Here is a 44,047-nt window from a genome sequence, read left to right as displayed (position 1 = left end):
TCTCTCCCTCCCCTCCTCTTCTTCCCTCCCCTCCGTGTTGTTTTTTTCCCCCCCCCCCCCCCCCACTACCGGCCTTTCGACATCGCCTGGAACACGCCGTCGCGGCGCACCCACAGGTGGAACAGCGCGGCCGACAGATGCCCCACCACCGTGGCGAACAACACGTACGCGAGCAGGCTGTGCGCATTGCGCAACGCGGCGTACAGCGCCGGGTCGTGCGGCACGATCGCCGGCAGGTGGACCCCGGACCACATCACGATCGGGTAGCCGCCGGCCGACAGCATGGCCCAGCCGATCAGCGGCATGGCCAGCATCAGTGCGTACAGCACCCAGTGCGAGGCATGGGCGGCGGCCGCCTGCCAGGCCGGCAGGTCTGCCGGCAGCGGTGGTGGACGGTGGCGCAGGCGGTTGACCAGGCGCACCACCGCCAGCAGCAGGATCGCGATGCCGAGCGGGCGGTGCAGATCGATCAGCGCCGGCCGCCATTGCAGCGAGGCCACCATCGTCACCCCGACGAACAGCATGGTCAGGATCATCGCCGCCATCAGCCAGTGCAGGACGCGGGCGGTGAGGTTGAAGTGTCCGTTGACGTGCTTCATTGCCCACGCTCCCTGCCGGTGGCGGCAGCACCCTTGCCGTTGGCGATCTCGCGTTCGCGGCGGTTGAAGGACTGCGAGTACACCGCCGACCGTGCGGCCAGGATCGGGTCGTCCGACCCGGCGATGCCGCTGGGCAGGATCAACGGATCGTAGTTGAGGTCGCGGCACGCGCCCTCGGCCTGCGGCTGCATTGCCACCAGGCTGAGCGTGCCCACCTTGACCTGGCGACGCTGCGCCGGCCACACCTGCGACGGATCATCGATCGGGTCGCCGGCTTCGGCGATCGTCACCCACATGTCCCAGCGTACCGGGCCCTGTGCCAGCCGCTGCCCGAACTCGTCGGCCAGATAGTCCAGGCCGGCCTGCGCGCGCTGTTCGGCGGTCATCTCCACGAACGGGGCCTGCGGGCGCATGCTCCAGCGCACGTAACGGTGGCTGCCGTCGGCGGCGGTGAAGCGGAAGCTGTTGACGCCGTTGTAGTCGGTGTTGGCCCAGCTGTTGGACCACGGGGCGGTCTTGGCCCACTGCTGGAACGCGCGTGCGGACGGGTACTTGTCCAGCACCGCGGCCATCTTTGCCGGGTCCGGTTTGCCGGTGGCCGGATCGGGAATGCCGGCGCGGGTCTGTTCGAGGAAGGCGGCGGCGGTGGGCACGGCGAAGAACGGGAAGCTGTTCATCGCGGTGCGCCATTCCTGGCCATCGTCGCTGACCAGCTGCAACGCCATGCTGCGCACGCGCGCGTTGGCGTCGGCGCCGTGCGGGTCACCGCCCCCGATCGACAGACGGCCCAGTACCGGCACCTGGGATTGGCGGAAGACCCGTGCCGAACTCAGCGCGGCACCGTCCGGCGTGCCCTGGAAACTGCCACTGACGCACACGCCCTTGGTATGCGCACGGCGGAAGCCGGGGTGCGGTGGGCCGGTGGCCTCGATGCTGTCGGTGAAGACCTGCGCGGTGGCGCGGTCGCGCCCGATCCAGCCGGCCAGCCAGGCGAACGCCAGTACCAGCAGGCCGGCGATCAGTGCGATCAGTGCCAGCCACAGCAGCGGCGACGGCGGGCGGGGTGCGCCCGGCTCCTGGCCGGCGCGGGTATAGCCGAATAGCGACATGTCCGGGTTCCTGCCTTCACGATGCGTGTGGGTGGGCGACCCCTGCATGGTGTCAGAACCGCAGCGCGGCCGATATTCACATTTTCGACAAGAATCCGCCGGCATCGCGATGCCCAGCGAAAGGCAGCACCGTAGAGCCGGGTTTTACCCGGCTGCCTTTCGTTGGGAATCGCGGGGGCTGACGTCAGCCGGGTAGAACCCGGCTCTACGGGTTACGCGTAGCGGGCTTTCAGCATGGCCCATGCCGAGCGCAGCGCCAGCGCCTCGCCACCGGCCGGGCGGCCCGGGCGCTCGCCGTCGTTCCAGGCGTACACATCCAGATGCGCCCACTTCTGCCCGTCGGCGATGAACCGCTCCAAGTACAGCGCGGCGGTGACCGAGCCGGCCATGCGCGAGCCGGCGTTGGCCAGGTCGGCGATGTTGCTGTGCAGGTAGCGCAGGTACGGGCGCCACAACGGCATGCGCCAGACCGGGTCGCGGGTGGTTTCACCGGCCTGCAGCCACTGCTGGGCCAGCGTGTCGTCATTGCTGAAGAGCGCCGGCAGGTCCGGGCCCAGCGCGATGCGCGCCGCGCCGGTGAGGGTGGCGAAATCGAGCACGATCTCCGGCTGCTGTTCGCTGGCGTAGGTCAGCGCGTCGGCCAGGATCACCCGGCCCTCGGCGTCGGTGTTGTCGATCTCGATGCTCAGCCCCTTGCGGGTGGCGATCACTTCACCGGGGCGGAACGCGTCCGGGCCGATGGCGTTTTCCACCGCCGGAATCAGCAGGGTCAGCTGCACCGGCAACGCCTGCGCCATGATCAGCCCGGCCAGACCGAGTGCATGCGCGGCGCCGCCCATGTCCTTCTTCATGTTGCGCATGCCGTCGGCCGGCTTGATGTCCAGCCCGCCGGTGTCGAAGCACACGCCCTTGCCGACCAGCGCCACGTGCGGCTGGCCCGCGTTGCCCCAGCGCAGCACGATCAGGCGCGGCGCGCGGTGCGAGGCGCGACCGACCGCATGGATGGACGGGAAGTTCTGCTCCAGCAGCGCATCGCCGGCGATCACCTCGATCTGCGCACCGTGTGCGCTGGCCAGTTCGCGTGCCGCGTCTTCCAGCTGCTGCGGGCCCATGTCTTCGGTGGGGGTGTTGACCCAGTCGCGCACGCGCAGGCTGGCGGCGATCACATCGCGCACCTCGGCCGAGGGCGTGGCTGCCAGCTGCGCCGGTGCGCGGTTGGGCGTGCGGTAGCGCGCGAAGCGGTAGCTGCCCAGACCCCAGCCAAGGTGCAGCAGGGTTTCGATCTCCGCCGGCAGGGCGTCGGCAAGCTGCCACACGCTGCCTTCGGGCAGCGCGAACGGGGCGTGCGCGTAGGCGTAGGCATCGCCCGCGTCGCCGACGCCGATGATCGCACCGGCCAGACCGTGCTCGCCGGGCAGCAGCACCACGCTGCCGCCGCTGCCGTTGAAGTGCTGCGCGTCGATCCAGGCGAGCTGCGCCGGGGACTGCTGCCCGCGCCATGCGGCGAACTGCTCGCGGTTCATCACGTGCAGCGGCAGCGCCTGGGCGGTATCGGGGGTGAAACCGTTGATCGGGGTCATGCGGAAGGGGGCTCCGTTCGCGGCGGGGTCAGGCGTGCTGGACGGATGCGTTGGCATCCAGCCAGTCGGCCAGCCCGGTCAGGGTGTCGAACTGCAGGTCGGGCTGCAGCGAAGGGTGGTTCCAGGTGTGCTCGACGCGGTTGATCCAGCAGCCGCGCAGGCCGGCCTGCATCGCACCCACCACGTCCATGTCCGCGTGGTCGCCCACGTGCAGCACATGCGCCGGCGCCACGCCGAGGCGTTCGCAGGCGGCGTGGAAGATGCTGGCGGCCGGCTTGGCCGCGCCATGTTCGCGCGAACCGAGCTGGAAGCTGAAGTGGTGGGCCAGGCCGATGCGCTGCAGGTCGGCATTGCCGTTGCTGAGCGCGGCCACCGGCACCCTGGCGGCAATCCGGGCCAGCGCGTCCAGCGCATCCGGGTAGAACTCCACCTGGTTGCGGGCGGCGTAGAACGCCTCGTAGGCCGGCTCCAGCAGGGCCAGGTCGGCGCCACTGTTCTCCAGCGCTTCGCGCAGCGTCAACCGGCGCAGTGCGCTCAGGTCGTGGTGCAGCTGGGGGTTGTCATGGAAGGAACGCTCGCGCAGCTCCCGCATGGCCGCCACGGGGTACATCGCGGCGGTGGCGGGGCTGTGTTCACGCATCCAGTCGTACAGGACCTGGTCGATGCGGGCGCCGATCGGGGCGAACGGCCACAGCGTATCGTCGAGGTCGAGGGTGATGGCGAGGACAGGGAATTTCACCCGGCCATTCTACGCCTGCCCGCGCGGGCTTTCATGGCGCGCGCAGGCAGGTGCACGTGAAGGCTCCTCAGCGCAGGTCGTAGGAGCAGGTGATGGCTGTCTGGCCCTCGTCGTGCCGCACGCTCAGGTCATGGCGCCCCACTTCCAGGGTGTAGTCATCGGCGGCGTTGCGCGTGATCTTCGCCAGCGCCGCGATCTGGTCGACAGTGGCGGTGCTGAAGTACGCGGTGTAGCTGTCGATGCCGTCCTCGCCGCTGTCGCCGTCGTACAGGTGCAGGCGGTTCACCGGCTGACCGAGCACGACCAGCGGGGTGGTCAACCCATACTCGCCATCGGACAGTTCGCCGTAGGCCTGCAGCTCGGTCGGCTTGAGCACCTTGGCCAACGCGTCGAACTGCGCCGGCGTCAGGTGGCGCTTGCAGGTAACGGCCTCGACCAGCTGGCGGCTGGCCACCTCGGCGCTGGGCTGGGGGGCGGCCAGTGCGGGGGCGGCAAGGGCGACAAGGCCGGCGAGGGCGAGGCAACGCAGTGTGGGGGAAGACATCAGGGCCGGGATCCATCCGAAAAAGGGCCGGCATTCTGGCACGACACGCTCATTCCAGCAGCCGCGCCCAGCCCTGCATCCCGTCCAGCCGGGCCAGCACCAGCTTGATGCAGACCAGCAGCGGCACCGCCAGCAGCAACCCGACCATGCCCCACAGCCAGCCGAACACCATCAGCGCCAGGATCAGGATCAGCGGCGAGATCGCCATGCGCCGGCCCAGCACGATCGGCGTGACCACCTGGCCCTCGACCGTGTGCAGTGCCAGGTAGCCGGCGGCCGGCAGCAGTGCCTGGAACGGATCGCTGAACTCCACAAAGCCCATCAGCAGCATCAGCGCCACGCCGATCAGCGGGCCCACGTACGGCGCGAAGTTCAGCAGCGCCGCCACCGTGCCCCATAGCAGGGCCTCCTGCAGGCTGATCCCGAGCAGCAGCAGAACACCGGAGAACACCAGGCCGACCAGCGTGTTGATCACGGTGATGGTCAGCACATAGCGCGACACCTCGCGTTCGATCGAGCGCAGGATGTCGGTGGTGAACCGCTGCTGCTGGCGGTTGGGGAACAGCGCGATGGCGTGCTTCTGCAGGCTCTGCCCGTAGATCATGAAGAACAGCGTCAACAGCACCACCGCCAGCACCGACGCGGCCAGGCGCGGCGCACGGGTAAGCACCTTGTAGGGATCGTCCAGCTGGGTACGCACCACCTGCACGCGGCGGTTGCCTTCACCGCCGGCCACGCGCGCGAAGTTCTCGGCGGCCTGGTTGGCCTGCTGCACCGGCTTGGTCAGGTTCTGCACCTGGCGGGCGACCTTGCGCAGCTGCTGCGGGGCTTCCTGCGCCCATTCCATCGCCGGGCCCACCAGCTGCACGCCGAGTGCCGCCGCACCGCTCAGGCCCACGCCCAGCACCAGCACCGCACCCAGGAAGCGCGGGATCCAGATCTTCTGCAGCAGGCGCAGGATCGGGTTGCCGACCAGTGCGAAGAACATCGCCAGCAGCACCGGCAGGATCACCTCCTGCGCTGCCCACAAAGTGAAACCGACCGCCAGGGTGGCCAGCACCACCAGCGACATCGGGGCGCGCGGTCGGGGCGGCGGCGGTGCAACGACCGCATCGGATGAAGAGGGGGCAGGGACGCTCATGCAGGCCGCAGGCAGGGAAGGAGCGTCATTATTGGGCAGGGCGGGTGCGCGCGGCGTGTTGTGCCCGTGCACGGCAGGCGAGGCCCCGCCGCAGGGTGCGGCAGGGCATGCCCAGGCTCAACGTTCGGACAGGTCCGTGGCCGCTTCGGCCGGCTGCGGCTGCTGGAACGACGCGGCCGCAGGACGCGGTTGCGCGGGTGGAGGCGTCGCGGGGCGCGTCGCGGCGGCAGGCGAGGCCATCTCATCGGCGGCGTCATCGACCTTGTCGGCTGCCTGCTCGGCGGTATCGGCCGCTTCGCTGGCCTGCATCGAGGCGAAGGCCGCCTGTGCGCTGGCCATCAGGTTGGACACCGAGCCGATCATCTGCAGCCAGCGGGCGCCGTGGAACTTGGCAGTGCCCGGTTCCAGCTTGCCCGCCAGGAAGCCGCCGGCCAGGCCGACGGTGATGATGCGCAACGGCGTCCACCCGGCGCGCCAGACCTGGCTCAGGGTGAACCAGTTGCACTGGGTCTCATCGACCCGGATCGACACCACCTGTTCGGCGCGCTTGACGCGGCGGCGCAGGGCTTCGAAATTCATGGCGTGCCCTCCGCCCTGCCCACATGGGCATCGGGATCGTCGTCGGTGGGTTCGTCATACAGGCCCAGCCGCGACAACTGGCGGCGGGTGGCATGCATGCCGGTGTGGCGGAAGAAGAACGACACGCGCCAGATCGCATAGCCGGTAACGGCCAGGCTGAGGATCGAGGTGATCAGCAGCGACTGGAACCAGGACAGGCCCCAATGCTGCATCAGCGCGATCAGCGTGCCGGCCAGCAGCAGCCAGGCCGACGCACCGAACACGATTGCCACGCCGCTCCACGCCAACGCCCGCCCGAACGCACTGCGCGCCAGGGCGAAATCGGCCGATGCCAGGCGCCGCAGCGAGCGCAGCGTGTGCTTGGCCGAGTCCACGGTGGCGCGCCCGGCCTGACCTACCTGGCGGATGCTCTCATCCAGCCGGGGCGCGGTATCACCGCCTTCCGGTGGCGGGGAATCCGCACCACCGTTGGCGGTCGTGTGGGCTTGATCGCTCACGCCGACGCTTACTTGTCGCCGCCGCTACGGGCCAGCTTGGCGATGATCCAGCCGGCCGCGAAGGCCACGCCGAAGGACGCCAGCGGACGCTCACGGATCAGTTCGGCGGCGCTGTCGACCAGGTCCTTGCCCTTGTCCATCAGCGCATCGACCTGTTCCTTGGCAGCGGCACCGCCGAACTCGGCAGCGGCCAGGCCCGACAGTGCGGTGTCGGACAGTTCGGCCTTGACGTTGGCCTTGCCGATGCGCAGTTCGTCGGTTGCAGCACCGGTGGCGCCCTTGATCGCGCCGCCTGCGGCGCTGGCCGCCGACTTCAGGTGCGAACCGGCTTCACCCAGGTGTTCCTTCAGGTTCTCGGTATTGGTGGGGCTCATCGTGTATCTCCTGTATGCGATGGGGGATGGTGACCGCGGACGAACCGGACGGCGAGGAACACAAGGTAATAGCACCGCGCGGGTGTAAGGGGCGTTACGGCATCCTGAGCCGTTCAGCGCATCACCAGCTCGCCCCGCACGTTGCCGCGCACGATGCGCAGCACCAGCTGCTGCGGCCGGTTCTGGAAGTTGGCGCGCCAGCTGGCCAGATCGGCGAACTCGCCTACCGTGGCCTCGGTGACCACATCTCCCTGCTGCAGGCCGGAGGCGGCGGCGCGGCTGCCGCGCTTGACCTCGCTGACCAGCACGCCGCTGACGCCGGCCTGGCGCAGCGTTTCGGGCAGGTCGACGAAGGTGGCACCGCCCAGACGCGGGTCCAGGGTGTCGCCCGCGACCGCGCGCGGCTGTTCCTTCAGCGTCACTTTGAGCTGCAGCGGCTTGCCGTCGCGGCGCAGATCCAGAGTAAGGGTGCTGCCCACCGGCTGCAGCCCTTCCACGTTGTGCAGCGCCTGCGCGCTGTCCACGCGCTGGCCGTTGGCGGTTACCACTACGTCGCCCGGCTTGAGGCCGGCGGCAGCCGCACCGGACCCGGCCAGCACGCGGGTCACCAGCGCGCCGCGGACTTCGGTCAGCCCCAGCCCCTGGGCGATCTGCGGGGTCAGGTTCTGCGCCTCGATGCCGAGCGTGCCGCGCACCACTACGCCGTGCTTGACCAGCTGGTCCACCACGTCGCGCGCCAGGTTGGAGGGAATGGCCAGGCCCAGGCCGATGTTGCCGGCCATGCTGCCCTGCGGGTTGAAGCTGGCGGTGTTGATGCCCACCAGCTGGCCCTGCAGGTTGACCAGCGCGCCGCCCGAGTTGCCCGGGTTGATCGAGGCGTCGGTCTGGATGAAGTTCTGGTAGCCCAGCCCGCGGATGCCGCTGCGGCCCACCGCCGAGACGATGCCGGAGGTGACGGTCTGGCTGAAACCGAACGGATTGCCGATGGCCACCACGAAGTCGCCCACGCGCAGCTGGTCGCTGTTGCCCAGCGGCAGCGCGGTGAGCTTGTCGGCCGGAATGCGGATCAGCGCCACGTCGGTGTCGCGGTCCGAACCGATGAACTCGGCCTTGACCGTGCGCCCGTCGGCGAGGGTGACCTGCACGTCGTCGGCGTTGTCGATGACATGGTGGTTGGTCAGCACCAGGCCTTCGGCAGCATCGATGATCACGCCCGAGCCGAGCGATTCGTTGATGCGCTCCTGTGGCACTTCCGGGAACAGGCGGCGGAAGAACGGATCGTTGAAGTACGGGTTGCGCACCCGCACCACCTGCTTGGTGTTGACGCTCACCACCGCCGGCATCGCCCGCTCCAGCATCGGCGCCAGCGAGGGCACCGGCTGCCCGGCCACCGCCGCAGGCAGGGCCGCGGTGGCCGGAATGGCCAGCGATGCGGGCGACGCGGCAGCGCGGTTGTCCAGCTGCGCGGTGATGGCGGTGGCGACGAATCCACCGAATGCGGCGGCGAGGGCAAGGGTCAGCAGGGTCGGGATCGGTCGCATGGTCCGGCGGTTCCGTAACGAGGGAGCAGGGCGGGAAAGCAGCTATACGGTAGTGCAAGCTGAATGAGTGTGTCCGTTCGCGGCTAAACGCGCCATGAAAAAACCCGTCCGCGTCCACCGTTGACAGGCCCTGGTGCAGGGGTAAGCTGCCCTCAACCCAGCCGCGCGCGGGCGCGGCACTGGAAGGCCATGACCCCGACCGTGTCGATCTCGATCCGTTTCGTCGCCGCCCGTCTCCCCCTTCGCGATGCCGCACGCGGACGCCGTGTCGTCGCCGTCGCATCCGCTGCCGGTCGATCACGATCGGCCCGCACCCACCGCACCTGTCCGACGCCTTGCAGCGGGTTGCCGACACGCCGATCGTGGTCGGTCTGGTCTTCGCAATCGGCGCAGTTGTGCAGGCAGAAGGCAACCAACCGATCATGTGCGACGCAGAAATGCACATCGCCTCCACCCCGTTCCACAGACGCAGGGATGACCGCAGCGGCAACGGCCGACACAAGCACGGAAGCTGTTTTCAAGCAGTTTGCTGTACACCGCCTGGTGCACGGCCTGCCGCACCGGCCGTCTGCCAAGCACAGATGCGGCTCACAGGCTGCGACAAGACCGTTCCACGATGGACCGCGCCGGTATAGCATCGCCAGCGATTTAACTGACCAGGCCCCTTAGGAGGCAATCATGAGCAACGGTAATGGTGTGACCGCGACCCTGTCGCAGGGCGTCGAAGAAGTGAAAGAAGTGGCCGGCAAAGTGGGCGAGACCATCGCCACCACCGCTGAAGACGCCGTGGCGTCGGTGAAGAAGACCGTCAAGCGCGCCCGCAAGGCCGCGACCACCCAGGTCGCCAAGGTCAAGAAGGCCGTCAAGAAGGCCGAGAAGACCGTCGCCAAGAAGGCCGACAAGGCAGCCAAGTCGGTCGGCAAGACCCTGGCCTCCGCCAAGAAGAAGCTGGAAACCGCCAAGAGCAACGCCAAGGCCGAGGCCGCCGCGCTGAAGAAGCAGGTCGCCAAGAAGAAGGCCGCCGCTGAAAAGGCCGTGACCAAGACCACCAAGGCTGCCGGCAAGAAGGCCACCACCGCCAAGAAGGCTGTGACCAAGAAGGCCGCCGCTGCCAAGAAGACCGTGACCAAGAAGGTCGCCACCGCCAAGAAGGCTGTCGCCAAGAAGACCGCGACCGCCAAGAAGGTCGCCGGCAAGAAGACCGTCGCCGCCAAGAAGGCCGTGACCAAGAAGGTCGCCACCGCCAAGAAGGCTGTCGCCAAGAAGACCGCGGCCGCCAAGAAGGTTGTCGGCAAGAAGACCGCCGTTGCCAAGAAGGTCGTCGGCAAGAAGACCGCTGCGGCCAAGAAGGTCGTCGGCAAGAAGACTGCCGTTGCCAAGAAGGTCGTCGGCAAGAAGACCGCTGCGGCCAAGAAGGTTGTCGGCAAGAAGACCGCCGTTGCCAAGAAGGTTGTCGGCAAGAAGACCGCCGCCGCCAAGAAGGTTGTCGGCAAGAAGGTCGCCACCGCCAAGAAGGCCGTGACCAAGAAGACCGCTGCCCGCAAGGCTGCGCCGGCCAAGCGTGCCGCCGCTGCCAAGACCGTGGCCCGCAAGGCCCCGGCCAAGCGCGCGCGCAAGTAAGTCTTACGTGCCGTTCCCGCCTGCGGGCGGGAGCGGCATGGCGGCCCGGGGGCCCACCGCCACCGATGCCGTACTCACCTGGCGCCTGCTACGGTGAGACTCCCAAGCGAGGGAGTCTTCATGCGCGGTCTCGACTTCAGTTCCTGGCAGGCCATGCTGTCCACCCTGATCGGGCTGGCGGTCATCACCCTGATTGGCGTGGGTATCCGCCTGCTGGTGATGCAGACCCTGCAACAGCGCCGCGAGCGCGAAAACCGACAGATCAACGAACGCCTGCGCACCCTGATTGCGGCCTACAAGACCCTGGGCGGCTCCTTTACCGGCGCACTGGATGTGGACCCGCGCCATCTGCGCGACCTGCGCCAACCCCCGCATCCCGACGATGCCGCGCTGCGCCTGGCCGACGCGGTGGCCACCGCCGGCAGCGACCGCGCCCGGCGCATCCGCGATGCCGTCGAGGCCGCACTGTCGGACATCATCCTGCTCGGCACCGACGAACAGGTGCGCCTGGCCGCGCACGCGGCCACCGAACTGGCGCAGGGGCGCGCGGTGCCGACAGCGGCACTGGTCGTGTCGCTGCGGGATTTCATCCGTGGCGCGCTCGACCTGGCGCCGATTCCCGCCAGCGTCGCGATCCCGCAGCAGGGGCCGGCGCGTCCGTCGGCCGGTGCCAAAGGCAAGGCCGATGCGGGTGACAAGGGCGGTGCGAAAGGCGGCGGAGGCGGTGGGATGGGGGGCGGCGGCATGGGCGGCATGGGCGGCGGGCAGGCCCTCGACGACGCGCCCGACCCCCCACGCTGATACCGTCGCCCGGCGCGGGTCCGCTTACCCGCCGAGCTCCACCACCGGCACGAAACCGCCGTAGATCATGCGCTTGCCGTCGAACGGCATCGGGTTGTGCGCCGGGTCCATGCGCGGGTCTTCCATCATCTTCTGCATGCCCGCATCGCGGGTGGCCTTGTCCGGCCATTCGATCCACGAGAACAGCACCGTCTCATCGGCCTTGGCCTCCACCGCGCGGTAGAAGTCGGTCTGCTTGCCGTGCGGCACGTCGTCGCCCCAGCACTCCACCACGCGGGTGGCGCCGTGCTCGATGCAGATCGCATCGCCCAGGCGGGCATGGGCCAGGAACGCCTCCTTGTTGGCGGTAGGCACGGCAAGCACGAAACCATCGATGTAAGACATGAAACACCTCCGGAAGGGGCGCACCGGAACGGGCGCCTCGCTGATATGACGAACCACGGCACGGAAAATCGACACGCTGCGCCCATCAGCGCGTGGGGAATGTGATGAAAACCGCATTTTCTTCCACAAAGCTGAAGCGATTTATCGGATGAATTGCATCTTCTCGTCAGAAAGTTGGCACCTGTCATGGCGCGATGGCACAGTCGGGGTCTCGACGATCATGGGACGAAGGAACGCCCGATGCATGCCGAATCACTTGCCCCCCTCCATGCCCTGGCGCGGTTGCAGCAGGACCATCGCCTGATCCGCGTAGACACTGTGCTGGACCCGCAGACGTTCCTGGTCAAACGCTTCCAGGGCACCGAACAGGTCTCCCAGCCCTTCGCCTACCAGGTCGAGCTGCTCTCCACCGAGCCGCGGCTGGAGCTCAAGCAGCTGGTCGGGCAGCCGCTGCGCCTGCAGCTGGGCGACGAATTCGGCGGACAGGGCGTGCACGGCTATGTGCGCGAGTTCGCCAGCGTCGGCCGCGAAGCGCAGTTCACCTGCTACCGCGCCGAGATCGCCCCGTGGTTCGCCTTCCTGGACTACACCAGCAACTGCCGGATATTCCAGGACATGACCGCGCTGCAGATCGTGGAGGCGGTGTTCGCCGACTACCCGGACCTGGCCCGTTTCGACCTGGACCTCGATGCCGGGCGCCTGCCCAGGCTGGCCTACTGCGTGCAGTACAACGAATCCGACTTCGCCTTCGTCTCGCGCCTGCTTGAAGACGCCGGCATCTATTACAGCGTCCGCCACGATGCCGATGGCCACAGCCTGGTGCTCAGCGACGACTCCACCCTGAGCGTGGCGCTGGGCGAACCGGCGCCGGTGTACTTCCGCGCCGACCAGGGCGTGCAGCTGCAGACCGGGCTGCATCGCTGGGGCGCACGCCGCCGCGTGGGGCCGGGGGCGCAGTCGCTGAGCAGTTTTGATTTCAAGCAGCCCAGCACGCCGCTGCGGGTGGTGCGCGGCAACGAAGCACCGCGCGGCGCGCTGCCCGAATTCACCCAGTACCGCTACGACGGTGCCGCGCGCTTTGCCGACAGCCGCATCGGCGAGGCGCTGGCGGCCGTGCGCAACGAAGAGGCCGCCTGGCCGACCAAGCTGTTCGAGTGCGCCGGCAACGTGGCCGGCCTGCAGGCCGGTGGCTGCTTCTCCCTGGAACAGCAGCCGGACTTCATCGGCCGCGGCGCCGAGGATCGCCAGTTCTTCGTGGTGCGCCTGCAGCGCGAGGGGCGCAACAACTTCGCCAGCGATTTCGGCAGCGCCGAAGCACCCAGCCACGCGGTCGAGGCCGAGGTGCTGCGCCGCCGGATTCCCTACCGCCCGCTGCGCCAGACCCCGTGGCCGCGCATGCCCGGCCCGCAGACCGCCACCGTGGTCGGCCCGCCCGGCGAAGAGCTGCATGCCGATGCCTACGGCCGGGTGAAGGTGCAGTTCCACTGGGACCGCAAGGAAGACCGCCGCGACAATGGCGCGGAGAACAGCTCCTGCTGGATCCGCAGCGCCAGCCCCTGGGCCGGTGCCGACATGGGCGGCGTGTCGCCGCCGCGCGTGGGCCAGGAAGTGGTGGTGGACTTTCTCGACGGCGATCCGGACCGGCCGATCATCACCGGCCGCGTCTACAACGAAGAGAACATGCCGCCGTTCGGGCTGGAAGTGAGCGGCCTGAAATCCAAGACGGTCAAGGGTGCCGGCTGGAACGAGATCACCATGCACGACAGCGCCGGTGGCGAGCTGCTGAACATGCGCGCGCAGCGCGACATGGTCACCACCGTGCTCAACGACCAGAACGCCAGCGTCCAGAACAACAAGTCCACGGCCGTGGCGGTCAACCACAGCATGAGCGTGGGTGCCAACCAGGACATCAGCGTCGGCGCCAACCGCGGCATCACCGTGACCGGCACCGACACCCTCGGCGTGACCGGTACACGTACCACCAACGTGACCGGCGCGGTCACCGAGGCCTACCAGGCCGGACAGACCAAGACGATTGCCGCCGCCGGTTACACCGAGACCATCACCGGCGACTTCGGCACCACCCTCACCGGCAACTACACCAGCCAGCGCACCGGCACCTGGAAGGAGACCGTCACCGCCACCTCGCTGCGCCAGGTGCTCGGCAAGGTCACGCAGGAGTACGCGGCCGGGCGCGAGACCACCATCACCGGGCTGGACAAGCGTGGCGTGCAGGGTGCGGTGGAAGACACCAACATCGGCGCACGTACCGTTGGGGTGGACGGACCCTTCGACCATGAAGTCACCGGCACCCACAGCCAGTTGTCCAACGGCGACATGACGCTCGCCTCGGCCAGCAAGCTGACCGCCGCGGTGGGCGGTGCCTTCATCGAGGTCACCGACGGGGAGATCAGGATCTCCGCCGGCGGGTCGGAGGTGGTCATCAACAGCGGCGGCGTGTCGGTCAACGGCAGCGAGATCAAGCTCAACTGCTGACCGGTCCAACGGAGGGACTCCCATGCACGACACCCCCATGCTGCGCGCCATCCAACGCCTGGGCGAGGCCTGGCTCAACGCCAGCGCCGATTCGACCCGGCGCCTGCTGGTGTGGCGCGTGCCGGCCAACGCCAGCCGCCTGCTCGCCGCGTTCTTCGAGACCCAGCGCCACGACGAAGGCCGCGACACGCCGGACTATTTCCTGCGCCTGGATACCGCGTTTGAAACCGGCTTCGCCTACAGCCGCGAGGTGAAGCAGAGCCTGCTCGAGCGCTACCTCGGCAGCCAGGACGAACTGCGCGCGCAGGGTGTCGCGCTGGGCTGGCGCGGCCCGCACGACGCGCACCCGGACAGTGCGCACGGCGTGGTGCAGGTCCTGGACAGCTTCGCCAGCCATCACCAGCGCCATCTGCGCCTGTTGGCCGTGGTGATCGACCCGGAGCGCTGCGTGCCCGGCGACGGTCTGGCGCGCTGGATCGACGCCGCCTTGGCCGCCGCTCCGGGCGAGCGCCTGCGGCTGGTGCTGCTGGACACCGACGAAGACTCGCGCTGGCAGCCCCTGCTGGAACGCCATGCCCACGTTGCAGCGCGCATCGAGGCGCCGGTGGACATGTTCGCCATCGCCCGCGACACGGCGGCGCAGTCCGCCGGCACCGGCCCGGAGGTGCTGCACCGTCAGCTGCTCACCGACCTGATGCTGCTGCTCGAGCGCGGCAGCCCGCAGCAGGTGGCCGCCCGCGCCGAGCGCGCGCTGGGGCTGGCCCACCGCCACGGCTGGCAGGACCAGCAGGCGGTCGTGCAGATGATGGTGGCCGGTGCCTGGCTCAAAGGGGGCGACCACGGCCAGGCGATCAACGCCTACCGCCAGGCGCGCAGCGCGGCCGAAACCGCGCGCAGTCAGGGCCATGCCGCCGCACCGGAGCTGGTGATGCAGAGCTGGTTCGGCGAAGCGGGCTGCTGGCTCACCGCCAACAACCCGGGCCAGGCTACGCAGGGCTACCTGCAGGCGGCCACCTCGGCGGCCAGCATTCCGCACCCCATGTTCCAGCTTGAAGGCCAGCGCATGGCCGGCTACTGCCTGCTCCAGCAGGGCAAGCGCGAGGAGGCCCGCACCCAGCTGCTGGAAGCCATCCGCATCGCCACGCCGCTCGCGCCGCAGGACCGCCACGCCACCACCCTGCCACAGGCGCTGTGGGACCTGCTGCAGCTGCAGGACCCACGCCGCTGCGAGCGGCTGCAGGACACCGCGCGGACCTACCTGGAACAGACCACCGCGCTGCACGGGCAGGCCGACGATGCCGCCGCCCGCCTCGGCACGCACCCGGCGCGGCCGCCGCTGGATGTCATTCAGGACCAGCTGCACAGCGCGCTGGAGCAGACCTTCCACCGCGTGCAGCACGAGCGCGAACGCCTGATCCAGGGCGGTGACGAGTTCTTCCGCCGGATCGTCGCAGTTGGCCGCGACTTCCTCGACCCGGGCTGGAACGGCCTGCCGGCGATCCAGCACCCGCTGGACCATGACATCCCGGTATGGAGCGAACCGCCGGCCATGCAGCCCCTGCCCGATCCCGCCCCGCTGCTGGATGCCCGGCACGCCCACACCGTCGCTTCCGCTGCGGCACCCAACGGAGTTGTCGCCGCATGAATGCCAACAAGACCCTGCTGATGACCGTCGCCGTGCTGCTGGGCATGGCCATCGTGGTCTGGCTCGGCGTGGAGTACCGCGACGAGGTCAAGGCTTTCCTACGCGCTCTGCTGCGCGCGCTGTAACGGCCACGGAGGGCCGCCATGAGCATCGCCGCCAAACATTTCGATCCGCAGCTGGGCATCGACATCCACATGTACGCGGTGCCGCCGTGCCCGCTGCCCACCCCGCATATCGGTCTGGTGCTGGACCCGTTCGACTACATCCCCTTCATCGGCTCCACGGTCAAGGTCAACGGCGTTCACCGCGGCACCGCCGGGACCGGTGGCCTGGACATCCACATCCCGCTGGGCGTGTGGGGGCCGCCGCTGGCCGCGCCGATGGGCCCGCAGTTCGACGGCGAAGAAATCTTCATGGGCAGCCGCACCGTGTCGGCCGATGGCGAGCCGTTCTCGCGCCTGGCCATGCCCGTGCTGGACTGCAACCTGGCCGGCATGATCAACCCGTTCCGGGCCAAGAAGCCGAAGAAGCCGCTGCGCGCGATGTCGCTGCCCACCGGCTTGAACGTGGCCATTCCCACCAGCGTCAAGATCGGCGGCCCGCCCACCGTGTCGTGGACCGCACTGGCCTTCCGCGCCGCCTTTGCCGGGCTCGGCAAGCTGCGCAAAAGCGATTTCTTCCGCAAGAAGATGGATGCCTTCGCGGAATGGCGCCGCGCCCGCTGGGGGCACCTGCCGTCGGGCACGCTCAAGTGCAAGGTGCTGCGCGCCGAGCCGGTGGACATCCGCGACGGCAGCGTTTCGGTCACCCACGAAGACTTCAGTATCCCCGGCCGCCTGCCGCTGGCCTGGCGCCGCGTGTACGCCTCGCGCCACGCACAGCGCCAAGGCGCCTGCGGCTTCGGCTGGCAGACCCCGGCCGACATCGCGCTGGCGCTGGCCCCCGATGGCAGCGCCTGGCTGTCCGGCCCGGACCAGGTGGCCTTCTTCCCCGAGCTGCCGCGCCGCGACGGCGCCGACGTGGCGGTCCTGGACTTCGTCGATGGCGCGCGCCTGTGGCGCCAGCAGGGCCAGTGGATCGTGCGGTTCAAGGGCGGCCTGCACTACCGCTTCGACGGCGCTGCCGCGCCCGGCGTGGCCCAGCTGCCGCAGGAGCAGCACCTGCCGATCGAGCGCATCGAAGACAGCTGCGGCAACTTCTGGCGCTTCGAGCGCCGCGACGGCCATCTGGTGCGCATCGTCGAACGCGGCGTGGACGACCAGCAGGGCCGCTACATCGCCGTCACCGCGCGCCACGGGCGGATCGACGACCTGCAGCTGCACGATCCCGCCACCGGCCTGAACCACCCGCTGGCGAACTACCGCTACGCCGACGGCGACCTGATCGCCGCCGTGGACCCGCTCGGCGCCCCGCGTACCTTCGGCTACACCCAGCACCACATGGTGCGCCACACCGACCGCGTCGGCCTGTCCTTCTACTACGCGTTCGACGCTCAGTGGCGCGTGGTGCACTCCTGGGGCGACGGCGGTCTGTACGACTACCACTTCGACTACGACGCGCTTCTGCGCGAAACCCGCATCACCGACTCGCTGGGCAACGTGTCGCTGGTCAAGTTCGATGAAAACCGTCTGCCGCTGTGCGAGATCGACCCGCTGGATGGAGTGACCATCTTCGAGTACGACGATGTTGGCCGCACCGTGGCGGTGACCGACCCGGAGGGACTGCGCACCGGCTTCGAGTACGACGAACGCGGGAACCTGGTGGTGCTGGTGCGGGCGGATGGAACCACGCTGCAACAACAGTTCGATGACCAGGACCAGCTGCTCGCCGTCACCGATCCGGAGGGCAACACCTGGCAGCAGCACTACGACACCCGCGGCCTGCTCATCGAGCAGACCGATCCACTGCAGGCCGCCACCCGCTACACGTACGATGCCTACGGCCTGCTGCAGGCCCAGACCAGCCCGCGCGGCGCCGTCACCGCCGTCGGCTACGACCGCCACGGCCTGGTGACCAGTGTGCTGGACCCGCTTGGCCACCAAAGCCGGTACCAGCACGACCCGCTGGGGCGTCTGCTGTACCAGACCGACCCGCTTGGCCAGACCACGGCCTACGAGTACGACGCCAAGGGCCGCCTGCTGGGCGTGCAGGCGCCCGACAACAGCGGCGTGCGCTGTGAGTACGACGCCGAAGACCAGCTCATCACCTACCTGGACGAAGCGGGCGCGCGCACCCGCCTGCAGTACGTGGGCATCGGCCAGATCGGCAAGCGCGTGCAGGCCGATGGGCACGTGGTCGAGTACCGCTACGACACCGAAGAGCAGCTGATCGGCGTGGTCAACCAGCGCGGCGAGCACTACCTGCTCAACCGCGATCCGCTCGGCCGGATCGTGGAGGAAATCGACTATTGGGGGCAGTCGCGCCATTACACCTACGATGCCGCTGGACGCCTCACCACCACCGTGGACCCGCTTGGCCAACGCATCGTCTTCGCCACCGACAAGCTCGGGCGCATCACCGCCAAGACCCTGCCGGACATCCGCCAGCCGGGTCACCAGGTCAAGGAAACCTTCCAGTACGACGCGCGCGGCCAGCTTGTCGACCTGCGCAACGCGCACCGCCACGTCACCCGCCGCTTCGACCCGCTGGGCCAGTTGCTGGAGGAAATCCAGGATGGCTTCCGTGTCGGCTACGCCTACGACGAGGCCGGCAACCGCACCCAGCGACAGACCAGCGCCGGCAATGCCATCGCGTTCGCCTACGATCTGTGCGATCAGGTCAGCGAGATCGGCATCAACGACGAAGTGCCGATCACCCTCGAGCGCGACGCGCTGGGACGCACCACGCGCGAGCAGCTCAGCCCCCACCTTGAGCGACGCTTCGACTACGACGCGCGCAACCTGCTCACCGCGCAGACCGTACTGCGTGACGCCGCACCGCTGTTCGACACCCGCTACGACTACGACCGCACCGGCAACCTCACCCGCCGCCAGGACAGCGGCCAAGGCGTGGACGAGTACCGCTACGACGCCATAGGGCGACTGCTCGCGCATACCGATCCGAAGGGCGTGCTGCACCCGTACTACAACGACCCGGCCGGCGATCGCCTGCGCACCGACATCCGCGAAGTGCGTATGCGCAAGGTGGCTGGCGGCGATGACCAGGCCGAGGTGCTGTGGACGCGCGAGGGCACCTACCAGGGCGTGCACTACGTGTTCGACCGCGCCGGCGACATGGTGCGCAAGGGCAGCCCGGGGGGCGGGGATGCGAGCGACCTGGAGCTGATCTGGGATGCCAACCATCGTTTGGCCGAGAGCCGGCGGGACGGCAAGAGCACGTACTACGGCTACGACCCGCTGGGCCGGCGTGTGTTCAAGCGCAACCCGACGGAGACCACGTGGTTCTTCTGGGACGGCGATGCACTGCTGGGCGAGGTGAAGCAGGCCAACGACGCCGAGGACGCTGCACCGGTGTGGGTGGACAACGTGGCCAGCCTGATCGAAGTGAAGCGGCGGCAGCGACGGTTGGAGAAGCTGCATGAGGGGGTGCGGGAGTATGTGTATTACCCGGGGTCGTTTGTGCCGCTCTCGCTCATTGCTGCAGACAATGTTGCAGTTCCTGGGGTGGCGGCCGCCAATCAGGTTGCACATGAAGGTGATGGTGCGTCCAGCGACTCTGCGGCGGTCACACTATGGGATATGCAGGCCACCGAGCCGCCAGTGCGGAATTATATTGACGAGCGCAAGCGTATACCGCCTGCAACTCAGGGAGGAGGCGCCGGCTTCGGCGGCCTTGGTGCTATGACGCTGGGAGTGAGTGGTCCTTCTCAGCGGCAAGAGGCAAGCGATGACCAGCCCGGCTCATCACTGCTTGGGTCAGGGAAGCTGGGCGCTATGGGCCTGGGCGGAATGAGAAGGGCGGCGCCTGCATCAGGCCCCCCTCTTCCGTCCAGAGTTTTGGCAACTCCACCTCATGGATTAGCCGGAGAGTCCGATGGGGGAGAGTTGCCCAATGAACAAGCGCCGGAAGGTGAGGTGCCTGAGCAAGTCTCGCTGCTTGCCGTAGATTCGGCGGGAAGCGGGGTGCACTACTTCCACGTCATGCCAAATGGCTGTCCAGAACGAATTCTGAGCGCAGCCGGAGCCATTGTATGGGAGGGGTGCTTGGGGGCATGGGGGCAGGTTGAGACAATTCCTGTGCCCATTATCGAGAACAACTTGCGGTTGCAGGGGCAGTACTTCGATAGCGAAACAGGTTTTAATTACAACCGAAATAGATACTACGACCCTCAGGCCGGGTCTTACGTGTCCAAAGATCCTTTGGGAATTTTCCCGTCCGAAAATATGTACGATTACGCACCTAATGTCCTTGGCTGGATTGATCCCCTGGGTCTGGCTCGCCGAGGTAACATGGCGACACAGACTCACATGGATCAAGTCAGGGACGCATTCATTCGAGATAATCCAAATTTTGATCATATTGCAGGTGGGCGGGATGCATCGTCTGGCCTGGACCTCCCCGAGGAATTCATCAGCCCTATCACGCCGGGAAGAAAGGGAGGGACTTATCCTGACATGACTTTTATTGATCGAACATCCGGAAGGACGGTCCGTATACAGACGGTGGATAAGGGGGGGTTCTTTGGAGGAATGTCCAGGCGTGAACTGACAAATGCAGGAAGGCTTTCAAATCAAAGAATGAACGACACCATACTTACAGTCGTAAAAGGCGCTGGGTTGAAGCCGGGCTCCCTTGATGTCAGTAATCTTGGGGCGGGCATACATTGCAGAACATGAATAGGGCGATAAGTGGCTAAATCTAAAATGGTTCAACAGTGCTTGTTCATGACTTCTCTGGATGAGAATGAATTCGCTGACGCGCTCTTGATAGCGCGTCCCTCGATCAGATTCGTTAACATGCAAGAACAGCCGGAGACCGATAGGCCAAAATACAGAAATAGAATCGATGAGTGTGGGGGGGTTCATGTAACGATTGTAGATTCATCGATAATTTCCGAAGATAATTTCCATATGAATTATGTTAAAAATCATCCATCTGGGAAGGGTTGGATTTACGCATTGGTCGGATCAGGGCTTGTCAGTCTTTTAAGGTCGAGAACCGCAGACTTTCTCCAAAATTCTATTATCAATGGCGAGTTGCGAGCGTCAATTCCTACAGGTGACGAGGCTACTGAGGAATTTGTGGCAATCGCACTTCGTGAAGCAAAGGCGCGCGGAGATAGGGTCGTATCAATTGATACAACAACTGGTCAGCGCGGTACAAAGGCTGATCGGAAATTTCTTGTGTGGCCAGACGCGGCACAGAAATTTGATGGTGCGAATGGTGCATATTTGGCTAATGGAGCACATGCAGTGTTTGTTCCGAAGGCTGGTGAGAGATAGTTTCTCTCAGTGCGGGACCCTGAAGGCTACGGGCCATGTTCGACGGCTTGAAGGAAGACCAGCTCATCACCTACCTGGACGAAGCGGGCGCGCGCACCCGCCTGCAGTACGTGGGCATCGGCCAGATCGGCAAGCGCGTGCAGGCCGATGGGCAGGCACGTGGTCGAGTACCGCTACGACACCGAAGAGCAGCTGATCGGCGTGGTCAACCAGCGCGGCGAGCACTACCTGCTCAACCGCGATCCGCTCGGCCGGATCGTGGAGGAAATCGACTATTGGGGCCAGTCGCGCCATTACACCTACGATGCCGCTGGACGCCTCACCACCACCGTGGACCCGCTTGGCCAACGCATCGTCTTCGCCACCGACAAGCTCGGGCGCATCATCGCCAAGACCCTGCCGGACATCCGCCAGCCGGGTCACCAGGTCAAGGAAACCTTCCAGTACGACGCGCGCGGCCAGCTTGCGCCTGCGCACCGACATCCGCGACGTGCGCATGCGCAAGGTGTCTGGCGGCGATGACCAGGGCCTCTCAAGAGAACTGCAGATATGGCTTGGATGCAAGGGCAGAAGAAATCGAATGGCGCGCGGAAGCAGGGTTGACGCATGGACGTAGCGTTGAGTGGACGAATGGGTGGGCCGGAGATCGGGGCAAATTACCTCGTCGGCGTTGTCCAGGTACGACCGCGTTTGAAGGCAGCCTTGGCCGATCTTTCAGTACAAGGTGTTGCGTCCATAAATGTAGAGTTGTGGATTAGTGGCAGCATTACCGATTATTGCGAAGGAGAAGCATCGTCTTCGGTCAAGTTCTTCTCGATGAAGGGGCTTCTTGTGCTGTCTGTCTGTATTCCGCAACGAGAGGCTGAAGCCCTCATTGATGATGACGCTGGGCAGGTGGTAGCTGCGTGGATAGCTCAGGGGTTTGAACTAGCAGCGTTACCGCGTAGTGCTTGCGCAGTAGAGTACTCGGCGATTGTCGGTGCCGTGCGATCATCACTGTCCGAGTAGGCGATTTTACGATTGCGCTGGCTCCGCTACGCCAGCTCATCGTCTTTGCCCCCGACAGCCGGATCGCGTCATCGCCAGTATCCTCCGGATATCCGGCATCTGGGCAGTTCAAGGAGACGTTCGAGCATGAAAAACGCGATCATCTCGTCCCGCTGCGCAGGCCGTGCCGGTACGCCACCTGCCGCTCCGACTCGATTGGAACGTGTCGATGGCTTGGTGTACTTGATCTGCAAGGCATTTCGGCCCGCGTTACTCGACTTGTTTAGACGTGGTGAGAACTTCTATTACTGCACCTTCGTCATGACCGAGGAAGGCCACGCGCCGTTCCTTTCAGCTTGGTCGGAAGAGGCGCTTGCAGGTGCAGTGGGCGAAAGTGGCGATGGCCCAGAGGTAGCTGCGGATCTGAAGTGGTCTTATGCAGATTCTCCATACGTTGACTTTGGAAGCGAACACACTGAAAAGCTTCGCGCGTCCTTCCTCGCCGGGCCGAACCTGCAAGACCTCAGTGTCGATGAGTGGGAAAGGGAGATTGAGTTCCGTATGGATGCTGTAGAGCAGGCCGTACGCCAGTTGGATGAAGAGGGTGCATTCGGCACAGGGCAGCATCGCAGCAGGCTACTTGTTGCGGTGGAGATCATGCCTCCAGTACCTTCCAACGCAGATCGCGTGGCGCGGCTGAACGACACCAATTCGCAAATCTTCAAGCAGTGGTTGGAAGAGGCTGCAGAAGTAGACGATTGAGTTCGTTTGCGTACGCGTTCTTACTTTGAAGTGCGCATGAAGAGGCTTACACGCACCCGCTACTTCTACGGCGTTACCGTCAACCTCACCAGGAAGGAGGAGTGCCCTGCCGCCAAGTTTGATCATGATGATGGCGCGTTTCATGCGTGTTCTCCATCCCTCCTTGAACTTGTCACCACGTTGGTGTGGGCATACAGGCACGGAATATGCGCAACCTAAATCGCGCGTCACGTGGCGTGCTCGACAGTTTTCCAGGCCTGGGCTCGCTGCTCTTCTATCGAGGGCTGCCCACCCAGGGAACGCTATGAGATTGAATGGTGCGGTTGTCCCTGCATGTCCATCGCAGGGCTGTTCCTCTTCCGTGCCCCAGTTCGCGGAGTACGTGGCAGAGCAACTGGACGCGTGCTTGGCCGCGCGAGGATGACTGCGGATCAGGAGGGGACGTTGAGCGCTGAATGCCGGAGAATCCCGTAGCAGATGGCGGGACCGCTAGTTGAGGGGCAGTGAGACGCGCCTTGACGACGTGCTGGGCAGAGCTTGAACGGCCCTGCGTGCGAAGCGGCGTCTGAGTGCACATGAAACTCCTGTCTGTCCACTGATGTTGGGGAGCGTGGCAATGTTTGATGTCGTTGATGACGTGGTGGCTAAGTCTGCCCGGTTGAAAGTGTTCCCAGGGCAGGGCGTGCCCGATGCCCTGATTGAGGATGCGGAGCGTGAGCTTGGCATCCCGTTGCCCGCTACGTATAAGGCGTGGTTGCTCAGGTACGGGAATCTGAGTGTTGGCGACACGCAAGTGTTCACACTTGCGCCCATAGAAGACCGGGATATCGCAGATGATGACCTGGTGTATAACGCCCGCCTTGCCGTGGAAAATGGGTTTCCTCCGCTTGGTCTTCTGCCTGTTTTTATTCCCGGGTCAGATGAGGCGTTCTATTTCGATACAAGGGGAGGGTTGAAGGAGGGGGAGTACCCTGTCGTCAGGTTTGATCATGATGAAGGTGTGTTTCACTGTTTTTCTCCGTCCTTCCTCGAGTTCATGATCACGTTGGTGCAGGTGTACCGATAGGGTCTTGCGCGACGCCTTGCCCGCTATCCTGTGCACTTCTCAGTCCGGCAGGAGTCGATAATGGGAAGCGACAAGTACTTTGATCTTGTTCCCGGGGGTACGGGCAGCTCCAGGGTAGGCGGATGTTCGCCGGACGCGCTGGTGACGTCCGGGCAGGCACGTCCCGGTTCACGGTTCTTCGTGTGCCTCGCGGCGTCCGACTTCCCGGCGCTTGCCGGCCAGGACGTGTCAATCGTCATTGACGATGGCTTCCTCCCCTCGGGCGAGAACACCCGCTACCCGGATATCGGTGTGCAGTGCTACCTGCATGCGCCCAGTGCGGAAAGCGCGGACGACTCGACTTCGCTCGGATCGATCGCGCGCGGATCCCTTGTTCCCGCGTCCGGAGGCGGGGACATCGACGCGGCATGGTTCGTGAAGCTTGGCGGTGCGCCCCGACTGATCCAGGAAGAGGATTACTACGCACGCGCCTTGGTTCGCGATGGCTACGAGTTCCTCTTTCAGGTGGACGAGAACGGATTTCCGGATGGGTTCGTGCTTGGCGACTATCCACTCGGTTACGGCGCTCTGTACGTGTATGGGACGCGCGGCAACGGTGGTGAGGTGGTGGAGGTGGAAGCGGGTTTCACCCAGTTCTAGCGCGCCAGCAACGCACCTGCGCAGGCGCGCGTATGCCAGAGCCAGCCTGAACCTCCGCAAAAAATTCACGGTTCGCACAACGGCTGCTTTCAGGGCGGGTTCGGGCGAATAACGGAGAATTTACATTTCCAAGGCGGCACGCAGTGCGCCGCTGCAAGAACAGAGGTGTACCCCCATGAAGACGTCCCTGATTGCCCTGGCGCTCGCCGCCGCCCTGCCGTTCGCTGCTTCCGCTGCCGAAGGCCTGTCCTACAACTACGCTGAAGGCGATTACGTCAAGACCGACGCCGACGGTGGCAAGGCCGACGGTTGGGGCGTGAAGGGTTCCTACGCGTTCCTGCCGAACTTCCACGCCTTTGGCGAGTACAACCAGCAGAAGACCGACATCGGCAACTTCAAGGTTGACCAGTGGCGCGTCGGCGTGGGCTACAACCAGGAAATCGGCAACAGCACCGACTTCGTGGGCCGTGTTGCCTACAACAAGTTCGACCCGAAGGAAGGCCTGGACTTCAACGGCTACAGCGCTGAAGCCGGTATCCGTACCGCGTTCGGCCAGCACGCCGAAGTCTACGCAATGGCCGGCTACGAGGATTACAGCAAGAAGCACGGCGTCAATCCGGATGGCCAGTTCTACGGCCGCCTGGGTGGCCAGGTGAAGCTGAACCAGAACTGGGGCATCAACGGCGACATCAAGATGGATCGCCACGGTGACAAGGAATGGTCGGTCGGCCCGCGCTTCAGCTGGTAAGCGCCGTCTGATTGCATCGCCACGCGCCGTACCGGCGTGGCAGAAAAGGGCCCGGCATTGCCGGGCCTTTTTCGTGGGCGCTGCCGGGGCCGGATCACACCGGATTAACCGCGTCCGGCGTCTAGTGGCGGCTCCCGCAGCGCCCCACCCTGGAGACGAACATGCCCGCTTCCCCGACGATTGTGCTGGTTCATGGGTTCTGGGGCGGTGCCGCACACTGGTCCAAGGTCATCCTCGCCCTGCACCGCGCCGGCCATACCGCATTGCGCGCGGTGGAGCTGCCGCTGACATCGCTGGCCGACGATGCCGAGCGCACGCGCAAGATGGTCGCGCAGGTCGATGGCCCCGTGCTGCTGGTGGGGCATTCCTATGGCGGGGCGGTGATTACCGAGGCAGGCAACCTGCCCAACGTGGTGGGCCTGGTCTACATCGCCGCGTTCGCGCCCGATGCGGGCGAGAGCCCGGGCGGCATCACCCAGCAGCATCCGCCGGTGGCCGTGCCGAACCTGGAGGCCGACAGCGACGGCTACCTGTGGATCAGACAGGACAAGTACCACGAGAGCTTCTGCCAGGACCTCGGTGCCGACGAGGCGCTGGTGATGTCGGTGGCGCAGAAGGCGCCGCTGGCGAGCACGTTCGGCGATGCGATCAGCGCGCCGGCGTGGAAGCAGAAACCCAGCTGGTATCAGATCTCCAGCGAGGATCGGATGATCTCGCCGGAGAACCAGCAGCGCATGTCGGGACGTCTGGGTGCGCGCAAAGTGATCACGCTGGAAGCGAGCCATGCGTCGCTGGCCTCGCAGGCCGATGCGGTGGCGGCACTGATCGGCGAGGCTGCCGGCGGCTGATCGCGGCGCTGCCGGGCTGCATGGCCTACATCACCGCAGCCAGCAGGGCCGCACTGCGGTCCAGCAGGATGCGCGATGCCGGGGCGGCGCCCAGCAGGTGCAGGCAGGCATGCACCATGCCCGGCAACCGCTCGCACTGTACCGGGACCCCGGCCAACCGCAGGCGGTGCGCGTAGTGCTCGCCCTCATCGCGCAGCGGGTCGTGGTCGCAGACCAGGATGGTGGCGGCGGGCAGCCCGGCCAGGTCCTGCGCGCGTGCCGGCACCGCGTAGGGATTGGCGAGGCTGTCCGCATCCACGTATGCGTCCCAGCAGCGCTGCATCAGGGCGGTGGTGAGGAAGTGGCCCTCGCCGTAGCGGCGGTGGCTGTCGGTGTCCACCGCCGTATCCAGCGCCGGGTACAGCAGCAGCTGGCGATGGATGGGCGGGCCGCCGCGGTCGCGTGCCAGCAGCGCCACGCCGGCGGCGAGATTGCCGCCGGCGCTGTCGCCGCCGACCAGCAGCCGGGCCGGGTCGACGTCGAGCGCGGCGGCGGTGCGGTGGCTCCAATCCAGCACCGCATACACGTCTTCCAGCGGTACCGGGAACGGATGCTCCGGCGCCAACCGGTACGCCACGGCGATCACCACGCAGCCGCTCGCATTGGCCAGGGCGCGGCACGGGTTGTCGTACACCGCCAGCGACCCCTGGAACCAGCCGCCGCCATGTGCGAACACCAGCCCTGGCCGCGCGTGGCCAGGCGTATGTCCGGCGGGCCAGTACACGCGTACGCCGATGGCGTGGCCATCGTTGGCGGCCACGAGGACATCGCGGACCGCCGCAACCTCCTCGCGTGGCCCCTGCAGTGCCGGCAGTGCCGTTTCGCTGGCCGCGCGGAGGTCCAGCAGCGATGCCTCCGCCACCGCCGCCGGCGGTGGCAGCGCAGCCAGGAAGCGCGCGATATCCGGGTCCAGGCTCATGCCCGGCACGCCGGCAGCAGGAACGGCAGCAGCTGGGCCAGGAAGGCCTCGGGCGCTTCTTCCATGACGAAGTGGCCGCAGTCGGCAATCATCGCCCCGCGCAGGTCGCCGGCATGCGCGCGCATGGTGTCCATCGGCATGTCGGCGGTGGCGTGCTCGGCGCCGATCGCCAGGACCGGCATCGCCAGTGGGGTGAGCGCACGGAGACGGTTCTGGCGGATCGTTTCGGGAATGGCGCGGTAGTAGCCAAAGCCACCGCTGAGTCCGCCCGGTGCGGAATACGCGCGGATGTACACCTCGCAGGCGACCGCTTCGCGGCGATGTGCCCAGCGGTCGAACATGAAGGTCAGGTAGGCGCGCTCGCGGCCGGCGATCAGCGCTTCGGGCAGGTCGCGCACCTGGTTGAACATGAAGTGCCACAGGAAGATGTTGTCTTCCGGCGCCACGAATACCGGCGGTGCGTCGGCCAGGCCGGGAATCACCGCCTCGGTGATCGCCAGGCGCTGCACGGCCTCCGGCTGGTCGCTGGCCAATGCGTAGGCCACCCACATGCCCACGTCGTGGCCCACCACCTGGTAGCGCGCGTGGCCCAGTTGCTGCATCAGCGCGTGCAGGGTGGCGGCGGTGGCGCCGGTATCGTAGCCCTGCGCCGGGGTGTCCGAATCACCGGTGCCCGGCGGGTCCACGGCGATGGCCTGGAAACCCTGCGCGGCGAGCGCCTGCATGATGTGCCGCCAGGCATACCAGGTCTGCGGCCAGCCCGGGATCAGCAGCACCGGCCGGCCTTCACCGAGGATCGCGCAGTGCACGCTGCGACCGTCGATGCGGACATGGCGGTGCACTACGCCGTCGAGCGCGGCGGACGTGGAACGGTCGTGTACGGTGTTCATCAGTGGATCCCCAGCATGCCGTGGATCTGCGCACGGCTGACCGGCGCACCGGCGAAGTCGTCGAAGATGCGGTCGGTCACTTTGATGATGTGTGCGTTGATGAAGGCCACGCCCTCGCGCGCGCCGTCCTCCTGGTTCTTCAGGCAGCACTCCCATTCCAGCGTGGCCCAGCCGTCGTAGTCGTACTGGGCGAGCTTGGAGAAGATGCCCTTGAAGTCCACCTGGCCGTCGCCGAGTGAGCGGAAGCGTCCGGCGCGCTCGGTCCAGCCGCTGTAGCCGCCGTAGATCCCCTGGCGCCCGCTCGGATTGAACTCGGCATCCTTGATGTGGACCATGCCGATGAAATCGCGGTAGATGTCCAGGAAGCTCAGGTAGTCCAGCTGCTGCAGGACGAAGTGGCTGGGATCGAACAGGATCCGGCAGCGCCGGTGCATGCCCACCGCGGCATGGAAACGCTCGAAGCTGGTGCCGTCGTGCAGGTCTTCGCTGGGATGGATCTCATAGCAGAGGTCGATGCCGTGCGCCTCGCAGACATCCAGGATCGGCAGCCAGCGATGCGCCAGTTCCTCGAACGCGGCCTCGATGAGCCCTTCCGGCCGCTGCGGGAACGGGAACAGATACGGCCAGGCGAACGCGCCGGAGAAGGTGCCCATGCGATCCAGACCCAGCCGCTGCGAGGCTTTTGCGGCCAGCTTGAGGCGTTCAACCGCCCACGCGGTGCGCGCGGCCGGGTCGCCATGCAGGGCGGCCGGCGCGAAGCTGTCGCAGAGCGCGTCGTAGGCGGGGTGCACCGCCACCAGCTGGCCGAAGATGTGGGTGGTGAGTTCGCTGATCACCAGCCCGTGGCTGGCCAGCATCGCGATCAGGTCGTCGCAGTACTGCTGGCTGTGCGCGGCCTGTTCCACATCGAACAGGCGCTCGTCCCACGCCGGGATCTGCAGGGCCTTGAAGCCCTGGGCGGCGGCCCACGCGGCGATGGAGGGCAGGTCGTTGAAGGGGGCCTGCTCGGCACTGAACTGGGCCAGATGCAGGCTGGGGCCTTGGAGGGTACGCATGAAGATGCTTCCTTATTGTTTGGCGATCGACAAAGAATAGGCCGGCGGTTCGTTCCGGTCAACGGCTGGTTTGGATAGAATCGCCGCACCGCTTCAATCCGTAGTGATGCTCATGGCCGGCCGCCCCCGCGAATTCGACAAAGACCACGCCCTCAAGCAGGCGATGCTGCTGTTCTGGGAGCGCGGGTATGAGGGCACCTCGATGTCGGCGCTGGTGGAAGCGCTGGGCATCGCCTCGGCGCGCATCTATGCCGCGTTCGGCAGCAAGGAGCAGTTGTTCCGCGAGGCGGTGGCGCTCTACGAAGCGGGCGATGGCGGCTTTGCCGACCGGGCGCTGCGCGAGCAGACAGTGCGTCCGGCGATCGAGCGCATGCTGCACGATGCGGTGCTGACCTACACCCGACGCGGGCGTGCGCAGGGGTGCCTGGTGGTATCGGCGGCCACCAGTACCGCACCGGAGAACGAAGCCGTGATGGACTGGCTGGCCGAGCACCGCCGCCAGCGCACCGCGCAGATCATCGCGCGCCTGCGGCAGGCCGCGAGCGCCGGCGAACTGCCCGATGGCACCGACGTACAGGCGCTGGGCGACTACTACGCCACCGTTCTGCACGGCATCTCCACCCAGGCCCGCGATGGCGCCAGCCGTGCGCGCCTGCTGGCTGCCGTGACCGTGGCAATGCAGGCGTTGCCGGTGCCGCCGACGGCCTGATCGACCCGGCGCGGCTCAGCGCCGCGCTGCTGCGCCGTCGCCGCGGGCCACCGCTTCCACTTCCTGCAGGCTGGCGCACGCGGTATCGCCCGGCGTGGACATGGCCAATGCCCCATGCGCCGCGCCCAGTTCCACCGCCGCCTGTTCGCCCTTGCCGCTGAGCAGGGCGTGGACCACGCCGGCCACGAATGCATCGCCGCCGCCCACCCGGTCGAGCAGGTCCACCTCGCGCGTGCGTGAGAGGAACAGCCGCTCGCGGGTGCGCAGGGCGCCAGCCCAGCCGTGACGCGCGGCCGTGGCGGCATCGCGCAGAGTGAACGCCACCGCCTGCAGATTCGGGAAGCGCTGCAGTGCCCGCAGCGCCGCCGCGTCGGCCGGGCCGACATCCATCGGCGTGGCACGTCGGCCGAGGTCGGCCAGGTCCATGCCCAGGCAGGCAGCGAAGGAGTATTCGTCGCCGATCAGCAGGTCGCACTCGGCGGCGATGGCGCAGTTGGCGGTACGCGCCGCATCCGGATCGGGATGACTGTCCCACAGGCTGGCGCGGTAGTTGAGGTCGTAGGACACCGCCACCCCATGCCGGCGTGCGGCGCGCACGGTGGCGATCGCGGTCTGCGCGCTGTGCTCGGAGAGGGCGGCGAAGATACCGCCGGTATGCAGCCAACGCGCGCCGTCGCTGCCGAACAGCGCGTCGCCGTCGATCTCGTGCGGCTGCAGTTGAGACGCGGCCGAGGTTGCCCGGTCGGACACCCCCAGCGGCGCGCGCACGCCGAAACCGCGTTCGGTGAAGTTCAGCCCCATGCGCGTGTTGCGGCCGATGCCGTCGTAATCGCGCCAGACGATCTGGCTGGCATCCACGCCGCCGGCCTGGATCAGCTGCCGGGCCAGTTCGCCCAGCTCGTTGCGCGGCAGCGCGGTCAACACCCCGCTGCGATGCCCGAAGGTGCTGCACAGGCCGCGCGCCACGTTGTACTCGCCGCCGCCTTCCCACACGGAGAACTGGCGCGCGTTGCGCACGCGGCCCTCGCCTGGATCGAAGCGCAGCATCACCTCGCCCAGCGCCAGTGCATCCCAGCGCTGGCCGGCCGATGCGGCCACCGCGAACTGCTGCCCGCTCATGGCGCCCGGCATCCCAGCAGGCCCAGGTCGATGCCGGCGGCCATGCGCCGGTAGCCTTCGTCATTGGGGTGCAGGTGATCGCGGGTGATGTCCTCGGGCAGGTTCTCCGGGTTGGACGGATCGCGCAGGATCGCGTCGAAGTCGATCAGGGCGTCGTAGCCGCTGCGGCCGCCGCGCATCCAGGTGTTGAGCGTGGTGCGGGTCGCTGCCGACAGCGGTTCGTAGCGGTCCGAGCCGCCGAACGGGGTGATGGTGGCGGCAATCGCGCCGATGCCGTTGGCGTGCAGGCGCTCGGCGATCTGGCGGTAGCCCAGCACCATGTCCTCGGCATTGCGGCCGGCCTTCGGCGAGGTGCCGCCATCGTGGCGGATGTCGTTGATGCCTTCGAACACGATCACCTTGCTCACGTTGGGCAGGGCGATCACATCGCGGTCCAGCCGCGCCAGCGCGCTGTGGCTGCGGCCGTGGTCCATGACCTTGTTGCCGCTGATGCCGGCGTTGACCACCACCACCTGGTCCGGGCAGGCCTGCTGCAGGCGGGTGGCCAGCAGCGCCGGCCAGTCGCCGTTGCTGCCGCGCGTGGCGGTGGCGCCTTCGGTGATCGAATCACCCAGCGCGACCACCACCACCGGCGTGCGGCTGCGTTCGGCCAGCACGGCGGAGACCACGTTCTGCCGGTAGGCCAGTTTCACCTTGTCGCCTACCTCGGCCTGGCGGCCGTCGGCGATGCGCAGGGCGGTGCGCCGCACCGCAGGCCGGGTCGGTTCGGGGAAATACACGGTCAGCGATACGTCGGCCAATGCCGGCACGGTCATCGCGACCGGGTCGCTGAGCAGCGCGGCGCCGACCGGCACCACCACCGCGTTGCGACCATTGAAGGTGACCAGCTTGGCCGGGGTGGCCGTGCCGGTGCGGTGAGCGGTGACGCCGCCGATGGTCAGCGGCGCATCGCCCAGTTCGTTGCTGATGCGGAAGCGCAGTGCGGTGGCCGAGCTGGCCAGGCGCATGTCCTGGCGCACCGTCTGGTGCGCGAACTGGACGGGCGCTTCCGGGGTGCCATCCTGGCGGTCCGGTGCCGGCGAGGCGGTCCACGCCGGCACCCAGACCTGGGCATGGGCGGGCAGCGCAGCGGCGCTGGTGGCAAGTGCAATCGACAATGCAGTGATCCAGCGCAGCATGGCAGCCCTCCCAGGCGGTCAGCGGTCAATCAGGAAAAATAGGTGCCGCCGTTGACGTCGACGTTGGCACCGGTGATGAAGCCGGCTGCATCCGAGGCGAGGTACACCGCCGTATCGGCGGCCTCCTGCGGGCGGCCCTGGCGGCGCAGCGGGGTGTTGCCGGCCACGGCGGTGCGCACTTCCGGCTTGGTGAACTCGTCGTGGAAGCGGGTGGCGATCATGCCGCAGCACAGCGCGTTGACGCGGATGCCGCGCGGCCCCAGTTCCTTGGCCATCGCGCGGGTGAAGGTCATCACGGCAGCCTTGGCGGTGGCGTAGATCGCCGCGCCCGGGCCACCGCCGTCACGGCCGGCCTGCGAGGCGAAATTCACGATCGCGCCGCCCTCGGGCATGTGCGGCACCACCGCGTGGGTGGTGAGGTAGACCGAACTCATGTTGAGGTCCATCACCTTGTGGAAGAACGCCTCGTCGATCTCGGCCAGCGGGCGGCGCTGCACCATGCCACCGGCAACGTTGACCAGCACGTCGATGCGCTCGCCGAACGCGGCTTGGGTGGCCGCGACCATGCCGGCCACGGCGGCGGCGTTGGTGACGTCGGCGCGGTGCACGATCGCGGTGCCGCCTGCGGCCTGGATCTGCGCCAGGGTCTCCTGCGCGCTGGCCTCGTCGTTGGCGTAGTTGATGCAGACCTTGGCGCCGGCAGCGGCCAGCTTGAGCGAGATCTCGCGGCCGATGTCACGGCCGCCACCGGTGACGATGGCCACCTTGTCGTTGAATTGGGTCATGGAAATACTCCAGTAGTGCGTTGGGGGAAAGGGAAGGACGGCTCAGCGCGGTGTGGTCGGGCCGTCGAGTTTTTCGACGCGGCCGGTGACCAGCCACAGCGCCAGCAGCGAGGCCGGCACGAGTGCGGCCACCAGGATGAAAATCGGGGCATAGGACTGATGGGTCATCGCCGGCACCAGCCAGGTGGTGATCAGCGTGCCGGCCACAGCGGCCATGCCGCCCAGGCCGGCGACCGAGCCGACGGACTTGCCGCTGAAGATGTCGCCCGGCAGGGTCTGGATGTTGCCGATGGCGATCTGGAAGCCGAACAGCACGAAGGCGATGGTCACCACGGCCCAGACCGGGTCGGTGGCGAGCACGGCGCCGAGCAGCGCCGGCGCCATGATCGCGCCGCCCAGGGTGATCACCACCTTGCGCGCCTTGTCCACACTCCAGCCGGCGCCGATCAGGCGGCCGGACAACCAGCCGCCACCCAGGCTGCCGATCATCGCGCCCACATAGGGCACCCAGGCGAAGATGCCGATCTGCTTGATGTCGAAGCCGAAGGTGTCGGCCAGGTAGATCGGCAGCCAGGACACGAACAGCCACCAGATCGGGTCGAGGAAGAAGCGCGAGATCAGGATGCCCCAGGTCTGCCGGTGGCCCAGCAGCTGGCGCACGTTGGGCACGTACTCCGCCTTGGGCACGGCCGGCTGTTCGGTGGGGGCATCCAGGATCAGCGCCCGCTCGGCCGCGCTTACCCACGGGTGCTTGTCCGGGCCGGCGCGGTAGATGATCAGCCAGGGCAGCAGCCACACAAAGCCGATCGCGCCGATCAGGATGAAGGTGCCGCGCCAGCCCAGCCACAGGAACAGCACGGCAATCAGCGGTGCCGACACAATCGCGCCGATCGACGCACCGGCATTGAACACGCCCTGCGCCAGCGCGCGCTCGCGCGCCGGGAACCACTCGGCGTTGGCCTTCACCGCACCGGGCCACGCGCCGGCCTCGCTGATGCCAAGCAATGCGCGGACCAGGCTGAAGGACAGGATCGAATGGGTGACCGAATGCAGGGCGATGGAGATCGACCACACCGCGATCGACAGGGCGAAGCCCAGCCGTGTACCGATGATGTCGAACAGCCGGCCGAACACGAACTGGCCGGCCGCATAGAACAGCATGAACACGGTGACCAGCAGCGCGTAGTCTTCCTTGGTCGCGCCGACATCCTTGGATATCTGCGGCCACATCACGGCCAGGGCATTGCGGTCGATGTAGTTGATCACCGTGGCCACGGCGATCAAACCCACGATCAGCCAACGGACGTAGGTACGGGCCTGCGTGGTGACCTTCATTTGCTGTCCTTGCCGGTAGCGGTACCGGTGTCGAAGCGCTTCCAGCCGCCCTCCCAGCGCCAGCGCTGTCCGTCGCCGCTGACCTCATGGCTGCCGGCCTTGCCCGGCTCGTCGGCGATGCCCAGCGCGATGCGCTGGCCGCCGGCCAGGTCGAGCACCAGCACGTCGGCATCCTTGCCGCGGTAGTGGGCGATGCGGTCGATGCGGCTGTTGGCGCCGCGCACGGTTTCGGCGGTGCCGTCGTACCTGCCGTGTGGTTCCAGCACGCCATAGAAGGTGGTGGCGGCCTGGCCATCCACGCGCTGCAGCAGCATCGGTTCGCGGCGCAGGTTGAACGCGGGATCGTTGGCGCCGCTCTCGCCGATCAGCGCACGCGACGGCGCGGTGCTGGCGAAGCGGTAGGTGTAGAAGCGGCCGTCCAGCAGCCAGGTGAGGCTGCGTGCCTCGCTCGTGGGCTCGCTGGCCGCATCGATCCACACATGCTGGTAACCGTTGGCCTTGCCCAGCACCGGCCGCGCCGCCACTGCGGACTGGGTCTTGAACCCGACCGCCATGATGTGGCCATTGAAATGCAGCGGCAGGTCGTAGCGCGCCGCCTTGCTGCCGGTGACGCGCAGCAGGTCCAGCACCACCGGCTCACCCAGTGCCGGGTGCGAAAGCAGCGCCTGCGTACGGGTGAAGGCAACGCCGTCGTAGGCACCTTCCATGCGCGCCGAGGCGATCTGCGTATCGGTGCCGGTGGCGAACAGCAGCGGCGTCGGCGCCAGCGCCTGGCCCTTCTTCCAGTCGCCGCCGAAGTGGCTCTGCTCGTTTACCACCAGCGTGTTGTGGGCGATGGTCTGGCGCGCCCAACTGGTGTTCTCCGGCAGGTAGATGCCCCCGGACTTGGCTTCGATGTTGAGGAAGCGCGCTGCGCCGTAATCGGTGACCACGCGCTGGCCGTTGTCGTAGAACAGCCAGTTGAGCTTGTCGAAGTGGCCGTGGCCCATGCCCTGCTTGGTGTTCTTCATCACCAGCGCCTGGCCGTCGGCGCCGCCCATGCGCAGGATCGCCAGCGCGCCCTCGGTACCGTCCGGGCCGTCGCGCAGCAGGGTGGGGACGAAGTCGAACGGCTTGGCCTTGTCCTGTGCCAGCGCCTGGGCCACCTGCAGGCCTTCGGGCGAGAGCAGTACGCGTTTCTGCGCCTTGGCAACCGACAGCAGGCGCGCATCGGCGGTCTGCGCGTAGGCGATGTCGATGCCGGCCACCAGCTCCTCGGTGTCCAGCCCCTTGTCCAGGATGGCGTCGTTGATCGGGAAGAAATAGCCGGCATAGCTGGTCTGCACCAGCGCATCGACCGCCTTCAGCAGCACCCCGTCGCGGCGCTTGAAAATGCCCTGCTGCGGCGCGTTGCGCTCGATGGCGTTGGCGAACAGGATGAACGGTGCCAGCGCATAGCGCTGGTAGTACGGGCCCTCTTCGTAATAGCCGTCCGGCGAGAACAGCTGGTCCACCTGTTTGAGGAAGCCGGCGCTGCCATCGCGCCGGCTGCCCTTCAGCGCCTTGTCCACGTAAGTGGGATCACGCAGCACATAGCCGGTCATGCCCACCGCGGCCACCGCCCAGGTGGCGTGGTTGTGGATCTTGTCGAAATTCTCCGGCGTGCCGCTGAGGAAGTCGGCCATCGGCCGGAACACCTGGGTGTCGATGGTGGCGCGGTCGGCGGGGCTGAGGGTGTCGCGGATCGCGTCGTAGCCCTGCACCGCGCTGACCAGCCACACCGAGTCATTGAGGGTCTGCCAGAACAGCCGGCCGGGAATCTGGCCGCGTCCCTGCGGGTGCGCGCCGAGCCCGGGATAGAGCTTGGCGTAGCCCAGCAGCAGATCGCGCGCGTAATCGGCATAGGCCGTGTCGCCGGTCAGCCGGTACAGCGCGCCGGCGGCCTGGATGGCCTGGTAATTGCGCTTGTGCTGCTCGTGGGTGTAACCGCCGCCCTTGTCTTTGGGCACGGGCACGTCGATGCCGGCCTTCATCATCGCGCGCACGCGCTGTTCGGCGCGCTGCTGTTCCCGCGCGAACAGGGGGAAGCGCGCGCCTTCCTGGCGCATCTGCGTCCATTGCGTGGGCGTCACCAGCACCGGAGCGGTCGCATCGGCGGCTGCCTGCTGGGTGCGGGCGGGTGCGGCCTGCGCGCTGGGCAGCACGGCCGGACCGAGGGAAGCCGCCAGCAGCAGCAACAGGGGCGTGGAACGCATCATGGCAGGGTCTCGGCTGGGGTATCGGACTGCATTGCCGCCGTGGCGGTAAGCACGTTGTTGCGTACGCGCAGGCGGGGTTCGCCCACGCGGTGGCTGAAGCGCACGCGGCCACTGTGCGCGAACTGGTTGTCCACCAGCGTGGCCTGCTGCACGCCATGCAGGCGCAGGCTGGTGTCGCCGGCCACGCCCACGGCCTGCAGCTGGTTGCCCTGCACGCGCAGGGACGGACCGAACGTGCTCTCGTCGGTGCCGCCGCGATACAGCTCCAGCAGCGGCCCGCCGATGCGGGTGAAGCGCGAATCGACGATGTCCACCTGCTCGGCGTTGTAGGTGCCCAGGTCGTCGGTCTCGGCGGCGGCGGCGATCACGCTGCCGCTGATGTCGTCCACCGTGGTGTTGCTGATCGCGATGCGCGCGGCCAGGCTGCCTTTGCCGGCGTTGACCACATCGAATGCCTTGTTGGCGGTCAGCCCGTGGATGCGGCTGTCGTCGATCAGCAGGGTGTAGTTGAACGCCTGGCTGCCCGGTGCGATGCGCACCACCGCATTGCCGGCCGCATCCGGGGCGAGGGCACCGTCGATGTCCAGCCGCGACAGCGCCAGCGAGCCACCGGCGCGGATCTCGAACAGGGAGGGGCGGGTGAACTGCAGGCGTGCCTGGCCGCGCGCCGGGCCGATCACGCTCAGCGGGTGGTTCACGCCCAGCACCTGGTCCACCCGGTACTGGCCGCGCTGCAGCTGCAGGCGGTCGCCCGGCGCGCTGGCCGCGATGGCGCGGGTGAGGGTGTCCTCGCCCGGGGCCACCTGGCGCAGGCGGCCGCTGTCCAGCGCGGTGGCCTCCAGCACCTTCGGGTACCAGGCGACACCGACCTGGTCGCGTGCGATCGGGGCCAGGTCGCGCGGCGCCCCGGCGGCGATGGGATCCACCGGATACTGCAGGCCGTTGGCCGCGCGCTGCAGGGTGACCTGGCGCGCGCTGACCCCGCCCGGGAAGCCGTCCGAGACGGCCGGGCTCTGCACGTTGGCGCTGAAGGTGATGCCGGACAGGTCGCCCTGGCTGCGCAGCAGTGCCTGCCCGCCATCCCCGATGAACAGGTTGGCGGTGATGCGGCTGTTGACCGGCATCGCGTTGCGTTCGTCATCCAGCCCCGCCCCCAGGAACAGCTGGCGCACGTTGATGAAGCTGTTGCGCTCGATCACCGCATCGGCCACCTGCTCGTAGCGGTTCAGCGGCGCGTCGCGGGTGCCGGCCATCACCGCCAGCGCGGCGGCGAAGTTGTCGCCGGCCACGTTCTCGACATAGTTGTCGCGCACGACCTGGCCGCGGTTGATCACCCGCACGCCGCCGGTGTGCGGCTTGTTGTTGCCCAGGAACACATTGCGTTCCACCACGTTGCCGTGGCCGTGGCGCAGCACCAGCGACCCGCGCGATTCGAAGAACACGTTGCCGCGGTACAGGTTGCCGCCGGACTTGTTGGAGACGATCTCCACCTCGCCGTCGCAGTGTTCGAACCAGTTGTTCTCCACCACCGTGCGTGAATCGGACTGCGAATCGTGGCTGGTGCCTACGCGCAGCGTTTCTCCGCCGTTGCTGCCCAGGTTGGGACGCGGGCCGAACCAGTTGTGGTCGATGCGGTGGCGGTTGTCTAGCCCGCTGGTGGCGTTGCGCACCACCACCAGGGTGGTGCCGGCATTGGTCTTGCCCACCAGCTGATTGTGGTCGAAGCGGTTGTGCTGGCCGTACATCCCCACCCAGTTGTCCGACTGCTGGCGGTCCGGCTTGTTGTAGCGGTCGATCACCACGCCGGTCACGCGGCTGTGGTTGGCCCATTCCTTCGACGAGGCGCGGAAGGAGACCACCTCGCCGCCCGGCGCCCAGCCATCGCGGAACACCAGATTGGACACCTCCAGGTAGGCGCCGGCGAGCCGCAGCTGCGATTGACCACTGAGGATCACGCGGCCGGGGGTCTGGGCCGTCACCTTAATTGGTTGACCAATTGTGCCGTTACCCCGCAGCAGCAGGTCGAAATCGCGCCAGACCCCGTCGGCCAGGATCACGGTATCGCCGGGTTGCAGGCGACCGGCCACCTGCGCGTAGCCGGCGGCATCGTGGACCAGGTGATCGGCCGCGAATGCCGGCAGGGCGCCGAGCAGCAGGCCTGCGGCCAAGGCCGCCGCAAGCGGGCGCAGCGCCTTTGGCGCACGCGAATGGTGCAAAGTCACAGGCTTACCCTCCCAGATCAACCGTGGCGTCGAACGCGAGTCCGGATCGTAACAGGTCGTGCGCGGCGCGCGTCAACCACAATCGCATACCACTTTAGGTGCATGTGGTTGGCCTGTTGCGCATATTCCTGCTGCATCCGCACATTAAATACCGCCAAAGTGGTCTGGGTGGATCACAGGGGTAGACTTTAGTACCAATTCATTGACATTGGTCCAGCAACCGTGAATTGTCCGGATCGAATCCGTGTAGTCGGACGATCCATCCTGGGAGGGAGATCACGATGTTGCATGACCGCCGTACGGCCTCGCCACGAGGCCTTCGCCACACTGCGCTGCATGGCGCACTGCTTTACGCCCTGTGCGCCACCGCGGCCCTGCCGCTGGCCCACGCACAGGATGCCGATGCCCCGGCAACGCCGCCGGCGCAGGCCACCACCCTGGACCAGGTCCAGGTGACCGGTATCCGCGGCACGATCCAGACCTCGATCGACAAGAAGCGCGAGGAGACCGTGGTCTCCGACGTGCTGGCCGCCGACGACATCGGCGACCTGCCCGCGCTGTCGATCGGCGAGGCCATCGAAACCATCACCGGCGCTTCCACCCACCGCGAGAAGGGCGGCGCGTCGGAAATCTCGATCCGCGGTCTGGGCCCGTTCCTCGGCTCGTCCACCTTCAATGGCCGCGAGGCGACCAACGGCAGCGGCGACCGCTCGGTGAACTTCAACCAGTTCCCGTCCGAGCTGATCAACACCGTGGCCATCTACAAGACCCAGCGCGCCGACTTCGTCGAAGGCGGCGTGGCCGGTACGGTCAACATGGAAACGGTCAAACCGCTGGAGTACGGCAAGCGCAACATCCAGCTGGATGGCCGCGGCACGTGGCAGGAGTACGACGACCGGCTCAAGGACAAGGACGGTGTGGGCTGGCGCGGCACGGCCAGCTACATCGACCAGTTCGACATGGGCGCTGCCGGCAAGCTCGGCATATCCATCGGCGTGCAGGCGCTGGAAGGCAGCAACCCCGAAGAGATGCTCTCCAGCAGCTCCACCTGGGTGGCCTGCGACGGCCGCGAAGTGGTGGGCGCCACCCGCAACTGCACCCAGGTCAACGGCAACCAGGTGGCCAACGGCGTGCCGTATTACCTGGTGCCCAGCAGCCGCATCTACCGCCAGTTCATCGAGCACGACAAGCGCGACTCGCAGTTCGCCGCGCTGCAGTGGCGGCCCAACGATGCGGTCGAGGTGAACCTGGACTACCAGTTCTCCAAGCGCGACTACACCGAAGACCGCTCGGACCTGTCGCTGTCCTCGATGATGCGCAACCTCAACAACCGCGTGGTCAGCGACGACGGCGCACTGCTGCACCACACCGGCAGCACCACGGTCGATTCCACCGGCAACTTCCTGGAGCGCAAGGAGGAGTACACCGGCGGCGGCCTGAACGTGATCTTCCGGCCGACCCCGGCGTGGACGCTCTCCACCGACCTGTCCTACTCCAATACGCGCCGCGACCAGATCGAACGCTCCACCCGCCTGCGCGCCGGCCGTACCGACGTCAACGGCAAGCCGGTGGGCGGCATCAAGAACACCCGCTACGTCGACTACACCTACGACTACAGCGGCGATGTGCCGAGCATCACCCTGGACCCGGCGTTCGATGTGAACAACCCGGACAACTTCACCGACTCGGCGCTGGTGCGCCGCCGCCAGCAGCATCGCGAACACACCATCCGCGCCGGCCGCTTCGATGCCGCGTTCACCCCGGAAAGCGGCTTCTTCACCGCCATCAAGGGTGGCCTGCGCCGGTCCGAGGCGACCTACACCGACTACACCGACACGGTGGACCTGACCACCACGAATGTGGCCGCGATCCGCGCGGCGAACCTGGCCTGCCGCCAGGAGTTCCCGCAGGACGATTTCCTGGCCAACGCCAGCGGCAACACCATCGACCGCTGGGCCAGCTTCGACAGCCGCTGCCTGTTCAAGGCCTTCACCGGCAAGGATGACACCGGCCTCAGCGCGGACCTGCGCAACCCGGCCAACAACGATGTCACCGAGAAGACCAGCGCGCTGTATCTGATGGGCGACTACAGCGCCGAATGGTTCGGCCTGCCGGTGACCGGCAACATCGGCGTGCGCGGCGTACGCACCGAGGTGCGTTCGGTCGGGCTGCGCAGCGGCCTGGACGTGGTCAACAACCCCGATGGCACCGTGACCCTGCAGCCCACCGGCGATTTCACCTCGCAGGTGCTCAAGTCCAGCAACACCGAGTGGCTGCCCAGCTTCAATGCCGCCTTCGAACTGCACCCGGACCTGCTGCTGCGCGTGGGCGCCTACCGGGCGATGTCGCGCCCGGACCTGGCCGCCGAAGGCTTCGGCCGCACCTTCAACCTGGGCGAGGTGGATGCCGAGTTCAGCAGCGTCGCCGACGCGCTGCGCAGCATCACCGCCACCGGCAACCCGCGCGCCAAGCCGCTGATGTCGTGGAATGCCGACGTGTCGCTGGAGTGGTACGCCAACGCGGACACGATGGTGTCCACGGCGGTGTACTACAAGCAGTTCAACGGCGGCTCGATGCCGGTGATTGTCGATGAGACCTTCGACATCGACGGCCAGAGCGTGACGGTGCCGGTCGAGCAGCTGGCCACCAGCGACCAGAAGAGCGATCTGTTCGGCGTGGAGTTCACCGCCTCGCACAGCTTCTCCTACCTGCCGGGCATCTTCTCCGGGCTGGGTGTGAAGGCCAGCTACAACTACGCCGATTCCAACTTCAAGACCGAAGACCTGCGCCTGGGCGAGTCCACCAACCCCACCACCGGCGTGGTCACCCCGGGCATCGTGGAGCCGGCCAACATCTTCGGCCTGTCCAGGCATGTGGCGTCGGCGCAGGTCTACTGGGGCCTGGGCAAGCTGGATCTGCAGGCGATCTACAAGTACCGCTCGGACTATTACCAGCAGTTCGTCGGCGACCCGTCGCAGAACCGCTACGTGCGGGACAATGGCTCGCTGGACTTCCGCGCCACCTACAAGGTGAACAAGCACCTGTCGGTATCGCTGTCGGCCAGCAACCTCACCGACGAGCCGCGGGTGTCGGATATGCCCATCCTCGGCAGCTTCCGCGAGTACACCACCTACGGGCGGCGCTATTATCTGGGGGTGCGCTACCGCTTCTGAGGTCAGTGGCGCGGTTCCAGGACCGCGCCGCTCTCTGAGGGCGCGGCCCGCGTGTCGGTCCCCAGCCACCTGTCAGCCAGGCCTTTGATGATGTCCGAACCCCGTCTGTACCAGTCCATTGCCGCCGAAATCGTCGCGCTGATCGAGAAAGGCGAGTTCCCGCCGGGCTCGCGCCTGCCGGGCGAACGCGACCTGGCCGAACGCCTGGGCGTCAGCCGGGTGACGGTGCGCGAGGCGGAAATCGCGCTGGAAGCGCAGGGGCTGATCACCATCAAGACCGGCTCGGGCGTCTATGTGAAGGCCCGCCCGTCGCAGGCACCCGGCGCGTTGCCGGATGTCTCGGCGTTCGATCTCACCGCCGCCCGTGCGGTGATCGAGGCCGAAGCGGCGGCGATGGCCGCCAGCCGCATCACCGATGACGAACTGCAGGATCTGGCCGGCCTGATCGCCGCGATGGTCGACCCGGCCTCGGGCGAGGCCGCCGCCAGCGAGGCCGACCGTCAGTTCCACCTGTCCATCGCGCGCATCGCCGGCAATCCGGTGGTGGAGCACTGCGTGCAGTTGATCTGGCGGATGCGCAACGAGCTGCCGCGCGTGAAGCAGGTCTATGCCAACGTCTGCCACAACGACGACGACACCCGCGACGAAGAACACACCGCCATTCTCGACGCCCTGCGTCAGCGCGACCCGGCCGCTGCCCGCCTAGCCATGCGCAACCACTTCCAGCGGCTGTTCGAATCGATGCTGGAAGCCACCGAGAATGAAGCGCTCGCCGAGATCCGGCGGCGTACCCAGCAGGACCGCGAACGCTTCATGGCCGCCACCGGGCTCTAAGCCCGGCGTTGGGCCGAGGGCCTACTCGCCCTGGTACTGCTTTTCCTCGACCAGCTGCGAGCCGGCGATGCGGTTGATCTCGTTCTTTACTTTGACGCGTTCGCCGTTGGTGCCGTAAACACCGCGCGCGAGCTGGATGAACACCGCATCGAAGTCCTGGGCCGCTTCCTTGTCGCGGAGCTGGTCCTGGATGTCCCACATGCGGGCATTGATCACCTTCAGTTCGGCTTTCAGCGCGTCCAGGCCCGGCTGCGCGGCCAGCAGTTCCTGCCACAGCGGCAACAGACCCTCCAGCTCCAGACGCACGTTGGCGTTCTTGGCGGCATCGGTGATGCGCTCGGCCTTGATTTCCAGGATGGTGATCTTGTCGATCAGCTCGCCAATCGATACCGGGGTCAGGATCGCGTCCACGTGATTACTCGCAGCAGGTTGGAGCGGCCATGATAGCGCGCGCCCCTCGTGCCATCCCGAAACGCAGGATTTACAGCGATTTTGCGCCGATCCTGCCAGTGGGCCATAGCCGCTTTACGGCCGCCCCGGGAACACTGCACGCCTCGACGGCGCCGCCGTCCCTGGAGTGGAAACGTGGTGGTTGAACAACTGAAAGGGCGCCTGGTGCGCCGCTGCAGCGGCCTGCTGGTGGGCCTGGTGATGAGTGGTGCGGCGGCGGCCGCGGTGGAGGGCAACGCCAGCCTGACCTCGGATTACGTCTGGCGCGGCAGCTCGCAGAGCGATGGCGATCCGGCCGTGCAGGCCGGCGTGAAGCTGAGCAGTGCGCGCGGCTGGTATGCCTCGGCATGGGGCTCGGGCGTGTCGTTCCAGCCCGACAACGGTGCACGCAGCGAGTTCGACCTGGTGGCCGGGTGGAGCGGGGCAGTGGCGACCGACTGGACGGCGGACGTCAACCTGACCCGCTACCTGTACCCGTCCGCCAACGTGGACCTGGACTGGACCGAGCTCAACGGCACGCTCACCTGGCAGCAGCGCTACTGGCTGCAGGTGGGCGTATCGGACAACGCGTTGGCCGGCGGCCACGGCGGCACCTATGCCCAGCTCGGCGCCCGCCTGCCGCTGGGCGAGTCCTGGCGCCTTGAGGGTGCGGTGGGCCACTACTGGCTCGACAGCGCACAGGGCGAGGACTACCTGCACGGCCAGCTCAGCGCCGTGTGGCGCGTCCACGGCCCGTGGGAACTGCGCCTGACCGCGCACGACACCGACCGCGCCGCCCAACGCCTGTTCCCCGGCAACGCCGGCTCGCGCGTTGAGTTCGCGCTGCAGACCACCTTCTGACACCAACAGGTAGAGCCGACCGTTGGTCGGCTGCTCTCCTCGCCGGTAGAGCCGACCGTTGGTCGGCTGCTCTCCTCGCCGGTAGAGCCGACCGTTGGTCGGCTGCCTTCCGAGAATGTCGCAACCACCCGCGAAAACCAACACACAACACCACTAACACA

At 67.1% G+C, this 44,047-nt stretch carries 38 protein-coding genes and 1 pseudogene; 18 read left to right on the top strand and 21 right to left on the bottom strand.

The window, feature by feature from the left end:
- Window positions 1–65 precede the first annotated feature (65 nt).
- The 10 genes from ACO6VK_RS13310 to ACO6VK_RS13265 all read right to left on the bottom strand — a co-directional run bounded on the left by ACO6VK_RS13310 (window position 66) and on the right by ACO6VK_RS13265 (window position 8,703).
- Entirely contained in the window at window positions 66–599 is a 534-nt protein-coding gene (locus ACO6VK_RS13310; RefSeq protein WP_422507845.1) for a cytochrome b, read from the bottom strand.
- Window positions 596–1,708 (bottom strand): catalase family peroxidase, encoded by a 1,113-nt coding sequence (locus ACO6VK_RS13305; RefSeq protein WP_422507843.1) that lies wholly within the window; start codon window positions 1,706–1,708, stop codon window positions 596–598. Before ACO6VK_RS13305 ends, ACO6VK_RS13310 begins: the two co-directional genes overlap by 4 nt.
- A gap of 212 nt (window positions 1,709–1,920) precedes the next feature.
- Window positions 1,921–3,288: a leucyl aminopeptidase family protein gene (locus tag ACO6VK_RS13300; RefSeq protein WP_422507841.1), complete on the bottom strand. Its 1,368-nt coding sequence runs from the start codon at window positions 3,286–3,288 to the stop codon at window positions 1,921–1,923.
- Between the two features lie 28 nt (window positions 3,289–3,316).
- Complete coding sequence (locus ACO6VK_RS13295) at window positions 3,317–4,027, bottom strand: HAD family hydrolase (protein ID WP_422507839.1); 711 nt, start codon at window positions 4,025–4,027, stop codon at window positions 3,317–3,319.
- 67 nt (window positions 4,028–4,094) lie between these two features.
- Window positions 4,095–4,571, bottom strand: coding sequence for a hypothetical protein (locus ACO6VK_RS13290; protein WP_422507837.1), 477 nt, complete (start codon window positions 4,569–4,571; stop codon window positions 4,095–4,097).
- 49 nt (window positions 4,572–4,620) lie between these two features.
- Complete coding sequence (locus tag ACO6VK_RS13285; RefSeq protein ID WP_422507835.1) at window positions 4,621–5,712, bottom strand: AI-2E family transporter; 1,092 nt, start codon at window positions 5,710–5,712, stop codon at window positions 4,621–4,623.
- Between the two features lie 117 nt (window positions 5,713–5,829).
- A complete protein-coding gene (locus tag ACO6VK_RS13280; RefSeq protein WP_422507833.1) occupies window positions 5,830–6,291 on the bottom strand; it encodes a protein sip-5 in 462 nt (153 codons plus the stop codon).
- Window positions 6,288–6,788 carry a phage holin family protein gene (locus tag ACO6VK_RS13275; protein ID WP_422507831.1) on the bottom strand — a complete coding sequence of 167 codons (501 nt, stop codon included), beginning with the start codon at window positions 6,786–6,788 and terminating at the stop codon, window positions 6,288–6,290. The genes ACO6VK_RS13280 and ACO6VK_RS13275 overlap by 4 nt, the downstream gene beginning before the upstream one ends.
- Before the next feature lie 8 nt (window positions 6,789–6,796).
- A complete protein-coding gene (locus ACO6VK_RS13270; RefSeq protein WP_228884548.1) occupies window positions 6,797–7,162 on the bottom strand; it encodes a hypothetical protein in 366 nt (121 codons plus the stop codon).
- 113 nt (window positions 7,163–7,275) lie between these two features.
- Window positions 7,276–8,703, bottom strand: a complete 1,428-nt coding sequence (locus tag ACO6VK_RS13265; protein ID WP_422507829.1) for a Do family serine endopeptidase — start codon at window positions 8,701–8,703, stop codon at window positions 7,276–7,278.
- A 678-nt stretch (window positions 8,704–9,381) separates the two neighbouring features.
- Here ACO6VK_RS13265 and ACO6VK_RS13260 point away from each other — a divergent pair.
- Both ACO6VK_RS13260 and ACO6VK_RS13255 read left to right on the top strand, forming a co-directional pair.
- The gene (locus tag ACO6VK_RS13260; protein WP_422507827.1) at window positions 9,382–10,323 is read left to right on the top strand and encodes a histone; all 942 of its coding nucleotides are present in this window, start codon (window positions 9,382–9,384) and stop codon (window positions 10,321–10,323) included.
- Window positions 10,324–10,443: 120 nt separating this feature from the next.
- Window positions 10,444–11,124, top strand: coding sequence for a hypothetical protein (locus tag ACO6VK_RS13255; RefSeq protein WP_422507825.1), 681 nt, complete (start codon window positions 10,444–10,446; stop codon window positions 11,122–11,124).
- Between the two features lie 24 nt (window positions 11,125–11,148).
- On the opposite strand, the gene ACO6VK_RS13250 is transcribed toward ACO6VK_RS13255, so the two are convergent.
- Window positions 11,149–11,508 (bottom strand): DUF1428 domain-containing protein, encoded by a 360-nt coding sequence (locus tag ACO6VK_RS13250; protein ID WP_422507823.1) that lies wholly within the window; start codon window positions 11,506–11,508, stop codon window positions 11,149–11,151.
- Between the two features lie 240 nt (window positions 11,509–11,748).
- Between ACO6VK_RS13250 and ACO6VK_RS13245 the strand changes: the two genes are divergently transcribed.
- The 12 genes and pseudogenes from ACO6VK_RS13245 (at window position 11,749) to ACO6VK_RS13190 (ending at window position 26,101) form a co-directional block, all read left to right on the top strand.
- Entirely contained in the window at window positions 11,749–14,004 is a 2,256-nt protein-coding gene (locus tag ACO6VK_RS13245; protein WP_422507821.1) for a type VI secretion system Vgr family protein, read from the top strand.
- A gap of 22 nt (window positions 14,005–14,026) precedes the next feature.
- Window positions 14,027–15,649: a hypothetical protein gene (locus ACO6VK_RS13240; protein WP_422507819.1), complete on the top strand. Its 1,623-nt coding sequence runs from the start codon at window positions 14,027–14,029 to the stop codon at window positions 15,647–15,649.
- The gene (locus tag ACO6VK_RS13235) at window positions 15,646–15,774 is read left to right on the top strand and encodes a hypothetical protein (RefSeq protein WP_017355205.1); all 129 of its coding nucleotides are present in this window, start codon (window positions 15,646–15,648) and stop codon (window positions 15,772–15,774) included. The genes ACO6VK_RS13240 and ACO6VK_RS13235 overlap by 4 nt, the downstream gene beginning before the upstream one ends.
- Before the next feature lie 18 nt (window positions 15,775–15,792).
- Window positions 15,793–20,445 carry an RHS repeat-associated core domain-containing protein gene (locus ACO6VK_RS13230; protein ID WP_422507817.1) on the top strand — a complete coding sequence of 1,551 codons (4,653 nt, stop codon included), beginning with the start codon at window positions 15,793–15,795 and terminating at the stop codon, window positions 20,443–20,445.
- A gap of 48 nt (window positions 20,446–20,493) precedes the next feature.
- Window positions 20,494–21,051: a hypothetical protein gene (locus ACO6VK_RS13225; protein WP_422507815.1), complete on the top strand. Its 558-nt coding sequence runs from the start codon at window positions 20,494–20,496 to the stop codon at window positions 21,049–21,051.
- A gap of 53 nt (window positions 21,052–21,104) precedes the next feature.
- Window positions 21,105–21,546: pseudogene (locus ACO6VK_RS13220) on the top strand (hypothetical protein); the annotation flags it as partial.
- 111 nt (window positions 21,547–21,657) lie between these two features.
- Window positions 21,658–22,059 (top strand): hypothetical protein, encoded by a 402-nt coding sequence (locus tag ACO6VK_RS13215; RefSeq protein ID WP_422507813.1) that lies wholly within the window; start codon window positions 21,658–21,660, stop codon window positions 22,057–22,059.
- A 126-nt stretch (window positions 22,060–22,185) separates the two neighbouring features.
- On the top strand, window positions 22,186–22,800 hold the full coding sequence (locus ACO6VK_RS13210; RefSeq protein ID WP_422507811.1) for a DUF4303 domain-containing protein: 615 nt from the start codon (window positions 22,186–22,188) through the stop codon (window positions 22,798–22,800).
- Between the two features lie 616 nt (window positions 22,801–23,416).
- Window positions 23,417–23,866 carry an SMI1/KNR4 family protein gene (locus ACO6VK_RS13205; RefSeq protein WP_422507809.1) on the top strand — a complete coding sequence of 150 codons (450 nt, stop codon included), beginning with the start codon at window positions 23,417–23,419 and terminating at the stop codon, window positions 23,864–23,866.
- Window positions 23,867–23,926: 60 nt separating this feature from the next.
- Window positions 23,927–24,505, top strand: coding sequence for a hypothetical protein (locus tag ACO6VK_RS13200; RefSeq protein WP_422507807.1), 579 nt, complete (start codon window positions 23,927–23,929; stop codon window positions 24,503–24,505).
- Between the two features lie 175 nt (window positions 24,506–24,680).
- Complete coding sequence (locus ACO6VK_RS13195) at window positions 24,681–25,253, top strand: Ax21 family protein (protein ID WP_137191825.1); 573 nt, start codon at window positions 24,681–24,683, stop codon at window positions 25,251–25,253.
- 161 nt (window positions 25,254–25,414) lie between these two features.
- Window positions 25,415–26,101 (top strand): alpha/beta hydrolase, encoded by a 687-nt coding sequence (locus ACO6VK_RS13190; protein WP_422507804.1) that lies wholly within the window; start codon window positions 25,415–25,417, stop codon window positions 26,099–26,101.
- Window positions 26,102–26,126: 25 nt separating this feature from the next.
- Here ACO6VK_RS13190 and ACO6VK_RS13185 read toward each other — a convergent pair whose 3' ends face one another.
- Genes ACO6VK_RS13185 through ACO6VK_RS13175 form a run of 3 tightly spaced genes read right to left on the bottom strand, consistent with a single transcriptional unit; the run spans window position 26,127 to window position 29,004 of the window.
- Window positions 26,127–27,059 carry an alpha/beta hydrolase gene (locus ACO6VK_RS13185; protein ID WP_422507802.1) on the bottom strand — a complete coding sequence of 311 codons (933 nt, stop codon included), beginning with the start codon at window positions 27,057–27,059 and terminating at the stop codon, window positions 26,127–26,129.
- The gene (locus ACO6VK_RS13180; RefSeq protein ID WP_422507800.1) at window positions 27,056–27,949 is read right to left on the bottom strand and encodes an alpha/beta fold hydrolase; all 894 of its coding nucleotides are present in this window, start codon (window positions 27,947–27,949) and stop codon (window positions 27,056–27,058) included. Before ACO6VK_RS13180 ends, ACO6VK_RS13185 begins: the two co-directional genes overlap by 4 nt.
- Window positions 27,949–29,004 (bottom strand): sugar phosphate isomerase/epimerase family protein, encoded by a 1,056-nt coding sequence (locus ACO6VK_RS13175; protein ID WP_422507798.1) that lies wholly within the window; start codon window positions 29,002–29,004, stop codon window positions 27,949–27,951. Before ACO6VK_RS13175 ends, ACO6VK_RS13180 begins: the two co-directional genes overlap by 1 nt.
- 112 nt (window positions 29,005–29,116) lie before the next feature.
- Here ACO6VK_RS13175 and ACO6VK_RS13170 point away from each other — a divergent pair, with 112 nt between their 5' ends.
- Entirely contained in the window at window positions 29,117–29,713 is a 597-nt protein-coding gene (locus ACO6VK_RS13170) for a TetR/AcrR family transcriptional regulator (protein WP_422507796.1), read from the top strand.
- Between the two features lie 15 nt (window positions 29,714–29,728).
- Here ACO6VK_RS13170 and ACO6VK_RS13165 read toward each other — a convergent pair whose 3' ends face one another.
- Genes ACO6VK_RS13165 through ACO6VK_RS13140 form a run of 6 tightly spaced genes read right to left on the bottom strand, consistent with a single transcriptional unit; the run spans window position 29,729 to window position 38,589 of the window.
- Window positions 29,729–30,832 carry a sugar kinase gene (locus ACO6VK_RS13165; RefSeq protein ID WP_422507794.1) on the bottom strand — a complete coding sequence of 368 codons (1,104 nt, stop codon included), beginning with the start codon at window positions 30,830–30,832 and terminating at the stop codon, window positions 29,729–29,731.
- The gene (locus ACO6VK_RS13160; protein WP_422507792.1) at window positions 30,829–32,010 is read right to left on the bottom strand and encodes a GDSL-type esterase/lipase family protein; all 1,182 of its coding nucleotides are present in this window, start codon (window positions 32,008–32,010) and stop codon (window positions 30,829–30,831) included. Before ACO6VK_RS13160 ends, ACO6VK_RS13165 begins: the two co-directional genes overlap by 4 nt.
- Before the next feature lie 29 nt (window positions 32,011–32,039).
- Entirely contained in the window at window positions 32,040–32,795 is a 756-nt protein-coding gene (locus tag ACO6VK_RS13155) for an SDR family NAD(P)-dependent oxidoreductase (RefSeq protein WP_422507790.1), read from the bottom strand.
- A gap of 42 nt (window positions 32,796–32,837) precedes the next feature.
- Window positions 32,838–34,130 carry an MFS transporter gene (locus ACO6VK_RS13150; protein WP_422507788.1) on the bottom strand — a complete coding sequence of 431 codons (1,293 nt, stop codon included), beginning with the start codon at window positions 34,128–34,130 and terminating at the stop codon, window positions 32,838–32,840.
- Window positions 34,127–36,364, bottom strand: coding sequence for an oligoalginate lyase (locus ACO6VK_RS13145; protein WP_422507849.1), 2,238 nt, complete (start codon window positions 36,362–36,364; stop codon window positions 34,127–34,129). Before ACO6VK_RS13145 ends, ACO6VK_RS13150 begins: the two co-directional genes overlap by 4 nt.
- Window positions 36,364–38,589 carry a polysaccharide lyase 6 family protein gene (locus ACO6VK_RS13140; protein WP_422507786.1) on the bottom strand — a complete coding sequence of 742 codons (2,226 nt, stop codon included), beginning with the start codon at window positions 38,587–38,589 and terminating at the stop codon, window positions 36,364–36,366. The genes ACO6VK_RS13145 and ACO6VK_RS13140 overlap by 1 nt, the downstream gene beginning before the upstream one ends.
- 281 nt (window positions 38,590–38,870) lie before the next feature.
- Here ACO6VK_RS13140 and ACO6VK_RS13135 point away from each other — a divergent pair, with 281 nt between their 5' ends.
- Window positions 38,871–41,762: a TonB-dependent receptor gene (locus ACO6VK_RS13135; protein ID WP_422507784.1), complete on the top strand. Its 2,892-nt coding sequence runs from the start codon at window positions 38,871–38,873 to the stop codon at window positions 41,760–41,762.
- 90 nt (window positions 41,763–41,852) lie between these two features.
- Window positions 41,853–42,596, top strand: a complete 744-nt coding sequence (locus ACO6VK_RS13130) for a FadR/GntR family transcriptional regulator (RefSeq protein WP_411849605.1) — start codon at window positions 41,853–41,855, stop codon at window positions 42,594–42,596.
- A gap of 21 nt (window positions 42,597–42,617) precedes the next feature.
- On the opposite strand, the gene ACO6VK_RS13125 is transcribed toward ACO6VK_RS13130, so the two are convergent.
- Window positions 42,618–43,007, bottom strand: coding sequence for a DUF6165 family protein (locus ACO6VK_RS13125; RefSeq protein ID WP_422507781.1), 390 nt, complete (start codon window positions 43,005–43,007; stop codon window positions 42,618–42,620).
- Window positions 43,008–43,247: 240 nt separating this feature from the next.
- Here ACO6VK_RS13125 and ACO6VK_RS13120 point away from each other — a divergent pair, with 240 nt between their 5' ends.
- On the top strand, window positions 43,248–43,886 hold the full coding sequence (locus tag ACO6VK_RS13120) for a TorF family putative porin (protein ID WP_422507847.1): 639 nt from the start codon (window positions 43,248–43,250) through the stop codon (window positions 43,884–43,886).
- Window positions 43,887–44,047 lie beyond the last annotated feature (161 nt).

Source organism: Stenotrophomonas sp. GZD-301 (genome assembly GCF_049310345.1).
Classification (GTDB): domain Bacteria; phylum Pseudomonadota; class Gammaproteobacteria; order Xanthomonadales; family Xanthomonadaceae; genus Stenotrophomonas.
The sequence above is the reverse complement of the archived record's forward strand: the minus strand, read 5'-3'. Positions and strand labels throughout refer to the sequence as shown.

What these genes read in the sequence shown, in the direction of transcription:
- ACO6VK_RS13305 (WP_422507843.1), bottom strand. Translation starts at nt 1,708, where the DNA reads ATGTCGCTATTCGGCTATACCCGCGCCGGCCAGGAGCCGGGCGCACCC.
- ACO6VK_RS13210 (WP_422507811.1), top strand. Translation starts at nt 22,186, where the DNA reads ATGAAAAACGCGATCATCTCGTCCCGCTGCGCAGGCCGTGCCGGTACG.
- ACO6VK_RS13285 (WP_422507835.1), bottom strand. Translation starts at nt 5,712, where the DNA reads ATGAGCGTCCCTGCCCCCTCTTCATCCGATGCGGTCGTTGCACCGCCG.
- ACO6VK_RS13240 (WP_422507819.1), top strand. Translation starts at nt 14,027, where the DNA reads ATGCACGACACCCCCATGCTGCGCGCCATCCAACGCCTGGGCGAGGCC.
- ACO6VK_RS13270 (WP_228884548.1), bottom strand. Translation starts at nt 7,162, where the DNA reads ATGAGCCCCACCAATACCGAGAACCTGAAGGAACACCTGGGTGAAGCC.
- ACO6VK_RS13155 (WP_422507790.1), bottom strand. Translation starts at nt 32,795, where the DNA reads ATGACCCAATTCAACGACAAGGTGGCCATCGTCACCGGTGGCGGCCGT.
- ACO6VK_RS13200 (WP_422507807.1), top strand. Translation starts at nt 23,927, where the DNA reads ATGGGAAGCGACAAGTACTTTGATCTTGTTCCCGGGGGTACGGGCAGC.
- ACO6VK_RS13185 (WP_422507802.1), bottom strand. Translation starts at nt 27,059, where the DNA reads ATGAGCCTGGACCCGGATATCGCGCGCTTCCTGGCTGCGCTGCCACCG.
- ACO6VK_RS13265 (WP_422507829.1), bottom strand. Translation starts at nt 8,703, where the DNA reads ATGCGACCGATCCCGACCCTGCTGACCCTTGCCCTCGCCGCCGCATTC.
- ACO6VK_RS13150 (WP_422507788.1), bottom strand. Translation starts at nt 34,130, where the DNA reads ATGAAGGTCACCACGCAGGCCCGTACCTACGTCCGTTGGCTGATCGTG.
- ACO6VK_RS13310 (WP_422507845.1), bottom strand. Translation starts at nt 599, where the DNA reads ATGAAGCACGTCAACGGACACTTCAACCTCACCGCCCGCGTCCTGCAC.
- ACO6VK_RS13260 (WP_422507827.1), top strand. Translation starts at nt 9,382, where the DNA reads ATGAGCAACGGTAATGGTGTGACCGCGACCCTGTCGCAGGGCGTCGAA.
- ACO6VK_RS13165 (WP_422507794.1), bottom strand. Translation starts at nt 30,832, where the DNA reads ATGAGCGGGCAGCAGTTCGCGGTGGCCGCATCGGCCGGCCAGCGCTGG.
- ACO6VK_RS13215 (WP_422507813.1), top strand. Translation starts at nt 21,658, where the DNA reads ATGGACGTAGCGTTGAGTGGACGAATGGGTGGGCCGGAGATCGGGGCA.
- ACO6VK_RS13130 (WP_411849605.1), top strand. Translation starts at nt 41,853, where the DNA reads ATGTCCGAACCCCGTCTGTACCAGTCCATTGCCGCCGAAATCGTCGCG.
- ACO6VK_RS13135 (WP_422507784.1), top strand. Translation starts at nt 38,871, where the DNA reads ATGTTGCATGACCGCCGTACGGCCTCGCCACGAGGCCTTCGCCACACT.
- ACO6VK_RS13255 (WP_422507825.1), top strand. Translation starts at nt 10,444, where the DNA reads ATGCGCGGTCTCGACTTCAGTTCCTGGCAGGCCATGCTGTCCACCCTG.
- ACO6VK_RS13180 (WP_422507800.1), bottom strand. Translation starts at nt 27,949, where the DNA reads ATGAACACCGTACACGACCGTTCCACGTCCGCCGCGCTCGACGGCGTA.
- ACO6VK_RS13300 (WP_422507841.1), bottom strand. Translation starts at nt 3,288, where the DNA reads ATGACCCCGATCAACGGTTTCACCCCCGATACCGCCCAGGCGCTGCCG.
- ACO6VK_RS13280 (WP_422507833.1), bottom strand. Translation starts at nt 6,291, where the DNA reads ATGAATTTCGAAGCCCTGCGCCGCCGCGTCAAGCGCGCCGAACAGGTG.
- ACO6VK_RS13170 (WP_422507796.1), top strand. Translation starts at nt 29,117, where the DNA reads ATGGCCGGCCGCCCCCGCGAATTCGACAAAGACCACGCCCTCAAGCAG.
- ACO6VK_RS13250 (WP_422507823.1), bottom strand. Translation starts at nt 11,508, where the DNA reads ATGTCTTACATCGATGGTTTCGTGCTTGCCGTGCCTACCGCCAACAAG.
- ACO6VK_RS13290 (WP_422507837.1), bottom strand. Translation starts at nt 4,571, where the DNA reads ATGTCTTCCCCCACACTGCGTTGCCTCGCCCTCGCCGGCCTTGTCGCC.
- ACO6VK_RS13120 (WP_422507847.1), top strand. Translation starts at nt 43,248, where the DNA reads ATGAGTGGTGCGGCGGCGGCCGCGGTGGAGGGCAACGCCAGCCTGACC.
- ACO6VK_RS13190 (WP_422507804.1), top strand. Translation starts at nt 25,415, where the DNA reads ATGCCCGCTTCCCCGACGATTGTGCTGGTTCATGGGTTCTGGGGCGGT.
- ACO6VK_RS13235 (WP_017355205.1), top strand. Translation starts at nt 15,646, where the DNA reads ATGAATGCCAACAAGACCCTGCTGATGACCGTCGCCGTGCTGCTGGGC.
- ACO6VK_RS13195 (WP_137191825.1), top strand. Translation starts at nt 24,681, where the DNA reads ATGAAGACGTCCCTGATTGCCCTGGCGCTCGCCGCCGCCCTGCCGTTC.
- ACO6VK_RS13175 (WP_422507798.1), bottom strand. Translation starts at nt 29,004, where the DNA reads ATGCGTACCCTCCAAGGCCCCAGCCTGCATCTGGCCCAGTTCAGTGCC.
- ACO6VK_RS13245 (WP_422507821.1), top strand. Translation starts at nt 11,749, where the DNA reads ATGCATGCCGAATCACTTGCCCCCCTCCATGCCCTGGCGCGGTTGCAG.
- ACO6VK_RS13160 (WP_422507792.1), bottom strand. Translation starts at nt 32,010, where the DNA reads ATGCTGCGCTGGATCACTGCATTGTCGATTGCACTTGCCACCAGCGCC.
- ACO6VK_RS13145 (WP_422507849.1), bottom strand. Translation starts at nt 36,364, where the DNA reads ATGCGTTCCACGCCCCTGTTGCTGCTGCTGGCGGCTTCCCTCGGTCCG.
- ACO6VK_RS13205 (WP_422507809.1), top strand. Translation starts at nt 23,417, where the DNA reads ATGTTTGATGTCGTTGATGACGTGGTGGCTAAGTCTGCCCGGTTGAAA.
- ACO6VK_RS13225 (WP_422507815.1), top strand. Translation starts at nt 20,494, where the DNA reads ATGACTTCTCTGGATGAGAATGAATTCGCTGACGCGCTCTTGATAGCG.
- ACO6VK_RS13230 (WP_422507817.1), top strand. Translation starts at nt 15,793, where the DNA reads ATGAGCATCGCCGCCAAACATTTCGATCCGCAGCTGGGCATCGACATC.